The sequence below is a fragment of the Marinobacter sp. NFXS9 genome, from assembly GCF_040148665.1.
Classification (GTDB): Bacteria; Pseudomonadota; Gammaproteobacteria; order Pseudomonadales; family Oleiphilaceae; genus Marinobacter_A; species Marinobacter_A mangrovi.
The window spans coordinates 1-43,251 of the sequence record NZ_JAGDDW010000021.1 but is presented as its reverse complement, the minus strand read 5'-3'; the positions used below and the strand labels follow the sequence as shown (position 1 = coordinate 43,251).

39 protein-coding genes and 1 rRNA gene are annotated in these 43,251 nt (G+C 60.9%); 13 read left to right on the top strand and 27 right to left on the bottom strand.

Annotation, left to right across the window (positions count from 1 at the left end; genetic code table 11):
• Window positions 1–294: 294 nt before the first annotated feature.
• The 17 genes from J3364_RS21585 to J3364_RS21505 all read right to left on the bottom strand — a co-directional run bounded on the left by J3364_RS21585 (window position 295) and on the right by J3364_RS21505 (window position 18,946).
• Window positions 295–861 (bottom strand): chalcone isomerase family protein, encoded by a 567-nt coding sequence (locus J3364_RS21585; protein ID WP_349560215.1) that lies wholly within the window; start codon window positions 859–861, stop codon window positions 295–297.
• A gap of 225 nt (window positions 862–1,086) precedes the next feature.
• A complete protein-coding gene (gene rpoS / locus J3364_RS21580) occupies window positions 1,087–2,085 on the bottom strand; it encodes an RNA polymerase sigma factor RpoS (protein WP_123635520.1) in 999 nt (332 codons plus the stop codon).
• Window positions 2,086–2,233: 148 nt separating this feature from the next.
• Window positions 2,234–3,001, bottom strand: coding sequence for a peptidoglycan DD-metalloendopeptidase family protein (locus J3364_RS21575; protein WP_349560214.1), 768 nt, complete (start codon window positions 2,999–3,001; stop codon window positions 2,234–2,236).
• 312 nt (window positions 3,002–3,313) lie between these two features.
• On the bottom strand, window positions 3,314–4,282 hold the full coding sequence (locus tag J3364_RS21570) for a DUF368 domain-containing protein (RefSeq protein WP_349560213.1): 969 nt from the start codon (window positions 4,280–4,282) through the stop codon (window positions 3,314–3,316).
• A complete protein-coding gene (locus J3364_RS21565) occupies window positions 4,279–4,935 on the bottom strand; it encodes a protein-L-isoaspartate(D-aspartate) O-methyltransferase (protein ID WP_349560212.1) in 657 nt (218 codons plus the stop codon). The genes J3364_RS21570 and J3364_RS21565 overlap by 4 nt, the downstream gene beginning before the upstream one ends.
• Window positions 4,935–5,684 (bottom strand): 5'/3'-nucleotidase SurE, encoded by a 750-nt coding sequence (gene surE / locus J3364_RS21560; protein ID WP_349560211.1) that lies wholly within the window; start codon window positions 5,682–5,684, stop codon window positions 4,935–4,937. Before surE ends, J3364_RS21565 begins: the two co-directional genes overlap by 1 nt.
• A gap of 82 nt (window positions 5,685–5,766) precedes the next feature.
• Window positions 5,767–6,750, bottom strand: a complete 984-nt coding sequence (truD, locus tag J3364_RS21555; RefSeq protein WP_349560210.1) for a tRNA pseudouridine(13) synthase TruD — start codon at window positions 6,748–6,750, stop codon at window positions 5,767–5,769.
• The gene (ispF, locus tag J3364_RS21550; protein ID WP_349560216.1) at window positions 6,747–7,226 is read right to left on the bottom strand and encodes a 2-C-methyl-D-erythritol 2,4-cyclodiphosphate synthase; all 480 of its coding nucleotides are present in this window, start codon (window positions 7,224–7,226) and stop codon (window positions 6,747–6,749) included. The genes truD and ispF overlap by 4 nt, the downstream gene beginning before the upstream one ends.
• Window positions 7,227–7,229: 3 nt before the next feature.
• Complete coding sequence (gene ispD, locus J3364_RS21545) at window positions 7,230–7,934, bottom strand: 2-C-methyl-D-erythritol 4-phosphate cytidylyltransferase (protein WP_349560209.1); 705 nt, start codon at window positions 7,932–7,934, stop codon at window positions 7,230–7,232.
• 29 nt (window positions 7,935–7,963) lie between these two features.
• Window positions 7,964–8,236: a cell division protein FtsB gene (gene ftsB, locus J3364_RS21540; protein ID WP_123635515.1), complete on the bottom strand. Its 273-nt coding sequence runs from the start codon at window positions 8,234–8,236 to the stop codon at window positions 7,964–7,966.
• A 227-nt stretch (window positions 8,237–8,463) separates the two neighbouring features.
• Window positions 8,464–9,759, bottom strand: coding sequence for a phosphopyruvate hydratase (gene eno / locus J3364_RS21535; RefSeq protein ID WP_203141237.1), 1,296 nt, complete (start codon window positions 9,757–9,759; stop codon window positions 8,464–8,466).
• A gap of 58 nt (window positions 9,760–9,817) precedes the next feature.
• Window positions 9,818–10,663 (bottom strand): 3-deoxy-8-phosphooctulonate synthase, encoded by an 846-nt coding sequence (gene kdsA, locus J3364_RS21530; RefSeq protein ID WP_123635513.1) that lies wholly within the window; start codon window positions 10,661–10,663, stop codon window positions 9,818–9,820.
• A 62-nt stretch (window positions 10,664–10,725) separates the two neighbouring features.
• A complete protein-coding gene (gene pyrG / locus J3364_RS21525) occupies window positions 10,726–12,360 on the bottom strand; it encodes a CTP synthase (RefSeq protein WP_123635512.1) in 1,635 nt (544 codons plus the stop codon).
• 90 nt (window positions 12,361–12,450) lie between these two features.
• On the bottom strand, window positions 12,451–13,710 hold the full coding sequence (gene tilS / locus J3364_RS21520) for a tRNA lysidine(34) synthetase TilS (RefSeq protein WP_349560208.1): 1,260 nt from the start codon (window positions 13,708–13,710) through the stop codon (window positions 12,451–12,453).
• A 43-nt stretch (window positions 13,711–13,753) separates the two neighbouring features.
• Entirely contained in the window at window positions 13,754–14,707 is a 954-nt protein-coding gene (accA, locus tag J3364_RS21515; protein WP_349560207.1) for an acetyl-CoA carboxylase carboxyl transferase subunit alpha, read from the bottom strand.
• 174 nt (window positions 14,708–14,881) lie between these two features.
• Window positions 14,882–18,370 carry a DNA polymerase III subunit alpha gene (dnaE, locus tag J3364_RS21510; RefSeq protein ID WP_349560206.1) on the bottom strand — a complete coding sequence of 1,163 codons (3,489 nt, stop codon included), beginning with the start codon at window positions 18,368–18,370 and terminating at the stop codon, window positions 14,882–14,884.
• A 108-nt stretch (window positions 18,371–18,478) separates the two neighbouring features.
• Complete coding sequence (locus tag J3364_RS21505) at window positions 18,479–18,946, bottom strand: TlpA family protein disulfide reductase (RefSeq protein WP_349560205.1); 468 nt, start codon at window positions 18,944–18,946, stop codon at window positions 18,479–18,481.
• A 63-nt stretch (window positions 18,947–19,009) separates the two neighbouring features.
• Here J3364_RS21505 and arsC point away from each other — a divergent pair, with 63 nt between their 5' ends.
• From arsC to tfpB, 4 genes are read left to right on the top strand one after another with little or no spacing between them, the layout of a single operon-like run.
• Complete coding sequence (arsC, locus tag J3364_RS21500; RefSeq protein ID WP_349560204.1) at window positions 19,010–19,363, top strand: arsenate reductase (glutaredoxin); 354 nt, start codon at window positions 19,010–19,012, stop codon at window positions 19,361–19,363.
• Window positions 19,364–19,373: 10 nt separating this feature from the next.
• Complete coding sequence (gene wrbA / locus J3364_RS21495; RefSeq protein WP_349560203.1) at window positions 19,374–19,976, top strand: NAD(P)H:quinone oxidoreductase; 603 nt, start codon at window positions 19,374–19,376, stop codon at window positions 19,974–19,976.
• Between the two features lie 9 nt (window positions 19,977–19,985).
• Window positions 19,986–20,339: a DUF2069 domain-containing protein gene (locus J3364_RS21490; protein WP_349560202.1), complete on the top strand. Its 354-nt coding sequence runs from the start codon at window positions 19,986–19,988 to the stop codon at window positions 20,337–20,339.
• A gap of 7 nt (window positions 20,340–20,346) precedes the next feature.
• Window positions 20,347–22,128, top strand: coding sequence for a type IV pilus assembly ATPase TfpB (gene tfpB / locus J3364_RS21485; protein WP_349560201.1), 1,782 nt, complete (start codon window positions 20,347–20,349; stop codon window positions 22,126–22,128).
• A gap of 6 nt (window positions 22,129–22,134) precedes the next feature.
• Here the strand turns inward: tfpB and J3364_RS21480 are convergent, their stop codons facing one another.
• From J3364_RS21480 to smrA, 9 genes are all read right to left on the bottom strand, one after another.
• On the bottom strand, window positions 22,135–23,187 hold the full coding sequence (locus J3364_RS21480) for a DUF3080 domain-containing protein (RefSeq protein WP_349560200.1): 1,053 nt from the start codon (window positions 23,185–23,187) through the stop codon (window positions 22,135–22,137).
• Window positions 23,188–23,286: 99 nt separating this feature from the next.
• On the bottom strand, window positions 23,287–23,979 hold the full coding sequence (gene mtnC, locus J3364_RS21475; protein ID WP_349560199.1) for an acireductone synthase: 693 nt from the start codon (window positions 23,977–23,979) through the stop codon (window positions 23,287–23,289).
• Complete coding sequence (locus tag J3364_RS21470; protein WP_349560198.1) at window positions 23,976–24,536, bottom strand: 1,2-dihydroxy-3-keto-5-methylthiopentene dioxygenase; 561 nt, start codon at window positions 24,534–24,536, stop codon at window positions 23,976–23,978. Before J3364_RS21470 ends, mtnC begins: the two co-directional genes overlap by 4 nt.
• The gene (locus J3364_RS21465; RefSeq protein ID WP_349560197.1) at window positions 24,533–25,159 is read right to left on the bottom strand and encodes a methylthioribulose 1-phosphate dehydratase; all 627 of its coding nucleotides are present in this window, start codon (window positions 25,157–25,159) and stop codon (window positions 24,533–24,535) included. Before J3364_RS21465 ends, J3364_RS21470 begins: the two co-directional genes overlap by 4 nt.
• A 50-nt stretch (window positions 25,160–25,209) precedes the next feature.
• Window positions 25,210–26,178 carry an XdhC family protein gene (locus J3364_RS21460; RefSeq protein ID WP_349560196.1) on the bottom strand — a complete coding sequence of 323 codons (969 nt, stop codon included), beginning with the start codon at window positions 26,176–26,178 and terminating at the stop codon, window positions 25,210–25,212.
• Entirely contained in the window at window positions 26,178–28,388 is a 2,211-nt protein-coding gene (locus J3364_RS21455) for a xanthine dehydrogenase family protein molybdopterin-binding subunit (protein WP_349560194.1), read from the bottom strand. Before J3364_RS21455 ends, J3364_RS21460 begins: the two co-directional genes overlap by 1 nt.
• Window positions 28,385–28,855: a (2Fe-2S)-binding protein gene (locus J3364_RS21450; RefSeq protein ID WP_349560193.1), complete on the bottom strand. Its 471-nt coding sequence runs from the start codon at window positions 28,853–28,855 to the stop codon at window positions 28,385–28,387. Before J3364_RS21450 ends, J3364_RS21455 begins: the two co-directional genes overlap by 4 nt.
• Before the next feature lie 265 nt (window positions 28,856–29,120).
• Entirely contained in the window at window positions 29,121–29,357 is a 237-nt protein-coding gene (locus J3364_RS21445; protein ID WP_349560192.1) for a hypothetical protein, read from the bottom strand.
• A gap of 100 nt (window positions 29,358–29,457) precedes the next feature.
• On the bottom strand, window positions 29,458–30,039 hold the full coding sequence (gene smrA / locus J3364_RS21440) for a DNA endonuclease SmrA (RefSeq protein ID WP_349560191.1): 582 nt from the start codon (window positions 30,037–30,039) through the stop codon (window positions 29,458–29,460).
• 378 nt (window positions 30,040–30,417) lie between these two features.
• Between smrA and J3364_RS21435 the strand changes: the two genes are divergently transcribed.
• The 9 genes from J3364_RS21435 to J3364_RS21395 all read left to right on the top strand — a co-directional run bounded on the left by J3364_RS21435 (window position 30,418) and on the right by J3364_RS21395 (window position 42,931).
• Window positions 30,418–32,328 (top strand): putative nucleotidyltransferase substrate binding domain-containing protein, encoded by a 1,911-nt coding sequence (locus J3364_RS21435; RefSeq protein WP_349560190.1) that lies wholly within the window; start codon window positions 30,418–30,420, stop codon window positions 32,326–32,328.
• Entirely contained in the window at window positions 32,325–33,041 is a 717-nt protein-coding gene (locus J3364_RS21430; protein WP_349560189.1) for a 3'-5' exonuclease, read from the top strand. Before J3364_RS21435 ends, J3364_RS21430 begins: the two co-directional genes overlap by 4 nt.
• Before the next feature lie 364 nt (window positions 33,042–33,405).
• Entirely contained in the window at window positions 33,406–33,669 is a 264-nt protein-coding gene (locus tag J3364_RS21425; RefSeq protein WP_123635494.1) for a DUF4212 domain-containing protein, read from the top strand.
• Window positions 33,670–33,674: 5 nt separating this feature from the next.
• Complete coding sequence (locus J3364_RS21420) at window positions 33,675–35,441, top strand: sodium:solute symporter family protein (RefSeq protein ID WP_349560188.1); 1,767 nt, start codon at window positions 33,675–33,677, stop codon at window positions 35,439–35,441.
• 87 nt (window positions 35,442–35,528) lie between these two features.
• Window positions 35,529–36,032, top strand: coding sequence for a hypothetical protein (locus J3364_RS21415; RefSeq protein WP_349560187.1), 504 nt, complete (start codon window positions 35,529–35,531; stop codon window positions 36,030–36,032).
• A 66-nt stretch (window positions 36,033–36,098) separates the two neighbouring features.
• Entirely contained in the window at window positions 36,099–39,623 is a 3,525-nt protein-coding gene (locus J3364_RS21410) for a hybrid sensor histidine kinase/response regulator (protein ID WP_349560186.1), read from the top strand.
• 2 nt (window positions 39,624–39,625) lie between these two features.
• Window positions 39,626–41,269, top strand: a complete 1,644-nt coding sequence (locus J3364_RS21405; protein ID WP_349560185.1) for a response regulator — start codon at window positions 39,626–39,628, stop codon at window positions 41,267–41,269.
• The gene (locus J3364_RS21400; RefSeq protein ID WP_349560184.1) at window positions 41,266–41,976 is read left to right on the top strand and encodes a sensor histidine kinase; all 711 of its coding nucleotides are present in this window, start codon (window positions 41,266–41,268) and stop codon (window positions 41,974–41,976) included. Before J3364_RS21405 ends, J3364_RS21400 begins: the two co-directional genes overlap by 4 nt.
• Before the next feature lie 211 nt (window positions 41,977–42,187).
• Window positions 42,188–42,931: a response regulator gene (locus tag J3364_RS21395; protein ID WP_349560183.1), complete on the top strand. Its 744-nt coding sequence runs from the start codon at window positions 42,188–42,190 to the stop codon at window positions 42,929–42,931.
• Between the two features lie 243 nt (window positions 42,932–43,174).
• On the opposite strand, the gene rrf is transcribed toward J3364_RS21395, so the two are convergent.
• Window positions 43,175–43,251, bottom strand: a 5S ribosomal RNA gene (rrf, locus tag J3364_RS22640); the annotation flags it as partial.

The following is a 43,251-nucleotide window of genomic DNA, read 5'->3' as shown; positions in this document are numbered from 1 at the left end:
CGCCTTGGGCGCCGCTATGCGGAAACTGGTGCAGATGGCCTACGGCGTGCTGAAGCACCAGCAAGGCTACGATCCTCAGTGGGCAGCGTAAGCCCATTGAGGACTGTAGGGACAGATGGTATCTACGCCTTCCAGCTGGCCTCACATGTAGCTGACGCTTTAGCTTCGGAACAGCCTGCAAGGCTGCCGATTCGGAATAACCGGTTCTTCCGAGCCCAGACTCTGAAATCCCCAAACGAGAAAGGGAGCCGCCGAGGGCTCCCTTTCAATATCACCGATCTAACCAGATAGACTTTAATCCGCCTTACCCAGCATCGCTTCCTTCAGGTCTTCCTGGGCGGGCTCGTCGGACAGCCAGATGCCAAACAGCGCCTTCTTGAATTCGAGGCCCGGAATGGTGTCTTTCTTGGTACCGTTCTTGAACACCTGGACGCCTTCATTGGGCACATACACCAGATCAAAGACATCACCTTCCTTGATCTCTTCCTTGAAGACGCCCATGAACTGGTCGATTTCCTGCTTCACCGGCGCCATATCGCCATGGGTGGAGGCCTCAAAGCCTTCCATGGTGGCTTCGGTCATACGGTCACTGGTGATCATGCCGGAAATGATGTCCAGCCGGATCGCCTGGGGCTGATCCGCATCGATGATCGCTTTGGGATTGGACTGCTTCTGGGGCACAAACAGGCTGCCAACATACAGATCCAGGAACCACTTGGATCGAACCCCGGCGCCATTGAGCACCAGGTCAGAACTGTCGGCCTTCATCTGTTCCGGCACATCGACACCTTCCAGAGTCAACGCAGACGCCGGTCCTACCAGGGCAAGAGTGAGCAGCAGTGCTGAGGTAACCTTTTTCATCATCATGTCCCTAAACGTTTGATTGTTATTTATTTTATAACTTTAGTCCTTCCAGACCAATTGCATTTTAGCAATGCGGTCAGACACTCTCCGATGCCTGGTTCTCATTTGCCGAAGCCGCACCGGATGGCCACTGGCACACGACGCCTGACGCCGATCAGCCAATAAAAAACCGGTGGCCCCTCTCGGGATCACCGGTTTTTGTGTGCCATTCTGAAGAATGGTTTATTTAAACAGCATGGCGCAGGACAAGCCTTCCTTCTCCAGGATCTCCCGCAGGCGACGCAGCGCTTCGACCTGGATCTGGCGAACCCGCTCTCGGGTCAGACCGATCTCCTGCCCGACCTCCTCAAGCGTACTGGTCTGGTAACCACGCAGCCCGAATCGACGGGAAAGCACTTCCTGCTGCTTGTCGCTGAGCTGGTCCAGCCAGCGCTCGATGCAGCCCTGCATGTTGGTATCCTGCAGCAAGTCGGCCGGATCGGTTGCGCCTTCATCGGCCACGGTATCCAGCAGCGATTTTTCGCCGCTGCTGCCGATCGGGGTGTCTACGGAGGTGACCCGCTCGTTCAGCCCCAGCATGCGTTTCACATCGTTGACCGGTTTGTCGACCATCTGCGCAATTTCCTCCGCAGACGGTTCGTGATCCAGCTTTTGGGTCAGCTCACGCGCTGCGCGCAGGTACAGGTTCAGTTCCTTGACCACATGAATCGGCAGGCGAATCGTGCGCGTCTGATTCATGATGGCGCGCTCGATGGTCTGGCGAATCCACCAGGTCGCGTAGGTGGAGAAGCGGAAACCGCGTTCCGGGTCGAATTTCTCGACGGCGCGGATCAGGCCGAGATTCCCCTCCTCGATCAGGTCGAGCAGTGTCAGGCCCCGGTTCACGTAGCGTCGTGCAATTTTCACCACCAGACGCAGGTTGCTTTCAATCATCCGTTTGCGTCCGGCTTCCTGTCCCTTACGGGCCAACCGTGCAAAGTAGACTTCTTCTTCCGGTGTGAGGAGTGGTGAGAAACCGATTTCGTTGAGATAGAGCTGGGTAGCGTCCAGCTGTTTCTGGCTGGTGTAGTAGCGGCCTGAAGCCTTGGAGAGATCGGATGAGTCCGTTAACGGCGCGTCATCCTGTTCCTGGTTACTGGAGTCGACTGTCAGAGTCTCTTCTTCCGGATCCTCGACATCTGCCACACGATCAACAATGAGTTCATCACGCTCTGCTGACATAGTTCTTGCCCCGCCTTTTAACCCCATTCTTATCACCTGCCGGAATTCTTGTTGTTCGACAGGTGCCTGCTGTTCTTTTCAACTGCTTATGACACGTTTACTTTTCAGCGATGTGACATGTGTTTTTCAGCAGTCGGGGCGGTTCCGCCTACCTCGGTGGCAAATAATGCATCGGATCCACCGGGTTGCCGTTTTTTCTTATCTCAAAATGCAGCTTCGTCGCATTGGCGCCGCTGCTGCCCATTTCGGCAATGAGCTGGCCCGCCCTGACGTTTTCTCCCTCCTGCACCAATATCTTCCGGTTGTGAGCGTATGCGCTCAGATAGTGCTCGTTATGATTGATGATGATCAGGTTACCGTAACCCAACAACCCGCTGCCCGCATAGACCACGCTACCTCTGGCGGCTGCCCTGACCGGATCACCCGGTTTGCCGGAAATATCAACACCCTTATTGACTTTTCCCGACGTCGAGTATCCTGCAATTACGGGGCCAACATTGGGCCAGCGCCACTGGATATCGGAGACCACCTGGGTCTGTTCCTGCAGGGATTTATCCGCTTGCGGTGCCCTCTGAACCCGGGGTTTGGGAGCGGACGTCGGCGTCTGGCGGGGTGCCGGCCGGCTGGCCTTGCGGGGCGCGGTGGACGATGACGACGAGGACGCCACGGACTGCCCGGAAGGCACGTGGCCTCTCAGATCCAGGCGGATGACCTGTCCCGGTTTGATGGTGTAAGGCGGCTTGATGCCGTTGGCGTTGCCCAGTTCGCGATAGTCACGCCCATATCGCCAGGCAATGCTGTAGAGGGTCTCGCCGGACCGGACGACGTGCTGGCCCCAGTAAACCGGCGGGTTGTATCGGTCATCCTGGTAGATGTCGGCGGTATTGCAGCCCGTGAGCAAAAACAGGACAAGCAAACCGGCGCCCAGGCCCCGGAAGGACAGACGGCGGCAGCACTTCGCCAGGAGAGAAACCGCCGGTTTCTGGTCCCGAAACCCTGTACGACCATCTAAGCTCACGGAAATAACAGCTTCTTTTTTATTTCAAATTTGTATGAAAAATAGTGCAGTCCCTGAAGAATGCAGTATAAGTCACTAATTCATTGCATATTTTTTAAACAAATTAAAGTTACTTAATCTAAATAGGTGTTCCAATCGGTAACACGAAAAGTAACAAGTTCACATATTTGCTGTGACAGCGAGCACTGATATTTCGTGACCTGCCTCGGTTCACGACGCAGCTGCGCGTGCCTGACGCATGCGGCCGAACCATTCCAGGCCGAGCACAACAACCACACCGAGTATAGCCAGCCCGATCGCAGCCATCAGCGCGGACGATTCGCCCGTCACACTGGCATAGGTTCCGGGTAACAGGTTGATCTCTTCCAGCGGCACCCGATCGCCGTGGCTGTTGATACGCCAACTGATGGCTTCCTTCCAGGGCCAGACTTTGCTGAGTGCCCCCAGCATAAACCCGGTCAGCAATGCGAGCATCCCGTCCCGATAGCGTCGGAATGCCCACGACAGAACCTGTGCGATCGACAATAGCCCGACAACACAACCTGTCACAAACAGTCCGAGACGGTCCAGTTGCCATTCGTTAACAGCCGTCAGGATCGGTCCGTACATGCCGATCATCAGGAGAATAAAACTGCCGGAGATGCCGGGCAGGATCATCGCGCAGATGGCCAGAGCACCGGACCCGAACAGCGTCCAGTAGGTCACCGGTGTTTCCCCCGGTGACATCTGGGTAACGAACCAGGCGGCGATCGCGCCGATCAGTAGCAGCAGCACTTGCCCTATCCCCCAGCGGCCGATTTCACGACCCACGTGCCAGGCAGACGCCAGGATCAGGCCGAAAAAGAAACTCCAGAGGAAGACCGGATAATGGGAGAGCGCAAAGCGAATCGCCCCTGAGAGGGTAATGATGCTGGCGATGATGCCACCAAACAGCAGCACCAGGAAGGTGCCGTCCATCCTTGACCAGAAGGCGCCGACACGGCCCCGGAGCAACTCACCGGTCAGGGCGCGCGGAAAAGCGCCGATGGCGTTCAGCAGGCGCTCGTAGATACCCGTGATAAAGGCAATTGTGCCGCCGGAGACGCCGGGCACCACATCGGCCGCGCCCATAGCAATGCCCCGCAGCAGGATGGCAAGAGGATGTTGACGTTCCACCGGTGTCGGCGATTCATGGGTCATCGAACCACCCCGCTCAACAGCGGCACGAACCGGACCGGTTCCAGCTCAGTGATCTCGTAATCGTCGCCGCGGCGAATAACCTTGGTCAGCACCTGGGTCGTTTCGCCGATGGGAGCCACCATCACCCCGCCTTCGGCCAACTGGGGCAGCAAGTCCTCTGGCATGGACGCCGGAGCCGCCGTGACGAGAATACCGTCGAAGGGCGCGTTCTCCGGCCACCCCATCACGTCGCCGGCCAGACGCAGGCTGGTGTTACGCAGGTGGAGCGTTCGCATCCGTTCCCTCGCTTTATTGAGTAGCGGATTAATGCGCTCAACACTGAAGACCTCATCCACCAACTGTCCAAGCACGGCCGTCTGGTATCCCGAACCGGTTCCCAGTTCCAGTACCCGTGACGGATTGTGCTCCATCAACACTTCCGTCATACGAGCCACGATGTAAGGTTGGGAAAGGGTCTGCTGATAGCCTATGGGTAACGCCGTGTCCTCATAGGCCCGGTGGGAAAGCGCTTCATCCAGGAAAATATGCCGCGGGATTTCCGACAGTGCCGTCAGCACCCGCTCATCCTGAATGCCGGACTCGCGCAGGCGCTGGATCAGTCTCATTCGGGTCCGGCGTGATGTCATGCCGATCCCCTGCAGTTCAGCCACCATCAATCCTCCGCCTCCAGCCACTGGCTGAGGGAATCCAGGGCCTCGTGACGCGTCATGTCGACCTGGATCGGCGTGATCGAAACGTAGTTGTGCCGAACGGCGTAAAAGTCAGTGCCCGGACCGGCATCGTCACCGGCCCCGGCTGCACCGATCCAGTAACGCTTCTTGCCCCGCGGGCAGGTCATCGGAATCGCCGGCTCGCCCCGCCCCCGGTGCCCCAGACGCGTTACCTGGAATCCGGCCAGCTCCTCCCAGGGAACATCCGGCACGTTGACATTCAACAGACAGCGCGGCCCCAGCGCCAGGGTGGCTTCTTTTTCCACCAGCGTGCGCACGGCGCGCGCGGCCGTCTCGTAGTGGAAATGGCCGTCACTGACCAGGGAAACGGCAATGGCTGGCAACCCCAGAGAACGCCCTTCGGTAGCGGCGGCGACCGTACCGGAATAAATCACGTCGTCGCCCAGGTTGGCGTGGGTATTGATGCCGGAAATGACACGGTCGAATGGATGATCGAACAGCCCGTTCACGGCCAGGTTGACGCAGTCGGTCGGGGTGCCGTCCACAGACAGAAAGCCCTGGGGATGGGTTTCGACCGTCAGCGGACGATTCAGTGTCAGGGAATTACTCGCCCCGCTGTGGTCGCGATCAGGGGCCACCACACTGAGATCGCCGAGTCCCCGGAGCCCCTCGTAAAGGACTTTCAGCCCCGGAGAATGAACACCGTCATCATTCGCCAGCAAAATCCGCACATCCGTCTCCGTTTCAGTTGGCGCCTGCCCTCACCTTTCGCAGGCAAATCGCAGGTCGTAAGAGCCTATGAACATCAACCCACTATGATGCCGGGTTTCCAGTCCCCTCGCCAGCCACAACGTCGAGAATTTCAGCCACCAATGCCGTTGCGAAACCACCGGACGCCAATTGGAAATCCAGCTGCAGGCAGCCGGGTTCGGGCCAGCACCATGCCAATCCGGAGATCGGCAGCCGTAGCGAACGCCGCTCGGGCTTCATCCGGGTGCTGGCGAAAACGCCGGCCATCTCCGGGTGGCGATCCACCACATCGCGCTCGATCCGTTCCAGGTCACCGTCAGCCCGGGTACCGCCGTCGCCCCAGAGAGGGCCCGAGGGCTCTGCGGACCAGGGGTCGCCGTCCATAATCTCGCGCCAGTCGTCTCGCTCCACCCGTTCTGCCAGAACTTCGTTAAACAACCATGACCGGGCTGCCGAGAAGGCCATCCCGGCCTTGAAGTTGCGTCCACGCCGAGGGCGGTCGCCCTGGGCCACCGCCTGGGCCAGATTATTACCGTCCCGCCCGAAGCGCTGCGGCCCAAAGTAGTTGGGAATGCCGGAGTCCCGCAGCGACGCCAGTCGCTCTTCAAGTGCTTCCGGGTCTGCCTTCACGTCACGAAGGGTCAGACAGAACCGATTGCCCGAATGATCGCCCCGCCGCAGCTTACGCTGGTGACGGGCCTGCTTCAGCACCGCCCAGTGCTGCCCGATCGCGTCGACCAACGCCGCATCATCCGGTTTGCCCGGCCGATAAAGACTGAACCACTGCCGGGTCACTGCATGCCGATCCTTGAGGCCACAAAACCCCACATCAAACGAACGAATACCGGCCATGCTGGCGAGCTGGCGCGCCACGAATTCGGTATTGTCACCGCGTTTTTCGAGGAACAGGCACAAATGCTCGCCGTCCCCGGAAAAGGGCGTGTCCATCACTTCAACGACCTGAAAATCTTCCGGCTGCGATCGCATCACGGCGGTACCCAGCCGTGGACCCGAGGTGGTCGGCCAGTCCAGACGCCAGCGGCTCATCGGACCCCATCCAGCAGCAGGCAGATGGCCTGGCAGGCAATCCCCTCTTCCCGGCCGGTAAATCCGAGCTTTTCCGTGGTAGTGGCTTTGACACTGACCGCGTTGACGGGCAACGCCAGATCGGCCGCAATGCACTCGCGCATCTGCGCAATATGAGGCGCCATCTTCGGTTTCTGGGCAATGACGGTGCTGTCGATGTTGGCAACGCGGAATCCGGCGTCCTGCACCGCCTGATAAACCGCACGCAGCAGCTCACGACTGTCGGCACCGCGCCACTGGGCATCGGTATCCGGAAAGAAATGCCCGATGTCGCCCAGTGCGGCCGCGCCCAGTAACGCGTCGGCCACTGCGTGCAAGAGGACGTCGCCGTCGGAATGCGCCCGGATGCCCTGACTGTGTGGGATTCGCACGCCGCCGATCATGACATGGTCGCCCTCGCAGAAGGCATGGACGTCGTAGCCCTGTCCAATTCGCATCATTCAGTGTTCCAGTTGATCCAGTATCCAGCCCGCCAGCGGAAGATCCTCCGGCAGGGTAATCTTGATGTTATCGGTCCGACCGCGCACCAGTTTCGGCGTGTGTCCCATAGCCTCCAGGACGGACGCCTCGTCCGTCACCGCAACCCCGCGGTCCCGGGCCTGTTCCAGCGCGGTGCGCAACAACCCATAGCGAAACTGCTGCGGCGTGAAGGCTCGCCAGAGGGCACTGCGGTCGATCGTTTCGATGACCGCGTCGACATCAGGCGCCTGTCGTTTGATGGTATCGGAGACCGGTGCTGCCAGCAGCCCGCCACTCTCCCCGTCACCCAGGGCGGACATCAGTCGCCGGATATCCTCGGTCGCCACACAGGGGCGCGCCACGTCATGAACGAGCACCCAGTCGTCATCGGAGAGGCGATCAGCCAGCGCGTTCAATCCAGCCAGAACCGAGTCGGAGCGGTCGTTGCCGCCGGTACAGGTGAAAACGCGGGGGTCCGATGCGCTGTCACTGCCGGCGAACCAGCGGTCTTCCGGATGCAGGGGGACCATGGCGCCGACGAACAGGTCAGTGTCCAGCAGACGGGACAGGGTGATATCCAGAATATAGCGTTGCCTGAGTCGCAGATACTGCTTCGGGCGGTCGGCCTGCATGCGCTGCCCAATGCCCGCGGCAGGAACCACAAGCCAGTATTGCCGTTGCGTCATGGAACTGTCCGAAGGGACCTGTGTGACGATCAGGGATCGACCACCAGGAAGAAGGTTTCATCTTCACGAATCAGTCCGAGATTCATGCGCGCGCGCTCTTCGATCGCGCCCTTGCCGCTGCGCAGGTTGCGCACTTCGGCATAGAGTCGTTCATTGCGATCCGCCAGCGTGCCATTCTCGGCTTTCTGGGCTTCAATCTTCTGCTGCAGCTGCCAGACTTGCGCAAAACTGCCCTCGCCGATCCACAGGCGCGCCTGCAGAAGGACGATAAATACAGCCATGACAGCCCACAACACTTTCATGAAGAAACCCTGATAGAGACAAAAACAGCGCACAATCAGCGCGCTGCATTATGAACTTCCACCGAAGTCTAGCCTAAAAATCAGCCAAGCGCGATTGCGGAACCACGCAAAAATAAAGATGCACGGCCTAACCTGGCCTAGTCTGACAAAAAGGCCCAGGTTTCTCACCTGAGCCTTCCTGTGCAACACGCCCGGTAACCGGTCTGGCCGGGCGCTGCGTCGCCGGCTTACGCCTGGCCTTTGATTTCCTTCAGGCCACGGTAAGGTGCTTTTCCAGCCAGCTCTTCCTCGATACGCAGCAGCTGGTTGTACTTGGCCACCCGGTCAGAACGGCACAGAGAGCCGGTCTTGATCTGGCCCGCGCAGGTGGCCACGGCCAGGTCGGCAATCGTGGTGTCTTCGGTTTCACCGGACCGGTGCGAGATCACCGCTGTGTAGCCGGCGTCCTGCGCCATCTTGATGGCGTCCAGGGTTTCGCTGAGGCTGCCGATCTGATTGAACTTGATCAGGATGGAGTTGGCAATGGACTTGTCGATGCCCTGTTTCAGAATCTTGGTGTTGGTCACGAAAAGATCGTCACCGACCAGTTGTACCCGGTCACCCACTTTTTCGGTCAGGGTGGCCCAGCCGTCCCAGTCGCTCTCGTCCATACCGTCTTCAATGGACACAATCGGATAGCTGTCGCACAGGCCAGCCAGGTAGTCGGCAAAGCCGGCCGCATCGTATTTTTTGCCTTCGCCCGCCAGATCGTATTGACCATCGCGATAGAATTCAGAGGACGCGCAGTCCAGCGCCAGGGTCACGTCCTTGCCCAGCTCGTAGCCGGCCTTTTCCACCGCTTCCTTGATGACCGCCAGAGCGCCTTCGTTGGACGGCAGGTTCGGGGCGAAGCCACCTTCGTCACCGACCGCGGTGTTCAGGCCCTTGGCCTGCAGCACCTTCTTCAGGTTGTGGAAAATCTCGGCACCGATACGCAGGGCTTCGGCAAAGCTCGACGCCGCTACCGGCTGGATCATGAATTCCTGGATGTCGACGTTGTTGTCGGCATGTTCGCCGCCGTTGAGGATGTTCATCATCGGGACCGGCATGGAGTACTGGCCCGCCGTGCCGTTGATGTCGGCGATATGCGCATACAGCGGGATCTTGCGCTCGGCCGCTACGGCCTTGGCTGCCGCCAGGGACACCGCCAGGATGGCATTCGCGCCCAGGTTGGCTTTGTTTTCCGTGCCGTCCAGATCGATCATGACCTTATCCAGGCCGCGCTGATCCGCAGCGTCGAAACCTTTCAGGGCGTCACGGATGCGGGTGTTGACCGCGCCAACGGCCTTGGTGACACCCTTGCCCATGTAACGGGACGCGTCCTTGTCGCGCAGCTCCAGGGCCTCGCGGGAACCTGTGGAGGCGCCGGACGGCGCACAGGCGCGGCCAATGGTGCCGGACTCGAGGATCACATCCGCTTCTACCGTGGGGTTGCCCCGTGAATCTAGGATTTCGCGCGCTTTGATGTCCGCGATCTTGGTCATGCTTTTTGTCTCCAGAATTTAGGTTTGTCGGAATTGGAAAATTCAGGATTGGGAACGATCAGGCCGTATCCAGGGGCTCGAAGCCCTTGACCAGGTCGTCAATGGCCTTGACCTGCTTGAGGAACGGCTCCAGCTGCTTCAGGCGCAGCGCACAGGGACCGTCGCACTTGGCGTTATCCGGGTCCGGATGGGCCTCCAGGAACAGACCGGCGAGCCCCTGGGACATGCCGGCACGGGCCAGATCGGCCACCTGGGCCCGACGACCGCCAGCGGAGTCGGACCGTCCGCCCGGCATCTGCAAGGCGTGGGTCACGTCGAAGAACACCGGGTACTGGAAGTCTTTCATGATGCCGAAGCCCAGCATGTCGACCACCAGATTGTTGTATCCGAAGCTGGTGCCACGCTCGCACAGGATGATGCGGTCGTTGCCCGCTTCCCGGCACTTGTTGATGATGTGCTTCATCTCCTGGGGCGCGAGGAACTGGGCTTTCTTGATATTGATCACCGCGCCGGTGCGGGCCATGGACTCGACCAGATCCGTCTGGCGGCTCAGGAACGCCGGCAGCTGGATAATATCGCAAACCTCAGCTGCTGGCTGGGCCTGCCAGGGCTCATGGACATCGGAAATAATCGGCACGCCAAAGCGGTCCTTGATGTCCTTGAGGATTTCCATCCCGGCATCAAGGCCCGGGCCCCGGAACGAGTGGATGGACGATCGGTTGGCCTTGTCGAAAGACGCCTTGAACACGTAGGGAATGCCCAGCCGGCGGGTGACGTCGACATAGGCTTCGGCCACTTCCATGGCCAGGTCACGGGATTCGAGGACGTTCATCCCGCCAAACAGCACGAACGGCCGATCGTTAGCGATGGACAGATCCGCGACCGTGATGGTTTTCTGAGACATGTCGGACTCAATGCTCCTGCGATAGAAACAACGACGCCGGCCACAATGGGCCGGCGCAGCGTTTAGCTCGTTTTCTTGCGATTGAGGGCCGCTTCGACGAAGCCCTTGAACAGAGGGTGCCCATCACGCGGCGTTGATGTGAACTCCGGGTGGAACTGGCAGGCCACGAACCAGGGGTGGTCCGCCACCTCGACAACCTCGACCAGACGGCCGTCGGTGGAGTGACCGGAGATGCGCAGACCGGCATTTTCCAGCTGCGGCAGGAAGTGGTTGTTCACCTCATAGCGGTGACGATGACGCTCGCGAATCACCTTGCGGCCATAGCACTGGGCAATGGTGGAATCGTCGCCCAGCACACAGTCCTGCGCGCCCAGGCGCATGGTGCCGCCCAGGTCGGAAGCGGCATCGCGCTGCTCGGTTTCACCGGTGGAATCGAGCCACTCGGTGATCAAACCTACCACCGGTGTGGTGGTCTGGGGACGGAATTCGGTGCTGTGGGCGTCGGTCAGACCGGCCACGTTGCGCGCGTATTCGATGACGGCCACCTGCATGCCCAGACAGATACCCAGGTAAGGCACCTTGTTCTCGCGAGCGTAGCGAACCGTCTCGATCTTGCCTTCCACACCGCGCTCACCGAAACCGCCCGGCACCAGGATGGCATCGGCGGAGGCCAGCGCGCCGGTACCGTCACGCTCGATGTCTTCGGAGTCGATGTAGTTGATGTTCACTTTGGTGCGCGTCTTGATGCCCGCGTGCAGCAGGGACTCGATCAGCGACTTGTAGGCGTCCAGCAACTCCATGTACTTGCCGACCATGGCGATGGTCACTTCGTGCTCCGGGTTCAGCTGGGCATCGACGACCGCATCCCACTCGGACAAGTTCGCTGTACCGGCATCGCTTTCCAGGCCGAAGCGCTCGATGATCAGCTCGTCCAGGCCATGCTCATGCAGCATGCGGGGAATCTGATAGATGGATTTCGCGTCCTGCAGCGGAATCACCGCCCGCTCTTCCACGTTGGTGAACAGGGCAATCTTGCGGCGGGAGCTGAGGTCCACCTCATGCTCGGAACGGCACAGCAGGATATCCGGCTGCAGACCGATCGAACGCATTTCTTTCACGGAATGCTGGGTCGGCTTGGTCTTCACCTCACCCGCCGTGGCGATGTACGGCACCAGGGTCAGATGCATGAAGAGTGCACGACGCGGCCCCACTTCCACTTTCAGCTGACGGGTGGCTTCCAGGAACGGCAGGGATTCGATGTCACCCACGGTACCGCCGATTTCGATCAGGGCCACATCGGCACCGGCCGCACCTTCCACAACGCGGCGCTTGATTTCATCAGTGATGTGGGGGATGACCTGAACGGTACCGCCCAGATAGTCGCCACGGCGCTCCTTGCGGATCACCTCTTCGTAGACGCGACCGGTGGTGAAGTTGTTGCGACGACTCATCGGGGTACGAATGAAGCGTTCGTAGTGACCGAGGTCGAGATCGGTCTCGGCACCGTCTTCGGTTACGAAGACTTCACCATGCTGGAAAGGGCTCATGGTGCCGGGATCGACGTTGATGTAAGGGTCCAGCTTGAGAATAGTGACCTTTAAGCCGCGTGCCTCAAGAATGGCCGCAAGGGAAGCGGAAGCGATCCCTTTGCCCAATGAGGACACGACACCGCCGGTGACGAAAATATAACGCGTCATGCAGTTTCCGTGTGATTTATCTGGTTCGGTGAAGGGGGGAGATTGTCATCTCAAGATGGGACGCCAGAATACCAGAAGGCCCCCTCTTACTCAACGACAATCCCGCTCCCAGACAATCCGCCATGACGCGACGCCAGTGGCTTCGATCAGTATAGGGGAAACCCACAAGTCGCCCACAGCCACCAGTTCATCGTCCTGCCAGATCAGCGGGATACGGTCCCGCTCCCAGGGCGGCACGCCCTGCTCCTGCAGCCATTTCTTCAGTGGCCGGCTGGGGCCTCCCGACAGGGGCCGCAAGCGCTCGCCTCCCTGGCGCGCCGTGACCGTCAGCGTCAGGCTTCGCCCTCCGCCGATGGCTTTCACCGCACCGCCAGCCCAGGGCAAAACGTCGTCGGTGACCCAGGTCACGTTCGACACCGGCGCCACGCCGCGATCGCGCAGGCAGTACAGCTTCCCCTGGTAGCGGCGAACGCAGTACCCGGCGCCACGCAACTCCGGCTCCCGGTCCGGGCCGGCAGACAGCAGATCCGCCATCGCCTGTTCGAGACGGGCTGCAGGAGGTGGTTCGTATCCGCAATCAATCAACCACCAGCGTAGCAGATTTTTCTGTTCTGACAGATCCAGCGCCACCAACCCGGCAACCGCCAACCGTTGCCGGTCATCCTCGATATCTCGACGCTGCAACGCCGCCAGACGGGCCGTAAGCTGGCTGGCTTCGTCACATTGCCGGGACGCGCGACCGATGCTGCCGATCACCCCGGGCCAACGGTGGGTCAGCGGGACCAGTACCTGGTGGCGGAGATAGTTACGGTCGTAGCCGGTTTCTTCATTGGTGGGATCGTCAAACCACTGCAACGCCCATTGACGGGCAAGCCCTTCAATCTCGCTTCGCGGCATCCCCAACAGCGGTCTACAGAGACGCCCTGCCCCTAAAGGGCGGGATTGCGGCATACCGGCCAGTCCGCGCACGCCCGTCCCTCGCACCAGCCGAAACAGCACGGTTTCCGCCTGGTCATCCGCGTGGTGCGCCATCAGCAGGCAATCGCCCGGCCCAAGATGCTGCTCAAAGGCCCGGTAGCGCGCCTTGCGGGCTTCGTTCTCGAGGCTTTTGCCGGCGTCGACGTCGATGCTTACCTGGGTCAGCGGGATGCCTAACAGATCACAGGCCAGGCGACTCTGCTCAGCCATATCCCGGGCGGCCGCCTGCAGCTGATGATTGATATGAAGCGCACTGACGACGCCTTCGGCACGATCGGCAAACCACGCCGCCGCCACGTTCAGGAGGAAAATCGAGTCCAGGCCGCCGCTGAGCGCGACAACCATGCGGGGAGCATCAGGGAGGGCCGACATGGCCTGCTGCAGTGCGACAGGCCATGTCGAAGGATCCAGCCGATTACCGGCCTGTGTCATAGGCGGTCAGGCGCTCGTAGCGCTGATTGACCAGATCGTCGGTTTCCAGCGCGCCCAATTCGGCCAGGCCGGACTTGAGCTGAGCCTTGAGCGCCTTCGCCATCTCTTCCGGCGAGCGATGGGCGCCACCGAGCGGTTCGGGAATCACCACATCGGCCAAATTGAGCTCTTTCAAACGATTGGCCGTGACACCCATGGCTTCCGCCGCCTGGGCGGCGTACTCGGCGCTCTTCCAGAGGATCGACGCGCAACCTTCCGGAGAAATTACCGAGTAGGTGGAATACTGGAGCATGTACAGGCGGTCGCACACACCGATGGCCAGCGCGCCGCCGGAACCACCTTCGCCGATCACCGTGGCGATCACCGGGGTTTTCAGGCGCGACATCACCGCCAGGTTGTAGGCGATGGCTTCACTCTGGCCACGTTCCTCGGCACCGATACCCGGGTAGGCGCCCGGTGTATCGATAAAGGTGAGGATCGGCATGCGGAAGCGCTCGGCCATTTCCATCAGGCGCAGGGCCTTGCGGTAGCCTTCCGGGCGTGGCATCCCGAAGTTGCGACGGACCTTGTCCTTGACCTCACGCCCCTTCTGATGACCGATCACCATCACCGGCTGGCCGTCGATACGAGCGGTGCCACCCACGATGGACAGGTCATCGGCGTACTTGCGGTCGCCGTGAAGTTCGTCGAAATCGTCGAACACCATCTCGATGTAATCGAGCGTATAAGGCCGCCGGGGATGACGCGCCAGTCTCGCGATGTCCCAGGGGGTCAGGCTGGAGAAAATATTCTCGGTCAGGCTGACGCTCTTGTTCTTGAGGCGACTGATCTCGTCGGTGATGTTCAGTTCGCTGTCGTTACCAACCAGGCGCAGCTCTTCAATCTTGGCTTCCAGGTCGGCGATAGGCTGTTCGAAATCCAGGTAATTGGGATTCATGATCTTCCGTCGTCGTTGGCTCTCGTGTCCCGCCTACACCGGTATCGGGACACCCATTCCAGTGTCATGTAGGGAACCTAACAGGCCCGGATGCCTAGAAAAAGCGGACATTGGTATAACCCGGCTCGGCCTGAACCCACTTGCGCTATACACCTTCGTCGTAGACCAGACACATCAGTCGTAAACCAGTTCCACGGCCTGATCGCCGACAAGATGTCGCAAGTTTAGCAGTAAATCGTCATTGGGCTGGACCCGCCAGGTCTCACCCAGTTGAATCCGGGTCCGCGCCTCGTCGCTCTGGTAGTTGATCCAGACCGGGCAGCCGGTGCCCTCACGCCCGCGATGCGGCTGCAGTGTGCGATCCAGCTTGTCGAGAAGCCCGTTGCCCAGCTGCTCGGACGACAGCGACATCTGCAGACCGCGACTGTAGCGCTGACGCGCCGTCGCCACGTCCATGACATCGCTGACCCGCATTTTTAGGGAGCCGGAATAGTCGTCGTGGCTGACCGTCCCATCCACGACCACCACCTCATCGGACTGCAACAGATCCCGGTTGTCGTTGAAGGTCTCGGAAAACAGCGTCGCCTCAATGCGGGCGGACCGGTCATCCAGGGTAACAAAGGCCATGGTCTGACCGCGCTTGTTCTTCATGGTGCGCATCGCCACCACCAGGCCCGCCACCCGTTGCGGCGCCTTGGCCGGCTTGAGATCGGCGATGGACTGGCGGGCAAACCGGCGCACTTCACGCTCGTACTCATCGAACGGGTGGCCGGTCAGATAGAGTCCCAGCGTGTCTTTCTCGCCCTTGAGGCGTTCCTTCTCCGGCCACTCGCGCACCTTGCGCACTTCCTCGAACGGATCACTGTCGGTGCCGTCCAGGGTTTCGCCAAACATGTCCACCATGCCTACGGATTCGTTGCGGGACTGCTGGCCGGCCTGCTGCACCGCTTTCTCGATACTGGCCATCATCTGCGCCCGGCCCGGACCCAGCTTGTCCATGGCCCCGGCCCGGATCAGCGCCTCGATGGCCCGCTTATTGACCCGCTTGAGATCAACGCGCTTACAGAAATCGAACATGTCCTTGAATGCACCGCCTTCCCGGCGCGCCTCGACAATGCTCTGGATTGGCCCTTCACCCAGCCCCTTGATGGCGCCAAGACCGTAGACCACCTGACCGTCGTCATTCACCGTGAAGGTGTACTCCGAGGTACTGACATCCGGCAGGACCAGGTCCAGTTTCAGATTGCGACACTCTTCGACCAGCGTCACCACCTTGTCGGTGTTCTGCATATCGGCGGTGAGAACTGCCGCCATAAACTCGGCGGTGTAATGCGCCTTCAGCCACAGAGTCTGGTAGGACACGAACGCGTAGGCGGCCGAGTGGGATTTGTTGAAGCCGTAGCCGGCGAATTTTTCCACCAGGTCGAAGATGTTCTCGGCCAGCGTCTTCTCGATGCCGTTTTTCTCGCAGCCTTCGAGGAAGAACTGCTTCTGCTTGGCCATTTCCTCGGGTTTTTTCTTACCCATGGCCCGGCGCAGCATGTCCGCGTTACCCAGCGTATAGCCAGCCATCACCTGGGCGATCTGCATGACCTGTTCCTGGTACAGGATAACCCCGTAGGTAGGCTCCAGAACCGGCTTCAGGCCCTCATATTGATAGTCCGGGTGCGGGAACGACATCGGCTGGCGACCGTGCTTCCGGTCGATGAAATCGTCCACCATGCCGGACTGCAGCGGCCCCGGACGGAACAGGGCCACCAGGGCGATCATGTCTTCCAGGCAGTCCGGCTGCAGGCGGCGAATCAGGTCTTTCATACCGCGGGATTCAAGCTGGAAGACGGCGGTGGTCTCGGCCTTCTTCAACATGTCGAACGACGGCACGTCATCCAGCGGAATCTTGCCAATGTCCAGCGGCGCCTCGCCCTGCTTCTCCCGTTTGGGGTTGATCATCTCCAGGGCCCAGTTGATGATCGTCAGGGTCCGCAACCCCAGGAAGTCGAACTTGACCAGCCCGGCGTCCTCAACGTCGCCCTTGTCGAACTGGGTCACCGGGCTGCCGCCCTCATCGTCACAGTAGAGCGGCGAGAAATCGGTGATCTTGGTGGGGGCAATGACCACGCCCCCCGCGTGCTTACCAGCGTTCCGGCACACCCCTTCCAGCTTGAGGGCCATTTCCCAGATTTCCTGGGCTTCCTCGTCCTGGTTCAGGAAATCCTTGAGCTGTTCTTCCTGCTCGATGGCCTTGTTCAGGGTCATGCCGACTTCGAACGGGATCAGCTTGGACAGTTTGTCCGCCAGCCCGTAGGACTTGCCCTGTACCCTCGCCACGTCGCGCACTACCGCCTTGGCGGCCATGGTACCGAAGGTGATGATCTGGGAGACCGCAGCGCGGCCGTATTTCTCGGCCACGTAGTCAATGACCCGGTCACGGCCTTCCATACAGAAGTCGACGTCGAAGTCGGGCATCGAGACCCGTTCCGGGTTCAGGAAGCGCTCGAACAGCAGGTCGTATTCCAGTGGATCCAGATCGGTAATCTGCTGCGCGTAGGCCACCAGCGAGCCGGCACCGGAGCCTCGCCCAGGCCCAACCGGCACGCCGTTGTTCTTGGCCCACTTGATGAAGTCCATAACGATGAGGAAGTAGCCGGGGAACCCCATCTGGATGATAATATCCAGCTCGAAATTGAGGCGCTTGTAGTATGCGGCGCGCTTCTCGTCGTATTCGGGATCATCCGGCGACAGCGTGCGGGACAAGCGGTCTTCCAGACCTTCTTCCGACACTTTGCGGAAGAAGTCGTCCATCGTCATCCCTTCCGGGATCGGATAGTCCGGCAGGAAGTATTCCCCCATGCGCACCTTGACGCTGCAGCGACGGGCAATCTCCACGGTGTTCTCGATGGCCTCGGGAATGTCCGAGAACAGCTCGATCATTTCTTCGGGGCTGCGCAGGTACTGCTCGTCGCTGAACCGGCGCTCACGGCGGGGATCATCGAGCGTGCGGCTCTCGCCGATGCAGACCCGGGCCTCGTGCGCCTCAAAGTCTTCCTGGTTGAGGAAATGGACATCGTTGGTGGCGACCACCGGCAGTTCCAGCTCGTCGGCCAGCTCAACGCTCAGATGCAGGCAGTCCTCGTCGCCCTGACGACCGGTGCGGTGCAGTTCAAGGTAGTAGGCATCCGGGAACAGACGCTTCCAGTATTCCGCCCGTTCACGCGCCAGATCCGCCTTGCCCGCCAGCAGCGCCCGGCCGACATCGCCCACTTTGGCACCGGACAGGGCCAGCAGGCCGTCAGCCCGGGATTCAATCCACTCCCGCTTGATGATGGGGACGCCGTGGAGTTGGCCGTCGGTGTAACCCTGGGAGATGATTTCCGTCAAGTGCAGGTAGCCGGTCTGGTTGCGGGCAAACAGGGTCAGCCGGAAGGGCTTTTCCGGTTCGTCGGGATTCTCCAGCCAGATGTCGGCCCCGATGATCGGCTTGATGCCCGCCCCCATGGCCGCCTTGTAGAAGCGGACCAACGAGCACATGTTGGACTGCTCGGTCAGCCCCACCGCCGGCATGTTGAGTTCGGCCACCCGGTTGATGAACGGCTTGATACGGACGATGCCGTCGACCAGCGAATACTCGGAGTGGACGCGCAGATGGACAAAGGTATTGGACATGGGGCGAAAATCTGGCTCTGATTGGGACAACGAATAAAGGGAAATTCTAACAGCGCTGCGAAGACAATTCGCGGTTGATTTCCAGCGAAACTTGAAGATTGCCGGAAATTACCCGGACGCCCCCTTGCCCTCGATCAACGCCTTGAGGCCCGCCTCGGTCTGGGCGCCAAAGCGCGCTTCCAGCAGCTTTCCTTCGGGCGTCACGATAAACGATGCTGGCAGTCCGACGGGCTGTTTCCAGTCCAGTGCCGGTCCCGGGTCTTCCGCCAGCAGGCGGAATTGAATCTGCATCTTGTCCGCCAGCGAGCGCAGCGGCTCACCGGTAACGCCATCAAAATTGACGCCCAGCACCGTCACATCGGGGGATTGATCCAGGTGGTTCAGTTCCGGTATTTCCTCGCGGCACGGCTTGCACCATTCGGCCCAGTAATTCACCACCACCCATTGCCCCCGAAGGCTGGACCAGTCGAGGGTCTGGCCCTGGGCATCCTGAAAACTGGGCCGGTCACAGCCGGACAGTACCAGCAGACTTGCCATTGCCAGAGTGGCCGGGATAAACCGTTGAATGTACTGCAAACGCATCCCTCCTGTTAGACTACCCTGCAGATTCGATCGATCACCGAAATCCGAGGATGCACGATGACAGAAGCCACCCGCATTTTCCATAACCCTCGCTGCTCCAAGTCCCGCCAGACGCTGGCCCTGCTCGAGGAAAAAGGCATCCAGCCGGACGTCGTCCGTTACCTGGACACCCCGCCGAGCGCCAGCGAACTGACCGCTATCCTCAAGCAGCTCGGCAAATCGCCGCGCGAGCTCATGCGCAAGGGCGAGTTGGAATACAAGGAACTGAGCCTGGACGACAGCAGCCTCAGCGACGAGCAGCTGATCGAGGCGATGGTGGCCCACCCCAAGCTGATCGAGCGCCCGATCGTCCTGCACGGTGGTAAAGCGGCTCTGGGCCGTCCGCCGGAAGCCGTCCTGGATATTCTCTGAGGCCCACCGGATGAGCGAACAGCCGTATATTCTCGTTCTCTATTACAGCCGCGGCGGCCATACGGCCGAAATGGCCCTGCAGGTGGCCCGAGGCGTGGCGCGCGTCAACGGCATCGAGGCACGCGTGCGCACCGTGCCGCCGGTCTCACCGGACACCGAAGCCAGTGTGCCGCCGGTTCCGGACGAAGGCGCCGTCTACTGCACGACGGAAGAGCTCAGACACTGCGCCGGTCTGGCGTTGGGCAGTGCAACCCGGTTCGGCAACATGGCGGCGCCACTCAAGCATTTCCTGGACACCACCGGCGACCTGTGGCTGAACGGGGCTCTGGTGGACAAACCGGCCGCGCTCTTTACCTCCACCGGCAGCCTCCATGGCGGCCAGGAAGCGACGCTGCTGTCCATGGCGATCCCCCTGATGCACCACGGTATGTTGATCACCGGTGTGCCCTACACGGAACCGGCCTTGTCCCGGACGGACGCGGGCGGCACGCCCTACGGCGCCAGCCACTGGGCCGGCACGGACGATCCCCACGCGATCACGCCGGACGAATCGACCATCTGCCAGACCCTGGGTGAGCGACTGGGTCGCCTCGCCGTTCGGTTGTCACAATAACGAGCTGCCATGCTGCATACAGGACGCGCCCGAAAGACCCGACTGCTGTGCCAGGTGCTTTACGGCATCCTGGTGGCGTTGCTGGTGATCACCACCTTCTTTCCGGCCCCGGATCCGGCGCTTTCCCTGCCGCTGGTCCTGACAATCAAGCTGGTCCCCCTGCTCCTGTTCGCCCCTTTGGTGGCCCGCGGGGATAACCGGGGCCTGATCTGGCTGAGCTTCGTTCTGATTTTCTACTTCATGCAGTTCGTAGTCAGCGCCTGGCTGACGCAGGGTGCCCTGGCTCCCAGTCTCAACGCGCTGGTCACCCTGCTGCTCTTCGTTTCTGCTATGGTGCATCTGAAAACCAACCGGCCCGAGTAGTTTGCCCATGTCGACGACCAGTCTTGCCGCCCCGCCCCGAGCCACACTGACCCTCCGGGATATCTGTACTGCCTTGGTGGAGGACGGCCAGATTGACCAGTCGGATGCCGAGCGCGTGCTGACGGCCAATCTGGGCGCCGACGCCAACAAGCGCCACCCGCTCGAAGTGGTCGCCATCGCCGGACTGACCAGCCAGAAGACCGCACGCACCCTGGACCTCGACCGGCTCACCGAATGGCTCGCCCACTGGGCCGACCAGCCTTACTACCACATCGATCCGCTCAAGATAGACGCGCCGGGCGTGGCCCGCGTCATGTCCTTCGCATTCGCCCAGCGCCACAACATCCTCGCGGTGGAAATTTTCCCGGAGGAGGTCTGGATCGCCAGCGCCGAGCCTTTCAAGCACGACTGGGAGGCCAACCTGCGCCATGTCCTGAAAAAGGACATCAAGCGGGTCGTCGCCAACCCGGAAGACATTCGACGCTTTACCGTGGAGTTCTACCAACTGGCGAGCTCGGTCAGCAAGGCCAGTGGCAGCGCCAGCCAGGGCGGCGCCAACATCCACAATTTCGAGCAGCTGCTGGACCTGGGCGACAACAAGAGCCCGGACGCCAACGACCAGCACGTGGTCAAGATCGTCGACTGGCTGCTGCAATACGCCTTTGAGCAGCGCGCCAGCGATATCCACATTGAGCCGCGCCGGAACATCTCCCAGGTCCGTTTCCGCATCGACGGCGTTTTGCACAACGTCTATGAATTTCCGGATCAGGTGGGCGTCGCCGTCGTCAGCCGCCTTAAAATTCTCGGCCGCCTGAACGTCGCCGAAAAGCGCAAACCCCAGGACGGCCGCATCAAGACCCGCAAGCCGGACAACAGCGAGGTGGAACTCCGCCTGGCGACCATGCCAACGGCCTTTGGCGAAAAGATGGTCATGCGGATTTTCGATCCCGAGGTCTTGCTGAAAAGCTTTGACCAGCTCGGTTTCGGCAAGGAGGACATCCAGCGCTGGACCGAGATGACCAACCAGCCCCATGGCATCGTGCTGGTCACCGGCCCGACCGGTTCCGGCAAGACCACCACGCTCTACTCGACCCTGAAACAGCTCGCGACGCCGGAGGTCAACATCTGCACGATCGAGGATCCGATCGAGATGGTAGAACCGGCCTTCAACCAGATGCAGGTCCAGCACGGCATCGACCTGACCTTTGCCTCGGGCGTTCGAGCCCTGCTGCGTCAGGACCCGGACATCATCATGGTAGGCGAGATCCGCGACCTGGAAACCGCCGAGATGGCCGTTCAGGCCGCCCTGACCGGCCACCTGGTGCTGTCCACCCTGCACACCAACGACGCCCCCAGCGCCATCACCCGCCTGATCGAACTGGGCATTCCGCCCTACCTGATCCGGGCGACCGTGCTCGGCGTCATGGCCCAGCGTCTGGTGCGGACGTTGTGCCCCAGCTGCAAGCAGCCGGCGCAGATCGACGAAAAAGCCTGGGCCAACCTGACCCGGCCCTGGAAAGCGCCCAAGCCGACGGAAGTCTTTGCGCCGGGCGGTTGCCTGGAATGCCGCAACACCGGTTATCGTGGCCGCGCCGGTGTCTACGAGATCCTGCAGCTCTCTCCGGCCCTGCGCCATCGGGTGGACGAATCCTGCGACCTGGAGCAGCTGCGGATCGATGCCTACAAGGACGGCATGCGCTCCCTGCGCCTGAGCGGCGCCCAGAAAATTGCCGCCGGCTCCACCACCATCGAGGAAATCCTGCGGGTCACACCCGAAAGCCAGCGCTGATACCGCTCAGGACGCCGCCCCGGGCGACATGCCGCACTGCTTGAGCAGGATCTGCCACTGCTTCGTGTGGCGGGCGATGGCCTCATCAAACTGCTGCCAGAGACTGTCCGCCCCCTGCTGGCTGATATAGCGGTTGAAATAGACTTTGAAGCCCTCGGGCATCACCGCCAACTGACTGCGCCCCAGCCGCTCGAAGCCCGGCACCAGCGCCTGTCGTGCCTGCTCCACGGCGGCCAGGTAGGGCTGGACTTTCCCCGCGTAGATCTTGAAGAACATGTTCCTGGCGATGTCCGCGTCGTTGTTGGTCTTGCCGTTCAAACACAGCGGATGATCCGCCAGACGCCGTTCGACCAGGTCCGCCGCGTCGTTCAGGCGCGTGGTGAGCAACAGGGTGCTCTTGATCAGTTGCCCCATCCGGTTTTCCGCCTGCCAACGTTGATGCACACCGCCCAGAAAGCCCAGATCAACACTCATATCGCCCGACTCGATGGCCGCCAGCCGGTCGTTCAGCAGGCCGAGATCGGCGGACAGATCCGAGACCGTCTCGCCGCTCGCGTCCATGGGCAGTGGCCCCTCCGTCCGGGTAAAGAGCTGCTCAATCTCCTCGGTGGCCCAGGTGGCGTTCCAGATGGCAATCGGGAGGCTTTCCAACTTGGCCTCGCGGGCCTGCTTCACGGAGGCGTAGAGCTCCTTATCGTCTTCCAGCTCCGGCAGGCAATCCCTCGCGGCGTTGATAAAACGCAACTCGTAACGCAACACATTGACCGGTTGCATCACCCGACCCAGGCCGGAATTGCGTTCCCCGACAACCACCTGGAGATCACAACCGTACAGGGACAGGAAATCCAGCATGTCCAGCTCAAGCTTGGGCATCTCCAGCCGCCGCTCCCGACGCCGGGGAAACAGGTCCGCCAGCGGCACGTCGGACAGCTGCGGGTCTTCGTCCAGCACGCGGGCCACCCGGTCCACGTACTCGTCCATCATGGCGTCCGGCGCCGAGAACGGGTTGCAGCCCGCCAGCAAACTGGCCAGAACAGGAATCAGGAACGGGGTTTTCAAGCGCAAAGCATCGGCCCGGAAATACAGGTATCTGTGCCAAGTGTACGCATGGGAAGGCAAAAAAGTGCAGAGGGCGGGCTCGATCGGCCCGCCGTTGGATCAGTCGATCTCGCTCATCAGCGCGTCGACGTCGTTAAAATCGCGGGCGACCCGATAGTCGGTTTCCGGCGCGGCTCCGTCACGCACCAACAGGACGGTCTCCATACCGGCTTCGGAGGCAGCATCCAACTCGGCGGTGACGTCCGACAGAAACAGGACGGTCTCGGGTTCGACGCCCAGCTCGTGCAGGATCGCCTGATACGCGGCGGCTTCGCGCTTGGCCCCGATCCGGGTGTCAAAGTAACCGCTGAAAAACGGCGTCAGGTCGCCGCAGCGGCTGAAACCGTAGATCAGCTTCTGGGCCTGGACGGAGCCGGACGAGTACACAAACAGGCGCAATCCGCGATCGTGCCACTCGCGCAGTTTCTCGGCCGCGTCGTCGTAGACGTGGCCCTTGAAGTCGCCGTCCCGGTAGCCCTTTTCCCAGATCATGCCCTGCAATGCCTTGAGCGGCGTCGCCTTGCGATCCTCGTCGATCCAGCCTTGGAGAACCCGGGCCAACGCCTCCAGATCGCTGGCATCGGTGCCCGTTTCCCGGGCCACGGCATCCAGCTGCTCTCGCACGGCCGGCTCGTCGGCCTGCTGCCGCACGAACGCCGCCATGTGTTCGGCGGCGTAAGGGAACAGGACGTCATGAACGAACGTGATCGAGCTGGTCGTCCCCTCGATATCGGTCAGGATGACGCGAATCATCCAGCGGCTCCCAGCATGCCCTCGTAACGCGGGAGCCGGCTGGCAATGTCTTCACCGGTAAAACTGGCCACCCAGCCATCCGGGTTGGAAAACAGGCGAATACAGGTGAATTCCGGCGCCGGTCCCATATCGAACCAGTGGCGGGTGCCGTCCGGTACGCTGATCAGGTCGTTCTGCTGACACAACACGGCGTATACCTTCTCGCCAAAGTGCAGGTAGAACAGCCCCTGCCCGCGCACGAAAAAGCGGACTTCGTCCTCGCTGTGGGTGTGTTCGTCGAGGAACTTCTTGCGCGCCGCGTCCTTGTTGGGGTTGTCGGCGCTCAGGCTGACCACATCGGCGGCCTGAAAGCCGCACTCGTCTTTCAGGCGTGCGACTTCATCGGCGTACGCCTCCAGAATCGCGTCCTGGGACGCGTCAGCGGGCAGTTCGCGGGTCGGCCACTGTTCGAAGCGAACGCCCTGCTCGTTCAGCAGACGCTGGATGTCAGTCGGGTCGTCAGTCACAACCTCCGGTTGATCCGGCTGTTGCTCTTGGTAGATACGCAGCGTGGTCATCGTGTCACCTTCATCATTTCCAGTTCACAGGCGAACAGGAACTCAAATGCTTCCACATGGCGTAAACAGTCTGCCATGGTCTTTCCCCAGGTATAAAGGCCGTGGCCCCGGATCAGGTAGCCCGGCTGGTCCGGATGTTCAGCAAACCAGTGGCGGGTTGCGCGGGAAAGCGCATCAATGTCCTGGGTATTTTCAAAAATCGGCACGGTCAGCGTGGACTCGTGGGTGCCCACGCCCGGGAATGCTTTCTGCAGCTCGTAATCCTGCAGTTCCAGCTTTCCCTGATCGGCCAGCGCGCGACTGAGCACCGTCGCATTCACCGAATGGGTGTGGAGGACGACGCCCACATCCGGGAACTGCTCATAGAGCACGGTGTGCAGCAGGGTTTCCGCAGAAGAGCGGGCGTTACTCTGCACCGGCTTTCCGGCGAGGTCCACCACCATGATGTCGCCGGCGCCCAACTGGCCCTTGTGACGCCCCGACACGGTGATCGCAATGTGCTGCTCATCAATTCGCGCCGAGTAGTTGGAGCTGGTGGCCGGCGACCAGCCGTTGGCGTAAAGGAAGCGGCCTGCTTCGATCAGCCACTGGGCAGCCTCGGCATAGCGCGTTACATCAAACATGGGGTCTCCAGGCCGTCGCCATTCGGGAATCCGTCGATCATTGCCGGGTATTATAGAGCGCCACCACCGGCCAGCAAGCCATGCCGTACATCCACCAGATCCGCAATGATCGAAACAGCGATTTCCGCCGGTGTCTTGCTGCGGATGGCCACGCCGATGGGCGCATGCAGACGCTCCAGCTGGGTCTCGGTGACGCCCAGTGACAGCAGGCGTTCACGACGAGCCATCGAGGTCTGTTTCGATCCCATGGCTCCCACATAGAAGCAGTCAGACTGTAACGCGGCCAGCAGAGCCATATCGTCGATCCGCGGATCGTGCGCCAACGCCAGCACCGCGCTGAATCGGTCATTGAACGAGGCCATGACCAGATCGTCCGGCAGGGCCGTGACCGCGGGTATCTCGCCCCCCTGCCAGCCCCGCAAGAAGGTCTCCCGCGGTTCGCACAGCGTTACCGCAAAGCCGCAGCGACGGCCGATGGCGGCCACGTGGGCGGCCACTTCGCCGGCCCCGACCAGTAGCAAACGGCATTCCGGCCCGAGGACCTGACGGATACGGCCCTCGTCCTGCTGGATGCCGGTAGCCGCGGATGCATCGACCTCGACCGTCACTTGCCCCGAGTCCAGAGCGACCGTCCGGCTGACCGGCCGGTTCTCTGCCAGGGCCTGCAGCAGTTGCCGGAGGCCATCGCAGTGATCGCCGGAGAGCGATTCCACCAACAGCTGGATGCGGCCACCACACGGCAACCGGAACCGCTCCTGGTCGTCAGCGCTGATGCCGTAGTCGACCACCACCGGTGTTGCGGGCTGATCGCCCCGGGCGGTACGCTGCAGCAGGTCTTCTTCCAGGCACCCGCCGGACACCGATCCCGCCCAGCGGCCATCGTCGCTGACCGCCAGCATGGAGCCGGCCGGTCGCGGGGACGACCCCCAGGTTTCCAGGATCGTACAGAGCCAGACACGCCGGCCTTCCGCCAGCCAGTCAGCCGCCTTCTCAAGCACGGCGTATTGAGGATGTGCCACTAAACCTCCACGTTGAATGGCATGCTGCGTTGCCGCTTACCGGTCAGGGCAAACAACGCGTTACCCAGCGCGGGCATCACCGGCGGCACGCCGGGTTCTCCCACGCCGGTGGGCGACGCCTCGCTGTCGATGATATCAATGGTCATTTCCGGCAGGTCGTACATGCTCAGCAATCGGTAGTCGTCGAAATTACCCTGCTTCACAGCACCCTGTTCGAACTCGATCTCGCCGTAGAGCGCGGCCGTCAGTCCGAACAGGATACCGCTTTCCATCTGCATACGGACCACGTCGGGATTCACCACCTGGCCGCAGTCGACCACACAGGCGACGCGATGTATGCGGATGGCGCCGCCTTCAATGCCGGCTTCGACCACCTGGGCGACCAGGGTGCCGAAACTGCGGTGGATGGCGATGCCCCGCGCCCGGCCTTCGGGCACCGACGTGTTCCAATTGCCGAGCTTTGCGGCCCGGTCCAGTACTGCCAGGTCTGCCGGTTTCTGTTTCAGCAGATCCCGGCGGAATGCATAGGGGTCGCGCCCCAGTGAATGGGCAACCTCGTCCATGAAGGTTTCCACGACAAAGCCATTGTGAGAGTGGCCGACGGAGCGCCAGTAACTGATCGGTATTCCCGCGTCCACATGGGTGTGGCGCACGCGCACGTTTGGCGTGGCATAGGGATACTCGACTGCACCCTCGATGGCCGAGGTGTCCTTGGGGGTGGCGATCCCTTCGGCCATGACGCCCACACGGGCCAGGCTGTCGTAGAGGAACTTAGGCGCCCACGGAAACTGGGCGGCTGCCGCGTTCCGGGCATACCAGTTCAGGACCTGGGGACCCACGATCTGATGATCCCAGCCGGTCAGCTGCCCGTCGGACAAGGTCGCTGACAGGCGATGCAGCATGGCGGGCCGGTAGACATCGTGGCGCATGTCGTCTTCCCGCGACCAGAGCAGCTTCACCGGGCGGCGCACCTGGAAGGCGATGGATGCCACTTCCTCAATGTAGTCCTGAGTCAGCCGGCGACCAAAGCCGCCGCCGATCCAGGTCGTGTGAATGGTGACCTCGTCCGGCGAGAAATCCGTCACCCGGGCGGCCGCAATGCGGCCCAGGTCCGGTGCCTGGGTCGGCGCCCAGACTTCGATGCCATTCTCGTTGACCCGGGCAGTCGCATTCATCGGTTCCATGGTGGCGTGGGCCAGGAAGGGTACCCGGTACTCGGCATCCAGGATCTGCCCTGCCTGGCTGCGGGCGTCTTCGACATCGCCGTCTTCCCGTTCGGTCTCGCCGGGATCGTCATCGGCAGCCCTGCCATAGGTCTCGAATACGCGGTCGACGTCCAGAGCCAGCGCGTCGGTCTCGTCCCAAACGATCTCCAGTGCGTCCTGCGCCTTGCGCGCCCGCCAATACTTGTCGGCCACGACGGCCACGCCCCGTTCCGTCTCGACCACGTCGATCACGCCCGGCATGGCCCGAACCGTGTCCGCATTGAAGCCATCCACTCGTAAGCCCAGGCGCGGTGGACGCGTCATGACGGCGTACACCATATCCGGCAGGTCCACGTCGATGCCGTATTCGGCCTGGCCGGTGGATTTAATCTGGGCATCGTGCCGGGTGTTCGTTTTGCCGATGTAACGCCAATCGGATCGCGGACGGAGCGGAACCGGTTCGGGGACCGCCTCATGGGCGGCCAGGGCCGCCAACTGACCATAGGTCAGCGACGTTTGCCCGTCAGGATGCCAAACCCGGCCGTCGCGGCCCGCGCAACGACGGGCATCGACGTTCCACTTACGGGCTGCCGCACGCTCCAGCATGATCCGCGCGGCAGCACCCGCCTCGCGCAGCGGCTGCCAGTTCGTCGCCAGACTCGTGCTGCCACCGGTCAGTTGCAGTTTGTACAAGGGATTGCGATAGGCGTCGCCTACCGGGGCAAAGCGTGTTTGAAGGGTGTCTGGCGGAACGTCGAGCTCTTCGGCAACCAGCGTGGTCATGCCGGTGACGGTGCCCTGTCCCATTTCCACACGGGCGATCGTCAGGGTAATTCCGTCCTGGTCAGTGATTTCCAGCCAGGCATTCGGCGTCCAGCGACCTTCGCCGTCAGATTGGCGGAACCCGTTGTCCGAGGCCGCACAGCCACCCAGGCTGAATGACAGCATCAGGCCGCCACCGCTGGCGGCCGTTGCTTTCAGGAATTCGCGTCGGCTGAGGCTCATGCGTCCGCCTCCCCGTGCTCCGAAACACTCTTGATGGCGGCTTGAATGCGGGCATAGGTACCGCAGCGGCACAAGTTGCCACTCATGGCGGCGACGATTTCGTCATTGGATGGCGCGGCGTTGTAGCTCAGCAGGTGCGCCGCAGACATGATCTGACCGGACTGGCAGTAACCGCACTGGGGCACATTGTGTTCGACCCAGGCCTGCTGCAGCGGATGCAGCTCGCCTTCGGGCGCCAGGCCTTCAATGGTGGTGACTTCTCGCCCCTCCGCCAGGGAGACCGGTGTCGAACAGGAGCGAGCCGGGCTACCATCCAGGTGCACCGTACAAGCGCCACACAACCCCTTGCCACAGCCGAACTTGGTCCCTGTCAATCCCAGCTCATCGCGCAACACCCACAGCAACGGGGTGTCCGCTTCAATGTCCAGCTGCCGTAACTGGCCATTGACCGTCAGTTTGATCGTCATGCGTTTGCTCTCATCGTGATGCCGTTATTGTTGTGTTGTCATGTTGTCGTGTGGTCAGACCCGACAGTTTCAGGCCAGTCTAGCCGGAATTAGAGTAATCACTCAATTCCCAGCCGGTGTACGGCCATCGGAAGGACAGAAACATACGCGGGAATGAAAGGGGGGGGGCTGATCGTCGGCGTGAGGTGATTGTGAGGGGAAGCCCTCATGCAAAAAGCGCCGGACAGGGCCGGCGCTTTTTCAGGTATCCATCGATCACTGCGTCTTATTCGATAACAGGATCGCCGTTGCTGTCGTTCCAGATCTTACGCTCTCCGGAATCCATCTTGCCGTTGGAATCCCAGAACTTGCGATCCTTGGAGTCCATCTTGCCGTTATCGTCCCAGACTTCACGGTTCTGGGTGGCTTCGTCCACCTTACCGTTGTCGTTCCAGATGGCCCGGTCCTTACTGCAGCCGGCGAGTACCAGACCGACGAGGGCGACCATGATCAGCTTACGCATGAATAACTCCCTGATTGCTTTCAAGTGCCCCTATTTCAACACAGATTCGGATCGCACAGCATTAAGTGTCGCTCATGTTGGCGTGTCGAAAGATGACCATTTATTTGGAACCGTAACGCTCCCGATTGTGCTGCTTGTCGCGGTCCCCTTTACGCAGCATGACGTAAACCGCGCCGGTACCCCCGTGATGCTTTTGCGCGGAATGGAACGCCATGACCGGTTCAAGTTCCGGCAGCCATTTGGCCAGGTAGCTCTTGAGCTGGGCGATGCCGTCCGGATTGCTTTCGCCCTTGCCGTGCAGGATCAATGCGGAACGAATGCCATGGGTCAGGCACTCGTTGATAAAACTGAAGACTTCCCGACGCGCCTCATCCACGGTCATGCGGTGCAGATCCAGGCGGGCTTCAATCGGATATTGCCCCAGGCGCAGTTTGCGATAGACGCCATGCTGGATGCCCGGCCGCTGATAGGCCAACACATCGTGACTCTTAAGGGGTTCGACGTTATCCCCGGTGAGCGGATTGGCGTCTTTGGGCGTGTCGCTCACAGCCGAATGCTGCCGCTCAAGATGCCCCGGCGTCACCACGCGGGACGCCTGGACGTCGGCGCGATTGGGCCGTTTGATCCGGCGCACATCGCTCATCTCTTCCAGGAAGCTGAGCCGCTCCTCTTTTGTGGTCATGGTTCTACCCGGTTTGTTGCTGTGGTGCTTGTCCGCGATGCCTAAATACAGGAAGGGACAGAAAAACTCTACCACCAGCCGCGCCAACACGGAAGCAAGCCCAAAAGGATACGAAGCGGGAAATACGGGTGCCAGAACGAAAAAACCCCCGGAGGGGACCGGGGGGAGCATAAATTCGGGAAGAAGTCTTCCCTTAAGCTTTCAGACACCACAGACAGTTATCCCGACGGAGATCAGTTACGAGATAACTGCAAACACCTTAACCAAATCCTTTGACCTCTACAGTTGTACATTAGTCTTACACATCCGCTCACCGGCCGCTCAAAGCTTCAACTAAACTCGTCAGATAACAAAGCGCAAGAACCCTGAGGACCGTCCATGCCTGCCGAAAACCGGGATCCACATCCACAGAACACCCGGGCCATTATGGCCTTCCTGCGTGAGCATAATCCCTTCGCGAACATGGATGAGGACCATCTGGCCCATTTTGCCGAACACTGCACGCTGCGATTCTATGCCGACAACGACGTGGTGATTTCGCCGGACGATGGCCCGGTGACCACCTTCAATGTGGTCAAACAGGGACTGATACGCGGCGAACGGGAAGGCAAAGACGGCAGCGTCCAGACGACCTTCGAAATCAGCCAGGGCGAATGCTTCCCGCTCGCAGCCCTGATCGGCGAACGCCCAACCCGAACCCTGCACCGGGCGGCCGGCGATACCTTTTGCCTGAGTCTGGATCACGCCAGCTTCGTGACCCTGTTTGCCGAAAGCGATCCGTTCCGCGATTTCTGTCTGCGTGGCGTCAGCAGCCTGCTTGACCAGGTCAACCAGCGCATCCAGTCCAACGCGATAGCCACCATCAGTCCCGCCCAGTCGCTGGACACGCCCCTGGACCGCTATGCCCTACGCAATCCAATCGTCTGTTCGCCGGATTCGCCCGTTCGCAAAGCGGTCGCTCGCATGCACGAGAACAACGTGGGGAGCGTCATCGTCACCAATGAGGCCCGCCAGCCAGTGGGCATTTTCACCTTGCACGACCTGCGCACAATGATCGCCGAAGAGACCGCCTCGCTTGACGTCTCGATCAGCCAGGTCATGACGCCGAATCCACTCTCCCTGCCTGCCGACAAGGACGCCTTCTCCGCCGCGATGCTGATGGCCGAGCATCACATTGCCCATGTGTGCCTGACCGATCGTGACGGCCGGCTAGTCGGTATCGTGTCCCAGCGGGATCTGTTTTCGCTACAACGTGTGGACCTGGTCCGACTGGCGCGCACCATCGCCACCTCAGGTCACCTGAGGACACTCGTCAGCCTGCGCTCGGAAGTGACCCGCCTGGTGGACACCATGCTGGCCCACGGCGCCGATTCCGGACAGATCGTCAAGATCATCACCACGTTGAACGATGTCACCGTGCGCCGCGTGCTCGAACTCAACATGGCGAAAAACGATCCTGGCATCCCCTTTACCTGGCTGACGTTCGGCAGTGAGGGACGCCAGGAACAAACGCTGCTGACCGACCAGGACAACGGCATCCTGTTCGAGCCGCCAGCGGGCATGAGCGAAGACGACGTACGAACGAAGTTGCTGCCCTTTGCCGAAACGGTCAATAACGAGTTGGCCGAATGCGGGTTTACCCTGTGCAAGGGCAACATCATGGCCAGCAATCCCAAGCTGTGTCTGAGCAGCCGCGAGTGGGATGACTGGTTCATCCGCTTTATCGAGGCTTCGACGCCGCAGAATCTGGTGTACTCGTCGATTTTCCTGGACATGCGCGCGGTCTATGGCCCCTCCGGCCCCCTGGAGCAGCTCCAGCAACAGATCGTGGGCCGTATCCAGAAAAACGCCCTGTTCCAGAAAATGCTGGCGGCCAATGCGGTAGAACGCCGGCCACCACTGACCCTGTTTCGAGGCTTTCGCTATGCGCCGGACGGGGAGAAACACACGCTCGATCTCAAGCGCCAGGGCCTGGCGCCGTTCGTCGAGTCAGCTCGGGTGTTTGCGCTGGCCAATGGCATTACCGAATCCAACACCGTCGAGCGCATGGAACAGCTTGCCCGGAAAGGCGTTTTCGACCGCAAGGACGCCAACGCCTGGAAAGAAGCCTATGGTCTGATTCAGGCTATTCGTATGCGCGCCCACCAGGAGCAGGCCAGGCAGGACCAACCGCTGCACAACTACGTGAACCCGGACGACCTCAATCCATTGGATCGGCGGATCCTGAGAGAATCGTTCCGACAGGCCCAAAGGCTTCAGCACAAACTGGAAATCACCTATCAACTATGACGACTCCGATCGACCAGATTCGCCACTGGCTGTCACAGCGATTCGGCACCACGCCCCGGCGCACGACACCCGATGACCTGCCCCCGCCCAAGCGGCCCGACAACACCGATCTGGCCGACCAGCGGTTGATCGTCCTGGACCTTGAAACTACCGGTCTCAACCCGGCCCGGGACCAGGTGATCGCCATCGGCGCCGTCGCCATCGATGGCATGGCCATCCCGCTCCGCGACCAGTTTGACCTGATCCTGCAGCGCCCGGAGCTGGATATTCGGGAGACGGTGCTGATCCATGGAATCGGCCCCGAGTCCTTACGGCGCGGCCACGAGACGGAAGATGCCCTTCTACGCCTTCTGCAATGGATGAACGGCGATCCCGTGCTGGCCTTTCACGCCGCCTTCGACCGCCGGTTTCTGGAGAAGGCCCTGCGAACCCGTCTCGGTTACAACACCGGCCATACCTGGCTGGACGTTGCTGAGATCCTGCCCGCCCTCTTTCCCGACGCCCGGATCGGAAAAGGACGGCTGGACGACTGGGTGGACTGGTTCGGCCTCAATGTCAGCGAGCGCCATCATGCCGCCGCCGATGCCATGGCGACCGCCGAGTTGGCTCTGATCGCCCTGCGCTATGCCCGCAAGAAAAAAATCCTCTCCCTGGCAGCGCTCAACGATGCCCTGCGTGTCGGGCGACGCATTCAGCAGCTTAAAAACCACTGATATCTTTAACATTTTCTTGGCGGCGCATATCTACCGCCAGGCGATATATCGCCTTTCAAAGATGTTTAAGGACTAACAGTTGCATTCTTAGACTATTTGCCAATATCCAATGTTCCGGCTGCGGGTAGAGTCTGACTTTGGGTAAAGATGGAAAAAGAATGCAAATAAGTATTTCCGAGTGACCCGAGCGCTGTGCAGCACGTCGCGAGCCCGATTGGACGCATGACTGATCCGCTTCCAGCACCGGTTTCCGGCCATGGATGGGGCAGCAACGGATAATCGTCGCGGCAGTCCAGCCGGTCTCGGACCAAACGCCTACCAATAAAGAGCCCATGTTCAATAAAAACAACATTGGAGAGCTGTTATGTCGCACGACCCTCAAAACGCTGTGGATTACTGGAAGGCGAACCTACGCCTGATTGTCGGATGCCTGGTGGTCTGGGCGTTCGTCTCTTATGGCTGCGGAATACTCTTCCGACCGCTACTGGCCGGCATTCACGTCGGCGGAACCGACCTGGGATTCTGGTTTGCCCAACAGGGGTCCATCTTATCTTTCATCGTTCTGATCTTCTTCTATGCCTGGAGAATGAACGCGCTCGACCGTAAATTCGGCCTGCATGAGGAGTAAGCACGATGAGTCAATTTGCCATTAACATCCTGTTTGTGGGCGGCTCATTCGCCCTCTACATTGCCATTGCTATCTGGGCCAAGGCCGGAAGCACCAAGGACTTCTACGTTGCCGGTGGCGGCGTTCATCCGGTCACCAACGGTATGGCGATCGGTGCGGACTGGATGTCAGCCGCATCCTTCATCTCCATGGCCGGCCTGATTGCCGCCGGCGGTTACGCCAACTCTACCTTCCTGATGGGCTGGACCGGCGGCTATGTGCTCCTGGCCATGCTGCTGGCGCCCTACCTGCGCAAGTTCGGCAAGTTCACGGTGCCCGAGTTCATCGGCGACCGGTTCTACAGCAAGAACGCTCGCCTGGTGGCGGTTATCTGCCTGATCGTGGCCTCGGTGACTTACGTTATTGGCCAGATGGCCGGTGCCGGTGTGGCCTTCTCCCGCTTCCTGGAAGTGGACGCCACCATGGGGCTGATCATCGCCGCGGTCGTGGTCTTCGTGTACGCCGTACTCGGCGGCATGAAAGGCATCACCTACACCCAGGTGGCCCAGTACTGCGTGCTGATCGTCGCCTACACCATCCCGGCGGTGTTCATCTCGTTGCAACTGACCGGTAACCCGATCCCGGCCCTGGGCCTGTTCTCGGATCACACCGCCTCCGGCATGCCGATCCTGGACAAGCTGAACCAGGTCATTACCGAGCTGGGCTTCAATGAGTACACGGCGGATGTGGACAACAAGCTGAACATGGTGCTGTTCACACTGACGCTGATGATCGGTACCGCCGGTCTGCCCCACGTCATTATCCGGTTTTTCACCGTACCCAAGGTGGCGGACGCGCGCTGGTCAGCCGGCTGGGCCCTGGTCTTCATCGCCCTGCTCTACCTGACCGCACCGGCTGTGGCGTCCATGGCACGCCTGAACCTGATGAACACCATTTATCCGGAAGGCACCCAGTCCGCCCCGATCCAGTACGACGACCGTCCCAACTGGGTGAAGGAGTGGGAAACCACCGGACTGATCCAGTACACCGACAAGAATGGCGACGGCCGTATCCAGCTCTATAACGATACACCGGCCTTCCAGAGCCAGGCTGAGGCCCGCGGCTGGAAGGGGAACGAGTTGGAGGTCAACCGGGACATCCTGGTTCTGGCCAACCCGGAAATCGCCAATCTGCCGGGCTGGGTCATCGGCCTGATCGCTGCCGGGGGTCTGGCAGCCGCCCTGTCGACCGCGGCGGGTCTGCTGCTGGCGATCTCGTCGGCGGTGAGTCACGACCTGATCAAAGGCTCCATTAATCCGAACATCAGCGAGAAAGGCGAACTGATGGCGGCCCGGATTTCCATGTCGGTGGCCATCGTTGTGGCGACTTACCTGGGGGCCAACCCACCCGGCTTCGCGGCCCAAGTGGTGGCGCTGGCGTTCGGTATCGCTGCAGCCTCCCTGTTCCCGGCGCTGATGATGGGGATCTTCTCAAAGCGGGTGAACAACACCGGCGCCATTTCCGGCATGCTGGTGGGCCTGGCCTTCACGTTGGCTTACATCTTCGTATACAAGGGCTGGCTGTTCATTCCGGGCACCAACAACCTGCCGGATACGCCGGATAACTGGGTGCTGGGTATCTCCCCGCTGTCCATTGGTGCCATCGGTGCGGCACTCAACTTTGTGGTGGCCTTCGCCGTCTCCTCGGCCACCGAAGAGCCGCCCCAGGAAATCCAGGATCTGGTCGAAAGCGTGCGCTATCCGCGCGGTGCGACTGGCGCGGTCGACCATTAATCCGAAATGTAGTTCAATGCAGCACGCTGCATAACGACAACAGGCGGGCTTCTCTTCGGGGAAGCCCGTTTTATTTAAGGAAGCCCCATGTTCTGGAATTTTGTTGCGACCGTATTCGCGGGACTCGGAGCCGCCGGGCTGGCACTGGGCGTCCGCGCTGCAACCCGCCAAAAAGCGCCCCGCTGGCTGATCCCGGTTTTTGCCGGCATCGGCATGCTGACTTACCTGGCTTACAATGAGTACACGTGGCACACCGTCACCCAATCCCGTTTGCCTGACGGTGCCGTAGTGGTCAATGAGGAAACCCAGAGCGTTATCTGGCGCCCCTGGAGCCTGATCGTGCCGCAGGTCGTGCGCTTTACCGTGCTCGACACGCACAGTGTGAAGCCCGACCCGACCAACCCCGAGGTCGTGAGCTTCTATCTTTACCGGTTTGAGAGGACCTATACTGACTCGGTTAAAGAACAGGTCTATCTACTGAACTGCAACTCACAGGAGCTGGTGCCGGTCGGTGATGATGGCAAGGCCAATACCAAAGGGTTGCGGCAGTTATCCGACGGCGACCGTTTGCTGGGTCAGGTGTGCTCCTGACCGGCAGGCGTCGACTCCCATCGATTGAACAGGCCCTAAAAAGATGTACCGCGGCAAAGGCTGTCTATGCTGAGTGTCTGGCTACTCGCCCTGATTTCCGTTACCTATATTTCGTTGTTGTTCCTGGTGGCCTGGGCGGGCGACCGCCATCCCGGTCTCTATCACCGGAAATTCGCCCGCACCCACATCTATGCTCTGTCCCTGGCTGTGTATTTCACGTCCTGGACCTTTTATGGCGCGGTGGGGCGTGCCAGCCAGGAAGGGTTCGGGTTCCTGCCCATCTACCTGGGGCCTCTGCTGGTTTTCCTGCTCTGCTCGCCGTTGCTGCGGCGCATCATCTACATCAGTAAACGCAACAACAGTACGTCCATCGCCGATTTCGTCGCCTCCCGTTACGGTAAATCCCAGTCCCTGGCAGCGCTGATCTCGATCATCGCGCTGGTGGGCAGCATCCCTTACATCGCCTTGCAGTTGAAGGCCATCGCCATGGGCTTCAATGTGCTGACCGAACCCGGCGGCCTGTTCCGCCCCTCGATCAGTGAAGCCGCCTGGACCGACTCGGCCTGGTATATCACCCTGGCGCTGGCCATCTTCACCGTGCTGTTCGGCACGCGCCATCTGGAATCGACCGAGCACCACCGAGGCATGATCCAGGCCATCGCGTTTGAATCCGTCATCAAGCTGATTGCCTTCGTGGCTGTGGGCCTGTTCGTCGGCTATGGCCTTTACGATGGTTTCGGCGACCTGTTCGGGCGTATCCGCGATGCCAACCTGATGGGCACGCTCACCACGGATAACATCGAGCCGGTGGCGTTCATCACCCAGACGCTGGTCGCCATGCTGGCCATCATCTGCCTGCCCCGTCAGTTTCATGTCACCGTGGTCGAAAACACCGATCATCGCGACCTGAATACCGCCCGCTGGGCGATGCCGGCCTACCTGATTATCGCCAGCGCCTTCGTAGTGCCAATTGCGGCCGGCGGCCTGCTGATGCCTACCAGCGAGCAGACCAATCCGGACGTCATGATTCTCAGCCTGCCGATCCTGGCGGGCGAGCAGTGGCTCGCGGTCCTGGCTTTCCTGGGCGGTGGGTCCGCCGCCGCGGCGATGGTGATCGTCTGCTCGGTGGCGATCTCCACCATGGTGAGTAACGAGATCATCATGCCGGCGCTGCTGAAGTTCTTCCATCCGCGGATGAACCGGCGCGGGGACCTGAGCTACCTGCTGCTCAGTATTCGCCGGGTGGCCATCTTCGTCATTCTGTTGACCGCCTATGGCTTTTACCGCCTGGCCGGCGAGGACTACAGCCTGACCGCTTTCGGACTGCTGTCGTTTGCCGCCGCAGCACAATTCGGGCCAGCCCTGGTGGGCGGTATCATCTGGCGGCGCGGCAACCACACGGGTGCGGTCTGGGGCCTGGCCGCCGGCTTCCTCATGTGGTGCTACACCCTGCTCATCCCCACGCTGACGTCGACCGGCTGGCTCGGCCATACCCTGATCGAGAACGGCATCCTGGGCATTGCGTGGACGCGTCCGACGGCCCTGTTCGGGCTGCAGATGGATGAGGTCAGTCACGGCATCATCTGGAGTCTCGGCTGCAACACGCTGATCTACGTCGTCCTGTCGCTGGTGACGCGCCAGCGGGTGCGGGAGAAAATCCAGATTGCCTCGTTCTTCCATGATCCCGAACCCCGGGCCGACACACCGCAGCAGCAGGTCTGGGAAGGCGAGATCCTGATTTCCGACCTGCAGGCCGTCGCCGACCGGTTCATGGGCGAGGAACGGGCCTATACCCTCTTCCGCAATTATGAGCGGCGTAACGCCCTGCGGTTATCCCCCCACCGGCCAGCCAGCACGCACCTGATGAAATACGTGGAGCGCCAGCTCGCTTCCGTCATCGGGGCCTCCACGGCCCGCGTGGTTCTGGAGTCCACCCTCACTGGTCGAGACATGCAGATCGAGGATGTGGTCAGCATCGTCGACGAAGCTTCACAGGCAATGACTTTCAGCCGGGAGTTGCTGCAATCGGCGATCGAGAACATCAGTCTGGGCGTAGCGGTGGTCAATCATCAGCAGCAGTTGGTGGTCTGGAACCAACGCTATCTTGAAATGTTCACCTATCCCCGGGGTTTTGTCCGCGCCGGCCGCCCATTTGCTGACCTGATCCGCTACAACATGGTGACCAACCTGCCGGCCCGCAAAGTGGACGAACTGGTGGAATACCGACTGCATTGCATGCGCGAGGGCCTGGCGTTCGGTGACGAACAGCATCGCCCGGACGGCACCGTGCTGCAGATTGAGGGCAGCCCGATTCCCGGTGGCGGTTACGTCACCACCTTCCAGGACATCACCCCGATGCGCCGCACCGAGCAGGCGCTGAAGGAAACCAACATTTACCTGGAGCAACGGGTCAAGGAACGGACCCAGGAACTTCAGGTATTGAACGAGCAGCTCCTGACCGCCAAGTCCGTGGCCGAGCAGGCCAACGTCAGTAAGACCCGCTTCCTGGCCTCGGCCAGCCACGACTTGCTGCAACCGTTGAATGCAGCGCGGCTATTCACCTCGGCGCTCGCCGGCAAGGCATCGGGCACCGAACTGAAGGAGCTGGTGGATCACATCGACAGCTCGCTGGAGGCCGCCGAGGAAATTATCAGCACGCTGCTGGATATCTCCAAGCTGGATGCCGGTGCGCTGGAACCGAAGCGGTCCAGCTTCTCGGTCAACGAGTTGCTGCGCCACCTGTCGACGGAATTCTCTGCCATTGCCCAGGAGCAGAATCTGCAGCTTCATCTGGTGCCCTGCTCCGCCTGGATCCACTCCGATCCCCAGTTGCTCCGCCGGGTGATCCAGAACTTCCTGTCCAACGCCATTCGCTATACGCCAAGTGGTCGCATCCTGCTGGGCTGTCGGCGTCTTAAGGGTTACGTGAAGATCGAGGTGTGGGACACGGGCCCCGGAATTCCGAGTGACAAGCTGAAGCAGATCTTCGAAGAATTTCGCCGATTGCAGCAGGCCAGCGACCAGAAAGGCCTGGGCCTGGGCCTGGCCATCGTCGACCGGATCAGCACCATGCTGGATCATCCGGTCAATGTTCGGTCCACACAGGGCCGGGGCAGTATGTTCAGCATTACCGTGCCACGCGTGGAGCCGGTCGAGGCCAGCATGGCACCACAGAGCGCCAAGCCATCGTCTCGCGGGCTTTCCAACCTCAAGGATCTGTCCGTCCTGTGTATCGACAACGACGAGAATATCCTCGACGGCATGATCGCCCTGCTGAACAACTGGGGCTGCCGGGTGACGCCGGCCCGCAGCCTGGACGAGGCCCGCGAAAAACTTGCCGGTGAGCCGCCGGACATTATCCTGGCCGACTACCAGCTGGATGACGACAAGAACGGCCTGGACGCCATGGATGCCCTGCGTGCTGAGCTGGGCGAAGCTATTCCCGGCATCCTGATCACCGGCTACATGGCTGAAGATGTCCGCAGCCGGACCCTGGAGCTGGGTTACCAGATCTTGTACAAGCCTGTGAAGCCAGCGGCTCTGCGCGCCATGGTGAACAAGCAGCTCAAGAAAGCAGCCCAGGGAGCCTGACCATGAGCAGCCCAAGGCCCCAATCCCAGTCCGGCAACCAACCGATCGACTTCTCGAAGCTCCGCGTTCTGGTGGTGGACGACTTCGACAATTTCCGCCTGTCCATGCGCCAGATGCTGCGCGGCATGGGCATCGGACATATCGAAGCCTGCGCCACCGGCAGCGCCGCCATCCAGAGCTGCACTTACGATCAGTTCGATATTGTCCTGTGCGATTACAACCTGGGTTCCGGCAAGAACGGTCAACACGTGCTGGAGGAGTTGCGGCACCGCAAGCTGCTGCGGCGCACCTCGCTGTTCATCATGGTAACGGCTGAAACCTCGAAGGAGATGGTCATGGGCGCCCGGGAATATCAGCCGGACGGCTATCTTACCAAGCCGATCAACCAGGCGTCCCTGAGCCAGCGGCTCAACGCTCTGCTGCAACAGCGGGCTGTGCTGTTGCCCATCAACCGTGAGATCGATCTCGACAACCTGCCCAAGGCGATTTCCCTGTGCACCCAGATGCTGCCCCAGCAACCCCGTTACCGCACCTGGATCCTCAAGACGTTGTCGGATCTCTATTACCAGGTCGGTGACTACAGCCACGCCCGCAAGATCTGTGAGGACGTCCTGCAGTCCCGGGATCTGTCCTGGGCCCGCCTGGGGCTCGGCCGCATCCTCATCGCCGAACAACGGTATGGCGAGGCCATACAGGCCCTTCAAACACTGATCGAACGGCAACCGGACCTGGTCGAAGCCTACGACCAACTGGCACGGGCTCAGTCCCTGGCCGGCAAGTCGGGTACGGCGCAGCGGACCCTGGAACAGGCCACAGCCCTGTCCCCCAACGCCATCCTGCGCCAGAAGCAACTGGCAACGTTGGCCAGCCGCAACCAGGACATGGATACCGCCTGCCAGGCCTGGCGGCAAACGGTGCAACTGGGGCGCTACAGCATTCACGACCAGCCCGAGCATTATCTGGGACTGGGCCGCTCCCTCTGCGATCTCAGCGAAGACGACACCAGCGATGAGGGACGTGCCCGCGCCGATGAAGCTCTGCGTGCCCTGGCATTGGTCCGCAAGCGGTTTCCAGAAGCCGACGATGTGCCGGACCTCTCACGCCTGATCGAAGCGCGCGTGCTGCAGGGTCAGAAGCGCGTTGAAGAGGCTGACGCTATCATCAATCCGTTGATCGAAAGCGGAGACCACCTGAGCCCTGGTGCCGAACTGGAACTGGCTCGCACCCTGTTTGCCAGGGATCGACGGGATGAGGCGAAGAAGCGACTGATGGCTCTGTCGCAACGCTGCGAAGGCGATGCCGAGATTCAGTCGGCCATCGAAGCGCTGCTCGACGAACCCGTCGGTTTCCGCAAACGACTGCAAGCGAGACGTCTCACCCGCGAGGGCATTCAGGCCTTCGAGAAACAGGATCTGGAGACGGCCGCCAAGACCTTCGCTGAGGCTCTGACCCTGGTTCCTGCTCATCCGGCTCTCAATCTCAACCTGGTACAGGTCCGGCTCCGGCAGATCGATCAGGATGCGGACCGCCACGCCTTGATCCAGCAATGTCGCCAGTGTCTGGCGCAATTGGACAGCCTGCCGGAAGGCCATCAACAATATCGCCGATTCCAGTCGCTCAAACGCAAAGTCGAGGCTCTGTCATGACCGATGACACTACCCGTCCCGACCGGGACCCGTCGCCAACGCCGGATTTTTCCATGGTCATGGCGTCTGCCGTTCACGACATGAAGAATTCCCTGGGCATGTTGTTACATTCCCTGGACGAGTTGCGGGAGGAGCTGTCACCGACCGTGACCCAGTCGCCCCGCTTCAACACCCTGCGCTACGAGGCTGAACGGGTCCACTCGGACCTGGTCCAGTTGCTCGGCCTCTACCGTCTGGATCAGTCCAATCTCTCGGCCCACATCGAAGAGCACTATGTGCCGGACTACCTTGAGTCCCAGCTGGCCCGCCATGTCCCATTGCTGGACGGCCGCGGCATCGATTATGAAATCGCTGCGGAGGCGGTCAGCGGCTTTTTCGACGCCGACCTGCTAACGGGTGTGCTCAACGACACGCTCAATAACGCCATTCGCTACACTCACAAGCAGATCCGCGTCAGCAATCGGGAAGAGGATGGTTACCTGGTGTTGCAGGTGGCGGATGATGGCAACGGCTACCCTTCCAGCATGCTGTCTGCAATGCCGGATACCGCGGCACCGATTGACTTTACCAGTGGCAGCACACGCCTGGGGCTCTACTTTGCCAACGCCGTTGCCCACCTCCACCGTGAAGGCGGGCGATCGGGCTTCGTTCACCTGTATAATGGCGGCCCTTTGGGCGGTGGCGTCTTTGAGATCCACCTGCCCTGATGTCCTGACAATGATCCCATCCCCTCTTGCCATAACCTGCGCGAATTCCTTGCGTCAGGCGGGTTGAGGGGATAACTTTTTCGAAACTCCAGGGAATTAGGCGCTGTCCCAGCCATGGCCCAGACGGCCGGGCGGGGAATAAGCGCCTGTGGGTACCCTATAAAAGGCATCCCACACGTGGTCGGAGTCATAAGTACACAAGGAGAACACTATGCCTCGCGGCCACGCGCTGATTGTTGATGATTCGTCGACAGCACGGATCATCCTTGCCCGCATGCTTGAAAAGGCAGACTTTACCGCCCGGGGCGCCGCCTCTGCGGAAGAAGGCTTCAAGATGCTTCGGGCTGAATCCTATGACCTGATTTTCCTGGACCACCTTCTACCGGGCATGAATGGCTTTGATGCATTGAAGATTCTGAAAGACGATCCGGATACCCGGGATATTCCGGTCTTCATGTACACTTCACAGAACGCCGACAAATACCTTGAGGATGCAAAAGCCCTGGGTGCGGCCGGCGTGATCAGCAAACAGGTGGATCGCGACCAGCTTCTCGAGATGGTGGATTCCATCCTGGCCGGCCGCGATGACGACATCCCTCTCCTACCCCTGCCGAAAGAGCCTCTTAACGGGACCGACGAGGCCTCTGTCAGCCGCCGCCTGACAGGCCGGCTGTCAACGCTCGAAATCGCCTATGAAGACACCCATGATGAACTGCATCAGTTAAGAACAACCGTCGCCACGCTCCAGGCACAGATCGAAGAAAGCGTTGATCGACGTTATCGCCGGCTAAGGCTGCTTTGGTCGGTGACGCTGGTGGGACTGGTGGCGGTAGCCGTGTATTTCAGCCTGGAATTGGCGCAGGTCAAACAGGTGCTGAATAGCGTGAACGAGCAGTTTACGGTGATTCAGGACATTATTGCCCAGATTGTGGGAATTGATGGGCAGGGGCAATGATTGGCGTTGTTTGAGTGTTCCTGATTCCTAAAAGGCCTCGGTGATTGAGATCGTCGGGGCCTTTCTATTTGGGGTATGGCTTGATTCGCTTGGCTGCAGAGCGGGTGATTTTCGGGTTGGTTGGGGCGGTTGCTCCGGCTGTCCGGCGGGCACCGGCTTGCACACTCCGTAGGTCGCTCTTGATTTTCCGGCGGCCAATAAAAAACCCCAACACGTTACCGTGCTGGGGTTTCGGATTTAGGAGCCTGACGATGACCTACTCTCGCATGGGCAGATGCCACACTACCATCGGCGCTGGTTCGTTTCACTGCTGAGTTCGG

What these genes read in the sequence shown, in the direction of transcription:
- tilS (WP_349560208.1), bottom strand. Translation starts at nt 13,710, where the DNA reads ATGTCGGCCCTCCCTGATGCTCCCCGCATGGTTGTCGCGCTCAGCGGC.
- J3364_RS21425 (WP_123635494.1), top strand. Translation starts at nt 33,406, where the DNA reads ATGTCGCACGACCCTCAAAACGCTGTGGATTACTGGAAGGCGAACCTA.
- J3364_RS21430 (WP_349560189.1), top strand. Translation starts at nt 32,325, where the DNA reads ATGACGACTCCGATCGACCAGATTCGCCACTGGCTGTCACAGCGATTC.
- J3364_RS21570 (WP_349560213.1), bottom strand. Translation starts at nt 4,282, where the DNA reads ATGACCCATGAATCGCCGACACCGGTGGAACGTCAACATCCTCTTGCC.
- J3364_RS21415 (WP_349560187.1), top strand. Translation starts at nt 35,529, where the DNA reads ATGTTCTGGAATTTTGTTGCGACCGTATTCGCGGGACTCGGAGCCGCC.
- J3364_RS21470 (WP_349560198.1), bottom strand. Translation starts at nt 24,536, where the DNA reads ATGACCACGCTGCGTATCTACCAAGAGCAACAGCCGGATCAACCGGAG.
- eno (WP_203141237.1), bottom strand. Translation starts at nt 9,759, where the DNA reads ATGACCAAGATCGCGGACATCAAAGCGCGCGAAATCCTAGATTCACGG.
- J3364_RS21395 (WP_349560183.1), top strand. Translation starts at nt 42,188, where the DNA reads ATGCCTCGCGGCCACGCGCTGATTGTTGATGATTCGTCGACAGCACGG.
- accA (WP_349560207.1), bottom strand. Translation starts at nt 14,707, where the DNA reads ATGAATCCCAATTACCTGGATTTCGAACAGCCTATCGCCGACCTGGAA.
- J3364_RS21445 (WP_349560192.1), bottom strand. Translation starts at nt 29,357, where the DNA reads ATGCGTAAGCTGATCATGGTCGCCCTCGTCGGTCTGGTACTCGCCGGC.
- ftsB (WP_123635515.1), bottom strand. Translation starts at nt 8,236, where the DNA reads ATGAAAGTGTTGTGGGCTGTCATGGCTGTATTTATCGTCCTTCTGCAG.
- J3364_RS21420 (WP_349560188.1), top strand. Translation starts at nt 33,675, where the DNA reads ATGAGTCAATTTGCCATTAACATCCTGTTTGTGGGCGGCTCATTCGCC.
- arsC (WP_349560204.1), top strand. Translation starts at nt 19,010, where the DNA reads ATGACAGAAGCCACCCGCATTTTCCATAACCCTCGCTGCTCCAAGTCC.
- J3364_RS21435 (WP_349560190.1), top strand. Translation starts at nt 30,418, where the DNA reads ATGCCTGCCGAAAACCGGGATCCACATCCACAGAACACCCGGGCCATT.
- J3364_RS21405 (WP_349560185.1), top strand. Translation starts at nt 39,626, where the DNA reads ATGAGCAGCCCAAGGCCCCAATCCCAGTCCGGCAACCAACCGATCGAC.
- truD (WP_349560210.1), bottom strand. Translation starts at nt 6,750, where the DNA reads ATGAGCCGCTGGCGTCTGGACTGGCCGACCACCTCGGGTCCACGGCTG.
- J3364_RS21455 (WP_349560194.1), bottom strand. Translation starts at nt 28,388, where the DNA reads ATGAGCCTCAGCCGACGCGAATTCCTGAAAGCAACGGCCGCCAGCGGT.
- J3364_RS21565 (WP_349560212.1), bottom strand. Translation starts at nt 4,935, where the DNA reads ATGGTGGCTGAACTGCAGGGGATCGGCATGACATCACGCCGGACCCGA.
- ispD (WP_349560209.1), bottom strand. Translation starts at nt 7,934, where the DNA reads ATGACGCAACGGCAATACTGGCTTGTGGTTCCTGCCGCGGGCATTGGG.
- smrA (WP_349560191.1), bottom strand. Translation starts at nt 30,039, where the DNA reads ATGACCACAAAAGAGGAGCGGCTCAGCTTCCTGGAAGAGATGAGCGAT.
- J3364_RS21410 (WP_349560186.1), top strand. Translation starts at nt 36,099, where the DNA reads ATGCTGAGTGTCTGGCTACTCGCCCTGATTTCCGTTACCTATATTTCG.
- dnaE (WP_349560206.1), bottom strand. Translation starts at nt 18,370, where the DNA reads ATGTCCAATACCTTTGTCCATCTGCGCGTCCACTCCGAGTATTCGCTG.
- J3364_RS21450 (WP_349560193.1), bottom strand. Translation starts at nt 28,855, where the DNA reads ATGACGATCAAACTGACGGTCAATGGCCAGTTACGGCAGCTGGACATT.
- J3364_RS21400 (WP_349560184.1), top strand. Translation starts at nt 41,266, where the DNA reads ATGACCGATGACACTACCCGTCCCGACCGGGACCCGTCGCCAACGCCG.
- mtnC (WP_349560199.1), bottom strand. Translation starts at nt 23,979, where the DNA reads ATGATTCGCGTCATCCTGACCGATATCGAGGGGACGACCAGCTCGATC.
- pyrG (WP_123635512.1), bottom strand. Translation starts at nt 12,360, where the DNA reads ATGACGCGTTATATTTTCGTCACCGGCGGTGTCGTGTCCTCATTGGGC.
- wrbA (WP_349560203.1), top strand. Translation starts at nt 19,374, where the DNA reads ATGAGCGAACAGCCGTATATTCTCGTTCTCTATTACAGCCGCGGCGGC.
- ispF (WP_349560216.1), bottom strand. Translation starts at nt 7,226, where the DNA reads ATGCGAATTGGACAGGGCTACGACGTCCATGCCTTCTGCGAGGGCGAC.
- kdsA (WP_123635513.1), bottom strand. Translation starts at nt 10,663, where the DNA reads ATGTCTCAGAAAACCATCACGGTCGCGGATCTGTCCATCGCTAACGAT.
- J3364_RS21465 (WP_349560197.1), bottom strand. Translation starts at nt 25,159, where the DNA reads ATGTTTGATGTAACGCGCTATGCCGAGGCTGCCCAGTGGCTGATCGAA.
- tfpB (WP_349560201.1), top strand. Translation starts at nt 20,347, where the DNA reads ATGTCGACGACCAGTCTTGCCGCCCCGCCCCGAGCCACACTGACCCTC.
- rpoS (WP_123635520.1), bottom strand. Translation starts at nt 2,085, where the DNA reads ATGTCAGCAGAGCGTGATGAACTCATTGTTGATCGTGTGGCAGATGTC.
- J3364_RS21490 (WP_349560202.1), top strand. Translation starts at nt 19,986, where the DNA reads ATGCTGCATACAGGACGCGCCCGAAAGACCCGACTGCTGTGCCAGGTG.
- J3364_RS21585 (WP_349560215.1), bottom strand. Translation starts at nt 861, where the DNA reads ATGAAAAAGGTTACCTCAGCACTGCTGCTCACTCTTGCCCTGGTAGGA.